This is a genomic window from Streptomyces sp. a15, from assembly GCF_059026085.1.
In genome coordinates this window covers 1-56,634 of record NZ_JBWLKM010000057.1, presented here as the reverse complement: position 1 = coordinate 56,634, position 56,634 = coordinate 1, and the positions used below count along the sequence as shown (strand labels likewise).

53 protein-coding genes and 1 riboswitch (1 of these 54 only partly in view) are annotated in these 56,634 nt (G+C 71.0%); of the genes, 12 read left to right on the top strand and 41 right to left on the bottom strand.

All coding sequences use genetic code 11. The annotated features are described in order from the left end of the window. The 6 genes in view from AC5P09_RS37235 to tdh are tightly spaced (at most 54 nt apart) and all read right to left on the bottom strand, a layout consistent with a single transcriptional unit that may run on beyond the window. Positions 1-344: the 5' portion of a GNAT family N-acetyltransferase gene (locus tag AC5P09_RS37235; RefSeq protein WP_493878123.1), read on the bottom strand. 208 nt of this gene lie to the left of the window's left edge; 344 of the gene's 552 nt are visible here — the first part of the coding sequence; its start codon is at positions 342-344; its stop codon lies off the left edge, out of view. Then, on the bottom strand, positions 341-910 hold the full coding sequence (locus AC5P09_RS37230; protein ID WP_493878122.1) for a helix-turn-helix domain-containing protein: 570 nt from the start codon (positions 908-910) through the stop codon (positions 341-343). Before AC5P09_RS37230 ends, AC5P09_RS37235 begins: the two co-directional genes overlap by 4 nt. A gap of 54 nt (positions 911-964) precedes the next feature. Continuing rightward, positions 965-2,326, bottom strand: coding sequence for a B12-binding domain-containing radical SAM protein (locus AC5P09_RS37225; RefSeq protein ID WP_493878130.1), 1,362 nt, complete (start codon positions 2,324-2,326; stop codon positions 965-967). Positions 2,327-2,374: 48 nt separating this feature from the next. Continuing rightward, complete coding sequence (locus tag AC5P09_RS37220) at positions 2,375-3,277, bottom strand: LysR family transcriptional regulator (RefSeq protein WP_493878121.1); 903 nt, start codon at positions 3,275-3,277, stop codon at positions 2,375-2,377. A gap of 46 nt (positions 3,278-3,323) precedes the next feature. Next, positions 3,324-4,541 (bottom strand): glycine C-acetyltransferase, encoded by a 1,218-nt coding sequence (locus tag AC5P09_RS37215; RefSeq protein WP_493878120.1) that lies wholly within the window; start codon positions 4,539-4,541, stop codon positions 3,324-3,326. 38 nt (positions 4,542-4,579) lie between these two features. Continuing rightward, entirely contained in the window at positions 4,580-5,608 is a 1,029-nt protein-coding gene (gene tdh / locus AC5P09_RS37210; RefSeq protein WP_493878119.1) for an L-threonine 3-dehydrogenase, read from the bottom strand. Positions 5,609-6,017: 409 nt separating this feature from the next. On the opposite strand from tdh, the gene AC5P09_RS37205 reads away from it, so the two are divergent. Continuing rightward, complete coding sequence (locus tag AC5P09_RS37205; protein ID WP_493878118.1) at positions 6,018-6,623, top strand: GOLPH3/VPS74 family protein; 606 nt, start codon at positions 6,018-6,020, stop codon at positions 6,621-6,623. A gap of 42 nt (positions 6,624-6,665) precedes the next feature. On the opposite strand, the gene AC5P09_RS37200 is transcribed toward AC5P09_RS37205, so the two are convergent. The 6 genes from AC5P09_RS37200 to AC5P09_RS37175 all read right to left on the bottom strand — a co-directional run bounded on the left by AC5P09_RS37200 (position 6,666) and on the right by AC5P09_RS37175 (position 13,223). Further along, positions 6,666-7,244, bottom strand: coding sequence for a GAF domain-containing protein (locus tag AC5P09_RS37200; RefSeq protein WP_493878117.1), 579 nt, complete (start codon positions 7,242-7,244; stop codon positions 6,666-6,668). A 61-nt stretch (positions 7,245-7,305) separates the two neighbouring features. After that, positions 7,306-7,905 carry a GTP-binding protein gene (locus AC5P09_RS37195; RefSeq protein WP_307678571.1) on the bottom strand — a complete coding sequence of 200 codons (600 nt, stop codon included), beginning with the start codon at positions 7,903-7,905 and terminating at the stop codon, positions 7,306-7,308. Further along, entirely contained in the window at positions 7,883-8,254 is a 372-nt protein-coding gene (locus AC5P09_RS37190; protein WP_053755441.1) for a DUF742 domain-containing protein, read from the bottom strand. The genes AC5P09_RS37195 and AC5P09_RS37190 overlap by 23 nt, the downstream gene beginning before the upstream one ends. A 2-nt stretch (positions 8,255-8,256) precedes the next feature. Then, positions 8,257-8,691 (bottom strand): roadblock/LC7 domain-containing protein, encoded by a 435-nt coding sequence (locus AC5P09_RS37185; protein WP_493878116.1) that lies wholly within the window; start codon positions 8,689-8,691, stop codon positions 8,257-8,259. 68 nt (positions 8,692-8,759) lie between these two features. Next, complete coding sequence (locus AC5P09_RS37180) at positions 8,760-10,970, bottom strand: sensor histidine kinase (RefSeq protein ID WP_493878115.1); 2,211 nt, start codon at positions 10,968-10,970, stop codon at positions 8,760-8,762. 987 nt (positions 10,971-11,957) lie between these two features. Further along, entirely contained in the window at positions 11,958-13,223 is a 1,266-nt protein-coding gene (locus tag AC5P09_RS37175; RefSeq protein WP_493878114.1) for an MBL fold metallo-hydrolase, read from the bottom strand. Between the two features lie 146 nt (positions 13,224-13,369). Here AC5P09_RS37175 and AC5P09_RS37170 point away from each other — a divergent pair, with 146 nt between their 5' ends. Together AC5P09_RS37170 and AC5P09_RS37165 are read left to right on the top strand one after the other, a co-directional pair. Further along, entirely contained in the window at positions 13,370-14,548 is a 1,179-nt protein-coding gene (locus tag AC5P09_RS37170) for a Glu/Leu/Phe/Val dehydrogenase dimerization domain-containing protein (protein WP_493878113.1), read from the top strand. A 119-nt stretch (positions 14,549-14,667) separates the two neighbouring features. Then, the gene (locus AC5P09_RS37165; RefSeq protein ID WP_266450434.1) at positions 14,668-15,279 is read left to right on the top strand and encodes a TetR/AcrR family transcriptional regulator; all 612 of its coding nucleotides are present in this window, start codon (positions 14,668-14,670) and stop codon (positions 15,277-15,279) included. A 119-nt stretch (positions 15,280-15,398) separates the two neighbouring features. Here AC5P09_RS37165 and AC5P09_RS37160 read toward each other — a convergent pair whose 3' ends face one another. The 4 genes from AC5P09_RS37160 to AC5P09_RS37145 form a co-directional block, all read right to left on the bottom strand. Continuing rightward, positions 15,399-16,184: an SGNH/GDSL hydrolase family protein gene (locus tag AC5P09_RS37160; protein ID WP_493878129.1), complete on the bottom strand. Its 786-nt coding sequence runs from the start codon at positions 16,182-16,184 to the stop codon at positions 15,399-15,401. Positions 16,185-16,329: 145 nt separating this feature from the next. After that, on the bottom strand, positions 16,330-17,046 hold the full coding sequence (locus tag AC5P09_RS37155; RefSeq protein WP_493878112.1) for a DUF6250 domain-containing protein: 717 nt from the start codon (positions 17,044-17,046) through the stop codon (positions 16,330-16,332). A gap of 197 nt (positions 17,047-17,243) precedes the next feature. After that, complete coding sequence (locus AC5P09_RS37150; RefSeq protein ID WP_493878111.1) at positions 17,244-18,212, bottom strand: M23 family metallopeptidase; 969 nt, start codon at positions 18,210-18,212, stop codon at positions 17,244-17,246. A gap of 2 nt (positions 18,213-18,214) precedes the next feature. Further along, positions 18,215-18,374: riboswitch (cyclic di-AMP (ydaO/yuaA leader) on the bottom strand. A 307-nt stretch (positions 18,375-18,681) separates the two neighbouring features. Further along, a complete protein-coding gene (locus tag AC5P09_RS37145) occupies positions 18,682-20,754 on the bottom strand; it encodes an alpha-galactosidase (RefSeq protein ID WP_493878110.1) in 2,073 nt (690 codons plus the stop codon). 180 nt (positions 20,755-20,934) lie between these two features. Here AC5P09_RS37145 and AC5P09_RS37140 point away from each other — a divergent pair, with 180 nt between their 5' ends. After that, entirely contained in the window at positions 20,935-21,732 is a 798-nt protein-coding gene (locus tag AC5P09_RS37140; RefSeq protein ID WP_493878109.1) for a tyrosine-protein phosphatase, read from the top strand. Between the two features lie 14 nt (positions 21,733-21,746). On the opposite strand, the gene AC5P09_RS37135 is transcribed toward AC5P09_RS37140, so the two are convergent. The 20 genes from AC5P09_RS37135 to AC5P09_RS37040 form a co-directional block, all read right to left on the bottom strand. Further along, the gene (locus AC5P09_RS37135) at positions 21,747-21,869 is read right to left on the bottom strand and encodes a DUF6126 family protein (protein ID WP_493878108.1); all 123 of its coding nucleotides are present in this window, start codon (positions 21,867-21,869) and stop codon (positions 21,747-21,749) included. Continuing rightward, positions 21,866-22,522 (bottom strand): helix-turn-helix domain-containing protein, encoded by a 657-nt coding sequence (locus tag AC5P09_RS37130; RefSeq protein ID WP_493878107.1) that lies wholly within the window; start codon positions 22,520-22,522, stop codon positions 21,866-21,868. The genes AC5P09_RS37135 and AC5P09_RS37130 overlap by 4 nt, the downstream gene beginning before the upstream one ends. Positions 22,523-22,611: 89 nt before the next feature. Next, the gene (locus tag AC5P09_RS37125) at positions 22,612-24,030 is read right to left on the bottom strand and encodes an aspartate aminotransferase family protein (protein WP_493878106.1); all 1,419 of its coding nucleotides are present in this window, start codon (positions 24,028-24,030) and stop codon (positions 22,612-22,614) included. Next, the gene (gene dxs / locus AC5P09_RS37120; RefSeq protein WP_493878105.1) at positions 24,027-25,952 is read right to left on the bottom strand and encodes a 1-deoxy-D-xylulose-5-phosphate synthase; all 1,926 of its coding nucleotides are present in this window, start codon (positions 25,950-25,952) and stop codon (positions 24,027-24,029) included. The genes AC5P09_RS37125 and dxs overlap by 4 nt, the downstream gene beginning before the upstream one ends. Before the next feature lie 27 nt (positions 25,953-25,979). Beyond that, entirely contained in the window at positions 25,980-27,137 is a 1,158-nt protein-coding gene (gene ispG / locus AC5P09_RS37115) for a flavodoxin-dependent (E)-4-hydroxy-3-methylbut-2-enyl-diphosphate synthase (RefSeq protein ID WP_493878104.1), read from the bottom strand. A gap of 4 nt (positions 27,138-27,141) precedes the next feature. Further along, positions 27,142-28,164 (bottom strand): adenosyl-hopene transferase HpnH, encoded by a 1,023-nt coding sequence (gene hpnH / locus AC5P09_RS37110; protein ID WP_493878103.1) that lies wholly within the window; start codon positions 28,162-28,164, stop codon positions 27,142-27,144. A gap of 5 nt (positions 28,165-28,169) precedes the next feature. Then, positions 28,170-28,811 (bottom strand): phosphorylase family protein, encoded by a 642-nt coding sequence (locus AC5P09_RS37105; protein WP_266450420.1) that lies wholly within the window; start codon positions 28,809-28,811, stop codon positions 28,170-28,172. Continuing rightward, positions 28,811-30,802, bottom strand: coding sequence for a squalene--hopene cyclase (gene shc / locus AC5P09_RS37100; protein ID WP_493878102.1), 1,992 nt, complete (start codon positions 30,800-30,802; stop codon positions 28,811-28,813). The genes AC5P09_RS37105 and shc overlap by 1 nt, the downstream gene beginning before the upstream one ends. A 119-nt stretch (positions 30,803-30,921) precedes the next feature. Continuing rightward, on the bottom strand, positions 30,922-31,986 hold the full coding sequence (locus AC5P09_RS37095; RefSeq protein ID WP_493878128.1) for a polyprenyl synthetase family protein: 1,065 nt from the start codon (positions 31,984-31,986) through the stop codon (positions 30,922-30,924). Between the two features lie 71 nt (positions 31,987-32,057). Continuing rightward, positions 32,058-33,485, bottom strand: a complete 1,428-nt coding sequence (gene hpnE, locus AC5P09_RS37090; protein ID WP_493878101.1) for a hydroxysqualene dehydroxylase HpnE — start codon at positions 33,483-33,485, stop codon at positions 32,058-32,060. Then, on the bottom strand, positions 33,482-33,622 hold the full coding sequence (locus tag AC5P09_RS37085; RefSeq protein ID WP_493878100.1) for a DUF6380 family protein: 141 nt from the start codon (positions 33,620-33,622) through the stop codon (positions 33,482-33,484). The genes hpnE and AC5P09_RS37085 overlap by 4 nt, the downstream gene beginning before the upstream one ends. Beyond that, positions 33,622-34,572: a presqualene diphosphate synthase HpnD gene (hpnD, locus tag AC5P09_RS37080; RefSeq protein ID WP_493878099.1), complete on the bottom strand. Its 951-nt coding sequence runs from the start codon at positions 34,570-34,572 to the stop codon at positions 33,622-33,624. The genes AC5P09_RS37085 and hpnD overlap by 1 nt, the downstream gene beginning before the upstream one ends. Further along, a complete protein-coding gene (gene hpnC / locus AC5P09_RS37075; protein ID WP_493878098.1) occupies positions 34,569-35,480 on the bottom strand; it encodes a squalene synthase HpnC in 912 nt (303 codons plus the stop codon). Before hpnC ends, hpnD begins: the two co-directional genes overlap by 4 nt. A 388-nt stretch (positions 35,481-35,868) precedes the next feature. Continuing rightward, positions 35,869-36,648, bottom strand: a complete 780-nt coding sequence (locus tag AC5P09_RS37070; protein WP_493878097.1) for an ABC transporter ATP-binding protein — start codon at positions 36,646-36,648, stop codon at positions 35,869-35,871. Then, positions 36,641-37,570 carry an ABC transporter permease gene (locus AC5P09_RS37065; protein WP_493878096.1) on the bottom strand — a complete coding sequence of 310 codons (930 nt, stop codon included), beginning with the start codon at positions 37,568-37,570 and terminating at the stop codon, positions 36,641-36,643. Before AC5P09_RS37065 ends, AC5P09_RS37070 begins: the two co-directional genes overlap by 8 nt. Before the next feature lie 96 nt (positions 37,571-37,666). Continuing rightward, entirely contained in the window at positions 37,667-38,548 is an 882-nt protein-coding gene (locus AC5P09_RS37060; protein WP_493878095.1) for a glycosyltransferase family 2 protein, read from the bottom strand. Beyond that, complete coding sequence (locus AC5P09_RS37055; protein ID WP_493878094.1) at positions 38,545-39,324, bottom strand: CDP-alcohol phosphatidyltransferase family protein; 780 nt, start codon at positions 39,322-39,324, stop codon at positions 38,545-38,547. The genes AC5P09_RS37060 and AC5P09_RS37055 overlap by 4 nt, the downstream gene beginning before the upstream one ends. After that, the gene (locus tag AC5P09_RS37050; RefSeq protein ID WP_307678549.1) at positions 39,302-40,363 is read right to left on the bottom strand and encodes an iron-containing alcohol dehydrogenase family protein; all 1,062 of its coding nucleotides are present in this window, start codon (positions 40,361-40,363) and stop codon (positions 39,302-39,304) included. Before AC5P09_RS37050 ends, AC5P09_RS37055 begins: the two co-directional genes overlap by 23 nt. Further along, positions 40,351-41,103, bottom strand: coding sequence for a phosphocholine cytidylyltransferase family protein (locus AC5P09_RS37045; RefSeq protein ID WP_493878093.1), 753 nt, complete (start codon positions 41,101-41,103; stop codon positions 40,351-40,353). Before AC5P09_RS37045 ends, AC5P09_RS37050 begins: the two co-directional genes overlap by 13 nt. Further along, on the bottom strand, positions 41,100-42,923 hold the full coding sequence (locus tag AC5P09_RS37040) for a DUF5941 domain-containing protein (protein ID WP_493878092.1): 1,824 nt from the start codon (positions 42,921-42,923) through the stop codon (positions 41,100-41,102). The genes AC5P09_RS37045 and AC5P09_RS37040 overlap by 4 nt, the downstream gene beginning before the upstream one ends. Positions 42,924-43,210: 287 nt before the next feature. Here AC5P09_RS37040 and galE point away from each other — a divergent pair, with 287 nt between their 5' ends. From galE to idi, 3 genes are all read left to right on the top strand, one after another. Then, on the top strand, positions 43,211-44,182 hold the full coding sequence (gene galE, locus AC5P09_RS37035) for a UDP-glucose 4-epimerase GalE (protein WP_493878091.1): 972 nt from the start codon (positions 43,211-43,213) through the stop codon (positions 44,180-44,182). Between the two features lie 145 nt (positions 44,183-44,327). Next, positions 44,328-45,263: a cation diffusion facilitator family transporter gene (locus AC5P09_RS37030; protein WP_493878090.1), complete on the top strand. Its 936-nt coding sequence runs from the start codon at positions 44,328-44,330 to the stop codon at positions 45,261-45,263. A 187-nt stretch (positions 45,264-45,450) separates the two neighbouring features. After that, positions 45,451-46,044, top strand: coding sequence for an isopentenyl-diphosphate Delta-isomerase (idi, locus tag AC5P09_RS37025; RefSeq protein WP_493878089.1), 594 nt, complete (start codon positions 45,451-45,453; stop codon positions 46,042-46,044). 6 nt (positions 46,045-46,050) lie between these two features. On the opposite strand, the gene AC5P09_RS37020 is transcribed toward idi, so the two are convergent. Further along, positions 46,051-46,560: an ATP-binding protein gene (locus AC5P09_RS37020; protein ID WP_493878127.1), complete on the bottom strand. Its 510-nt coding sequence runs from the start codon at positions 46,558-46,560 to the stop codon at positions 46,051-46,053. A gap of 283 nt (positions 46,561-46,843) precedes the next feature. On the opposite strand from AC5P09_RS37020, the gene AC5P09_RS37015 reads away from it, so the two are divergent. Further along, on the top strand, positions 46,844-47,599 hold the full coding sequence (locus AC5P09_RS37015; RefSeq protein WP_493878088.1) for an enoyl-CoA hydratase/isomerase family protein: 756 nt from the start codon (positions 46,844-46,846) through the stop codon (positions 47,597-47,599). Here AC5P09_RS37015 and AC5P09_RS37010 read toward each other — a convergent pair. Continuing rightward, entirely contained in the window at positions 47,586-48,221 is a 636-nt protein-coding gene (locus AC5P09_RS37010) for a DJ-1/PfpI family protein (protein ID WP_493878087.1), read from the bottom strand. The two genes, AC5P09_RS37015 and AC5P09_RS37010, sit on opposite strands and share 14 nt — an antisense overlap. Before the next feature lie 185 nt (positions 48,222-48,406). Beyond that, entirely contained in the window at positions 48,407-49,366 is a 960-nt protein-coding gene (locus AC5P09_RS37005) for a GlxA family transcriptional regulator (protein WP_493878086.1), read from the bottom strand. Between the two features lie 183 nt (positions 49,367-49,549). Between AC5P09_RS37005 and AC5P09_RS37000 the strand changes: the two genes are divergently transcribed. The 3 genes from AC5P09_RS37000 to AC5P09_RS36990 all read left to right on the top strand — a co-directional run bounded on the left by AC5P09_RS37000 (position 49,550) and on the right by AC5P09_RS36990 (position 52,817). After that, positions 49,550-49,681, top strand: coding sequence for an LPFR motif small protein (locus tag AC5P09_RS37000; RefSeq protein ID WP_010042827.1), 132 nt, complete (start codon positions 49,550-49,552; stop codon positions 49,679-49,681). Between the two features lie 96 nt (positions 49,682-49,777). Next, a complete protein-coding gene (locus tag AC5P09_RS36995; RefSeq protein WP_493878085.1) occupies positions 49,778-52,177 on the top strand; it encodes a Tex family protein in 2,400 nt (799 codons plus the stop codon). 82 nt (positions 52,178-52,259) lie between these two features. Next, a complete protein-coding gene (locus tag AC5P09_RS36990; RefSeq protein ID WP_493878084.1) occupies positions 52,260-52,817 on the top strand; it encodes a putative glycolipid-binding domain-containing protein in 558 nt (185 codons plus the stop codon). On the opposite strand, the gene AC5P09_RS36985 is transcribed toward AC5P09_RS36990, so the two are convergent. Both AC5P09_RS36985 and AC5P09_RS36980 read right to left on the bottom strand, forming a co-directional pair. Further along, positions 52,814-54,454: an ABC-F family ATP-binding cassette domain-containing protein gene (locus AC5P09_RS36985; protein WP_493878083.1), complete on the bottom strand. Its 1,641-nt coding sequence runs from the start codon at positions 54,452-54,454 to the stop codon at positions 52,814-52,816. The genes AC5P09_RS36990 and AC5P09_RS36985 overlap by 4 nt on opposite strands. A gap of 62 nt (positions 54,455-54,516) precedes the next feature. Next, positions 54,517-55,539 carry an oxidoreductase gene (locus AC5P09_RS36980; RefSeq protein WP_493878082.1) on the bottom strand — a complete coding sequence of 341 codons (1,023 nt, stop codon included), beginning with the start codon at positions 55,537-55,539 and terminating at the stop codon, positions 54,517-54,519. Between the two features lie 66 nt (positions 55,540-55,605). On the opposite strand from AC5P09_RS36980, the gene AC5P09_RS36975 reads away from it, so the two are divergent. Beyond that, the gene (locus tag AC5P09_RS36975; protein ID WP_493878081.1) at positions 55,606-56,562 is read left to right on the top strand and encodes an FAD-dependent oxidoreductase; all 957 of its coding nucleotides are present in this window, start codon (positions 55,606-55,608) and stop codon (positions 56,560-56,562) included. Positions 56,563-56,634 lie beyond the last annotated feature (72 nt).

Below are 56,634 nucleotides of genomic sequence, written 5' to 3'. Positions count from 1 at the left end.
GCCTCCTCGGCGGTGGCGAGCAGCCTGCGGCCGAAGCCCCGCCCGCGGGCGTCCCGGTGGACCATCAGCTTGACCAACTCGGCGCGATGGCGGCTGTTGGGTTTGTCGGGGAAAGCCAGGCTCACGGTGCCGACCGTCCGGTCGCCGTCCCGTGCGACCCATACGGCGAGCTGCCGGGCAGTCACCCCCGCCGCCCGCTCCTTCCACCAGGAGGCCGCCACCGCCGGGTCGAGCGGCGCGAGGAAGCCCACCGAGGCGCCGCCCGCCACGGTGTCGACCAGCAGGTCGGCCAACGCGTCGACACAGTCGAGCACTTGAGTGCCGTCCAGTCGGCTCACGATCACGGCAGCACCACCGCCAGCGCGTATCGCACCCGCTCGGGGCCCGGGCAGCGGAACCGCGTCGGCCCCCACACCCGCAACCGCAGGCAATCACCGGCGTCGAGGTGGTGGTCGGTGTCCTGTGCCGTCACGTCGAGGGCCCCTTCGAGGACCCAGATGTGCTGCTCCAGGCCGGGCACGGGCGGCCGGTCGTAGGCGATGTCGGCGCCCGGGGCGAGCTGCCCCTCGACGAGTTCGCCGCGCAGCCCGGAGTGCGGCGGGGACACCGAGCGCCGTACGAAGCCGGAGGTCCGGTCCTCCCACACCGGCTGGTCGGCGGCCCTGACCAGGAGCGCAGGCTCCGCCTCGACCTCGCTGAGCAGCTGGGACATGGTCCGCCCGTAGACACCGCACAGCCGGTTCAGCAGCGAGGCCGTGGGGCTGATCTCCGCCCGCTCGGCCCGGGACAGGGTCGACTTGCTCACCCCGCTGCGCTCCGCCAACTCCCCCAGTGACCAGCCGTGTTCGGCCCTCAGCTCAGCCAGACGGACGCCGAGCCGGGCGTCGACGGGGTCAGGTCCGGTCTCCATCCCACCTTGTTTCATATTCGGGATTATAGACCGAATATGAAACAGGCGAAACGATTACTCCCGTCCCCCGAACGCCGCCAGCGTCCGTTCCAGCGCCGGCAGGGCCCGCACCACCCGTTTCGACCGGATCAGCAGGTCCCACGCGGGCTCGAACTTCTTCCAGCCGCCGGAGTACGCGAGGTGCCGCATCCGCTCGTGCGGTCCCGGCTGGGCCGCCGACCCCCGCCAGATGTTGGACCAGCGGTAGAAGTCGCGGTACGCCCGCCAGTAGCCGTCCTCCAGCTGACGGGGGGTCATGTTCCTGGGCTCGTAGACGACATGACGGGTGTCGTAGAGGTCCCAGTCGCGGTGCACGATGCGGTTCTCGGACTCCAGCTGCTTCCACAGTCCGGTCGACGGGTACGGCGTCATGATGTGGAAGGTCGCCGTCTCGATGCCCTGCGCCACGGCCCACTCCACGGTGCGGTCGAAGACGTCGGGACCGTCCTGGTCGAGCCCGAAGACGAAGCTGGCGTTGACCATGACCCCGGTGTCGTGCAGCCGCCGTACCGCCGCCGCGTAGTCCGTGCCGATGTTCTGGTTCTTGCGGCGCTCGGCGAGGTTCGCGTCGTTGACGGTCTCGAAGCCCACGAAGAGGCTGCGCAGCCCGGCCTCCACCGCACGCTCCAACAGGTCCGGCTTCAGTACGGAGTTGACCGTTCCGGCCGCCTGCCACAGGCGTCCCATTCCCTTCATGCCGTCGAACAGGGCCTCCGCGAACCGTCTGTTGCCGAGCAGGTGGTCGTCGAGGAAATAGAGGTGGCGGCCGGGCAGGCGGTCGATCTCGGCGAGGGCGTCGTCGACGGCCTGGGTGTAGAAGGACTTGCCGCCCTCGAAGAAGGCGTCCTTGTAGCAGAAGTCGCAGTGGTGCGGGCAACCGCGCGACACCACGATCGAGTTGGGCACGAGGTAGAGATGACGCTTGATCAGGTCCCGTCTGATGGGCGGCAGTCCGGCCAGGGTGCGCAGCGTCGAGTCGTAGCGGCGGGCGGGCACGCCGTCGCGGAAGTCCTTCAGGAACAGCGGCCAGACGTCCTCGCCGGGGCCGGTGAAGATCGTGTCGGCGTGGGCGGCCGCCTCGTCGGGGAGCGAGGTGACGTGCAGGCCGCCCATGGCGACGTGGACGCCTCGGGCGCGGAAGTGGTCGGCTATCTCGTAGCTGCGGCGGGCCGAGGTGATGTACGGCTGGACGACCAGCAGGTCGGGGGTGTCGAGGGCTTCGAGGTCGAGTCGCTCCACGTGTTCGTCGTGGAGCGTGACCTCGTCGTCGGGGTCCAGGTAGCCGGCCAGGGTGGCGAGGCCGAGCGGCGGGAACAGCGAGTACTTGATGGGCCTGAAGAGCGGGCTGGTCGCCTCGGTCAGGGCCGGAAGGATCATCGTCACACGCATGACAATCCAGACAGCGTGCGGCGGGTGGCCGGTTCCCTACCCCTGTGCGGCTTCTCCGAGCGCGTCGAGGACCGGCCGGATCAGCGGGTGCTCCTCGGCTCCCCGGCGGACGGCCGCGAAGACCCGGCGGGTGGGCGCGACCCCGTCGACGGGCCGTACGACCACACCGGCGAGGTCCATGCCGATGAGCGCCGAGCGCGGTACGAGCGCCACGCCCGCGTCGGCGGAGGCGAGGGCCACGACCGCGCGGAAGTCGTCCGAGGAGTGTTCGAGGCGGGGCTGGAAGCCGGCGCTTTCACAGGCGAGGACGACCACGTCGTGGCAGGGGTTGCCGGGGTAGGGGCCGATCCACGGGTCCTTGGCCAGGTCGGCGAGGGGCACCTCGTCGGCGTCGGCGAGGCGGTGGGTGACGGGGACGACCGCGTCGAAGGGCTCGGCGTAGAGCGGTACGTGGGTCAGCCGGGGGTCGTCGGCCGGCGGCGCCCCGCGGTACTCGACGGCCACGGCGACGTCGACCTGCCGGTCGAGGACCATCGGCAGGCTGGCGTCGCCCTCGGCGTCCTGGACACGGATACGGATGCCGGGCGCCGACTCGGCGAGGCGGGCCACCGCGGGCGCCACCACCAGGGCGATGCCGGTCGCGAAGGAGGCGACGGTGACGGTGCCGGCGGCGCCCGAACCGTAGGCGGCGAGCTCGGCCTCGGCCCGCTCCAGCTGGGCGAGGACCACGTGGGTGTGGCTGAGCAGGATCTCGCCGGCCGGGGTCAGCCGTACGCCCTTGGCGCCACGCTCGACCAGCCGGTGGCCGGTCTCCTGCTCCAGGGCGGTCAGCTGCTGCGAGACCGCCGAGGGCGTGAGGTACAGCGCGGCGGCAGCCGCGGTCACCGTGCGGTGGTCGGCCACCGCACGGAGGATGTGGAGCCGCCGCGCTTCGATCATGCGAACGATTATCGCAATATGTCCGGTCGGTCCGTGCCGGTCGCCGTCAGCCCCCGAGCTCCACGTCACCCTCGAGTTCCGCACGCGCCGCCACGAACGCGTCGACCGCCCGGTTCACGTCCTCGGTCGAGTGCGCGGCCGACAGCTGCACGCGGATGCGGGCCTGCCCCTGCGGCACCACCGGATACGAGAAGCCGATCACGTACACCCCGCGCTCCAGAAGCAGCTCCGCCAGGCGTCCCGCCTTCGCCGCGTCGCCGATCATCACGGGTGCGATGGCGTGGTCGCCGGGCAGGACGTCGAAGCCCTCCTCGGTCATCCGGCGGCGGAACAGGGCGGTGTTCTCGGCCAGCCGGATCCGCAGGTCGTCCGCCGATTCGAGCAGGTCGATCACCTTCAGGGAGGCGGCGGCGATCACCGGGGCGAGCGTGTTGGAGAAGAGGTACGGCCGGGAGCGCTGGCGGAGCAGGGCGACGATCTCGGCGCGGGCGGCGACGTAACCGCCCGAGGCACCGCCGAGCGCCTTGCCGAGGGTGCCGGTGATGATGTCGACGCGGTCCATGACGCCGTGCAGCTCGGGGGTGCCGCGGCCGCCGGGGCCGACGAAGCCGACCGCGTGCGAGTCGTCGACCATGACCATGGCGTCGTGGCGGTCGGCGAGGTCGCAGATCTCGCGGAGCGGGGCCACATATCCGTCCATGGAGAAGACGCCGTCCGTGACGATCAGCTTGCGGCGGGCCCCCGCTTCGGTGGCTTCCTTCAACTGCCGTTCCAGATCGGCGAGATCACGGTTGGCGTAGCGGAAGCGGCGGGCCTTGGACAGGCGGATGCCGTCGATGATGGAGGCGTGGTTCAGCGCGTCCGAGATCACCGCGTCCTCGGGGCCCAGCAGCGTTTCGAACACACCGCCGTTGGCGTCGAAGCAGGAGGAGTACAGGATCGTGTCCTCCTGGCCGAGGAAGGCCGCGAGCCGCGCCTCCAGCTCCTTGTGCACCTCCTGCGTGCCGCAGATGAAGCGCACGGAGGCCATGCCGTAGCCCCAGCGGTCCAGGGCCTGGTGGGCGGCGGCGACCACCTCGGGGTGGTCGGCGAGGCCCAGGTAGTTGTTGGCGCAGAAGTTGAGCACCTCGCCGGGGCGGCCGCCTCCGGTGACGTTCACGGTCGCGGACTGCGGGCTGCCGATCACGCGCTCGGGCTTGTGCAGACCGGCGGTGCGGATCTCGTCGAGGGTGGCGCGGAGGTCGTCGCGCACGGAGTCGAACATGGGGAAGCTCCTAAGAATCCGGGAAGAATCCGGGTGACTTACGCGGTCCAGTCGAGGATGACCTTGCCGCCGCGGCCACTCGCCGCGTCGGCGAACGCCGCCTCGAAGTCGCGGTATCCGTACCGTCCGGTGATCACGGGGGCGAGGTCGAGGCCGCCCTCCAGGAGCACCGACATCGCGTACCAGGTCTCGAACATCTCACGGCCGTAGATGCCCTTGATCGTGATCATGGAGGTGACGATCCGGGCCCAGTCGACCGGGAACTCCTCGGCCGGCAGGCCGAGCATCGCGATCCGGCCGCCGTGCGTCATGTTGGCGATCATGTCCCGCATGGCCTCGGGGCGGCCGGACATCTCCAGCCCGATGTCGAAGCCCTCGCGCAGGCCGAGTTCGCGCTGCCCGTCGGCGATGGCCGACTCGGCGACATTGAGCGCGAGGCTCACACCGATCTTGCGGGCCAGCTCCAGCCGCTCCTCGCTGACGTCGGTGATCACGACGTTCCGCGCCCCGGCGTGCCGGGCGACGGCGGCGGCCATCAGTCCGATCGGCCCGGCACCGGTGATCAGGACGTCCTCGCCGACCAGCGGGAAGGACAGCGCGGTGTGCACGGCGTTGCCGAACGGGTCGAAGATCGCGGCCACATCGAGGTCGACGGGGACGCGGTGCACCCACACATTGGCGGCGGGCAGGGCGACGTACTCGGCGAACGCCCCGTCGCGACCGACGCCGAGCCCGACTGTGGCCCGGCACAGGTGCCGCCGTCCGGCGAGGCAGTTGCGGCACCTGCCGCACACCAGGTGGCCCTCACCGCTGACCCGGTCGCCCGCCTTGAGGTCGGTGACGTCACGGCCGGTCCCGACGACCTCGCCGACGAACTCGTGCCCGAGCACGAGCGGCGTGCTGATCGCCTGCCGCGCCCAGCCGTCCCAGCACCGGATGTGCAGATCGGTGCCGCAGATCCCGGTGCGCAGCACCTTGATCAGTACGTCGCCGGGTCCGACCACGGGCTCGGGCACGTCCGTGAGCCACAGTCCCGGCTCCGCCTTCTCCTTGACCAACGCCTTCAACGCTACGGCTCCTGTGCGTGGGTCCCCGAGACCGGGCATGCCGCAGCGGCCCGTTCCGGGGAGAGGGGTGGAATCGCGTAGCAATCTGCCGTACGGCGGCTCCCCGGTCCATCGAGGATTTCTTAAGCGGCGCCACAGCTCCGCTTCACGCCCGCCGCCCCGCTCGAAGTACGCGGACAGCTCCCCATCCAACGGGGGCACCTCTCGTACGACACCTGCCGCGCGCAGCGACTCGGTGGCCCCGAACCCGGCCGCCACCGCCGTCCGGCGCATCCGTGTCCCGCACCGCACGGCCCTCGTGCGACACTCGGCCCCGGAACGGCGGCCCGCACCACCCGTGGGCGACAACCCCGGGCGGACCGGACTGACGTCGCCGCCCCGAGTCGGCCGACATATAGGGAGCCACCCCATGACCACAGCGCGGGACCTGTTGATCGTCACCATGGACGTGGAGACCGACCGTCCCGTCGAGCAGGGCGATCTGTCACTCGCCCTCGCGGGCGCCGAACTCGTCGACCTCCTCGGAGCGAGCGCCCTCACCCTGGACGGCGACCGGATCGTGCCGGGTCCGCAACCGGCGACGGGCGACCGTCTGCTGGACGAGGCCGCGGCGTCGGTCGTCCGGCAGGAGCCGTACGAGTCGGCCGAGGAGTGGCTGTGGCGGCGGGGCCGTGGACTGTCCGCGGCCTATCTCGCCCAGTTGGAGACGGAAGGACTGATCAGCCGCGAACGCGGTCGCCTGCTTCCCGTCCGCACCGGCCGCAAGACGCTGGTCGATTCGCCGGACCGGCGCCGCGCCGAGGACCGCCGGGTGTCGGACGAACCCGTGCTCGCCGCCCTGACGGCCGCCCTCGGGATCCACGACGAACCGGCCGAAGGCTTTCCCGAGCTCACCGACGAGGCGGTCGTGACCGTGCTGGCCACGGTCGGTGACGCGCTGACGGAACTGGACGGCGTGCGGCAGCGGCGGACCGTCGAGAACGCGGCCTTCGACAACATCTGGCGAGGACTGTGAGACCGGGCATCCCCCGGTGGAGAAGCCCGTCCCCCAGGAGCCCTAGGAGAGAAGCCCGTCGGCCTCCCGCCGCTCCAGCCGGCCCGCCAGGTCCGCCGCCGTCCACTTGATGGCCTCCAGGCCGGCCTTCCCCCAGGCCCGCGGCTCGATGTCGGCCACGCACACGGTGCCCAGCACCATGCCCGTGGTGTCGATGAGGGGCGCCCCGAGATAGGAGCGGATCCCGAACTCGTCGACGACCGGATTGCCGGCGAACCGCGGATAGTCGCGGACGTCCTCCAGCACCAGCGCCTTGCGCCGGACGACGACATGGGGGCAGAAACCGTGGTCACGCTCCATGGAGCGGCCGATCTCCGGCTTCGACTCTTCGTCGGTGTTCGTACGAGGTCGGACGTCCGGAACGCGCAGGCCCGCGAAGAACTGCCGGTGCTCGTCGATGAAGTTGACCATGGCGTACGCCGCTCCGGTGCGCTTCGCCAGATGATCCGCGAAGGCGTCGAGCGCGGGCTCCGGATGCTCTCCCAGCCCCAGTCGGCGCAGCCGTCGCACACGGGCGGGCGCCTCCTTGTCCTCGGGGGTGAGCAGCAGTCGACCGGCCGGGCGGGGCAGGCCGTAGCTCATGGGCGGGCTCCGTCGCTGTGGACGTACGTCATATGCGGCTCCGTTGCGGGGTGTGCGGGGGTCACATGTGGGCGCCGTGGCTCGGCGCGATGGCCGGGCTGTGGGCGATGAGGTGCCGCACGAGGGTGAGCAGGGTCTGCACCCCCGAGCTGGAGATCCGGGCGTCGCAGCGGACAACGGGGATCTGTGGGTCGAGATCGATGGCGGCTCGGACCTCCTCGGGGTCGTAGCGGTACGAGCCGTCGAACTCGTTGATCGCGACGATGAAGCCGAGGCCGCGCTGTTCGAAGAAGTCCACGGCTGCGAAGCAGTCCTCCAGGCGCCGGGTGTCGGCGAGGATGACCGCGCCGAGGGCGCCCTCGGAGAGCTCGTCCCACATGAACCAGAACCGCTCCTGTCCGGGGGTGCCGAACAGGTACAGGACGTGTTCCGGGTCGAGGGTGATGCGGCCGAAGTCCATGGCCACCGTCGTCTCGACCTTGTTCTCGATGCCGTCGAGGCTGTCGGTCGCGGCGCTGACCGTGGTGAGCAGTTCCTCCGTGCTCAGGGGCGCGATCTCGCTGACCGCGCCCACGAAGGTCGTCTTGCCTGCTCCGAACCCGCCCGCCACCAGGATCTTCAGTGCGGTGGGGAAGGGGTCAGAGCTGTCGTCGTAGTCCATCGAGCACTGCCTCCAGAAGGGCCCGGTCTGTCGGGTTGTGGGTGAACTCGGGGGGCTTGGTGGTCAGCGCCCCGCAGTCGACGAGGTCCGACAGCAGCACCTTGGTGACCACCGCCGGCAGCTTCAGATGGGCGGCGACCTCGGCGACCGAGACGGGCGCGCGGCACATGTCGAGGACCTGCGCGTGCTCGGGACCGAGGTACCCGAGGGGGGTGGCTCCGGTGGCCATCACGTGCGACAGCAGGTCGAGCGCGATGGTGGGCCGGGTACGGCCGTTGCTGACCGTGAAGGGGCGCACCAGCCGTCCGGCCGCGTCGTCGAGCCAGGGCCCGTCGCCGGCCGCCGTCACGCTCAAGGCCTCAGCGCCGACGGTTCGACGGCGTGCTGCCGAGGAGCGGTCATCAGGTAGGGGCGGACGCTCTTGACCAGCATCGCCATCTCGTAGCCGAGCACCGCCGCGTCGGCCTCGCGGCCGGCCAGCACGGCGAGACAGGTGCCGGATCCCGCGGTGGTCACGAACAGCAGGGTCGCGTCGAGTTCGACGACGACCTGGCGGACGTCACCGCCGTCGCCGAAGCGGACGCCGGCGCTGCGGCCGAGGGAGTAGAGGCCGGAGGCCAGGGCGGCCATGTGGTCGGCGCTGTCGGGGTCGAGGCCGTGGACCGACTTCACCAGCCCGTCGCAGGAGAGGAGGACCGCACTGGTGGTGTGCGGTACACGCTGCACGAGGCCGCTCATCAGCCAGTCGAGATCGGATACATGGCCGGTCGGCGCTTCGCTCGCCATGGTGGATCGACTCCTTGAGGTACGAAGGTCTGCGGGAGCGCTGGGGGGTGGGGTGAATGCGGGGATGGTCATCCGGCGGGTGCGCTCCCGTCGTGCCGGGTGGTGTGGTCGAGGTCGAGGCCGGGTGCGGACCCGCCATCCCGCAGGCGACGTACGCCGTGCGACCCGGGTCCGTGCGCGGGGCGCGCCTCGGTTATGTGGGACGGATCCATGGGCCGTACGTCCATGGAGGGCGGAGCGGCCATGTCGGTGACGTCCGTGTGGCCGAGGTCCAGGGGCGCGAGGGGCACCGCCCCGGGAAGCGGCACAGGCGTGTGGACGGGGTCCATGGGGGCGGGCTCCATGTGGGGCGGCTCCATGCCGGTCCGCTCCATGGGGGCCGAATCCATGTGCGCGGCCTCCATGTGCGCGGGCGTTGTGTGCGCGGGCTCCACGGTGGCCGAGCCCAAGGTTGTCGACCCCATGGGCGACTCCATGGTCGACCCCATGGGCGACGCCGTGGGCGGTGTGCTCGGGTCGCCGGACACCGCCTCCAGGTGCTGCTGGGCCTCGGCCAGGCCGATACCCCGCTGGAAGGCCGCCATCAGGCCCGGGTCGTGTCCGACCAGGTACTCCGATTCCTGGCGGGGCGCCGGCCCGTCGCGCAGCTGGGGCGCGATGTGCTCCTGCGCCCGGCGCCGGGGCAGTTGAGGCTTGCCCATGGTGCCGCGCACGGCGCCGTTGCGTGGGGTGGGCGGCGCGGCTGTGTGCTCCGCGACGAGGTGCCGGTGGTCGGGCCGGACGCCGGGTACGGCCTCCGCCGGGGTGGGCCGCTCCTCGCGGGCCCCGCGCACGGGCAGCGGCGGCGCCGGTGCACCGCCGTTCTTCATGGGCGGCGCGGTCTCCCCCTGTCGGGGCCGCGGCGTCTCCCGCTGCTGAGGGCGCGGCGGGGCCGGCGGCGCGATCGGGGCGCCCGGCGTGACCCGGTGCCCTGCCTCGGGCGGCCCGGGCCGCGGATGCTGCTGCGGCACGGACGGCCCGGCCCCGCCCGCCGGGGCGTCCGGCGGGCGCGGTACGGCTCCGGGGACGCCCGGTGCCGTGCCCAGCAGCGCCTGCGGCACCACGAGGACGGCCTGGACACCGCCGTAGATGTTGGTCTGCAGCCGGACGTGGATGCCGTGCCGCTTGGCGAGTTGCGAGACGACGAACAGCCCGATGCGGCCGTCGGCCAGCAGGCTGGCCACATTGACCTGGTCGGGGTCGGCGAGCAGGGCGTTCATCCGGCTCTGCTCGCCGACGGGCATGCCGAGCCCGCGGTCCTCGACCTCCACGGCGAGCCCCGAGGTGACGAGGTTGGCGCGCAGCAGCACCTGGGTGTGCGGGGCGGAGAACACCGTGGCGTTCTCGACGAGTTCGGCCAGCAGGTGGATCACGTCGGCGACGGCGTGGCCGCGCAGGGTGCCGTCGATCGGCGGCACGAGTTTGACCCGTGAGTACTGCTCGACCTCGGCGATGGCCGAGCGCAGCACCTCGGTCATGGAGACCGGGTTGCTCCACTGACGGCGGGAGACGGCCCCGCCGAGCACGGCGAGGTTCTCGGCGTGGCGGCGGATGCGGGTGGCGAGGTGGTCGACATGGAACAGGCCCTTGAGGAGATCGGGGTCCTCGATCTCGTTCTCCAGCTCGTCCAGGATCGAGATCTCGCGGTGCACCAGCGACTGCAGGCGCCGGGCGAGGTTGAGGAAGACCTCGAGTTTCTGTTCGCTGCCCGCCTGGCTGGAGAGCTGCGCGGCCTGCACGACGGCGGTGACGGCGCCGTCGTGGGCCCGGGTGAGGTCGGTGGCGAGCAGTTCGAAGTCGTCGGCGTCCTCGGGCGGTCCGCTGCGCGGCTTGCGCTGCGGCGGTCCCTCACCCCGGCGCAACGCCTCGACCAGCGCCCGCAGGTCGGCCTCGCCGCGCGCGCTGCTGCGCCGCAGGGCACCGATGCGGTCGCTCACCGAGTGGGCGGCGCGGTCGGCAGCCACGGCGGCGATCAGGATGCCCGCGCAGGTCACCGAGACGGCCCCGGCAAGCACGCACCACAGGGTCAGGCTGGGCCGGGCACCGGTGGAGCGGACGGTGAACAGGACGGCGGCGCAGGCGCTGAGGGCGACGGCGACGGGCGGCAGCACGGCAAGACGCAGCAACTGGGACCGTATGTGGATGTCGGGCACCACGGGAACGGCTCGGGCGGCCGGCCGGCCGTGCCGCCCGCCCTCACGGCGGTCTGCGCGGGCGGCCGGGGCGCGGAGGTGAGACATCGGTGTCCTCGTCGTACTGGTCCGTCGGGCCTGATTGCCCTGCTGCTGCACATGTCGGGGGCGTACGCGGGCACGCGCATGCGGGTGTCGATCGACAGAACCGAACGTTCCAGCCCTGCGTCGCCCGACGGACACTGACAGTAGTCGGCAACGCATCATGTGCGGTGGGCAGTTGACAAACTCCCACGGACAGCATCCCGCTCTGGTATGAGGCCTCGTACGACAGACCGATAACCTCCCCCTCGGCCCGACCTCATCAAGCCCAGAGTCGATCGACACTGGTCAGAGCCGGTCACAAACGGACTGCGAGGCCCGGGTGCCCCTTTCCTCAACCGACGCCGCGCGAGTCGGCCGACGGTCGCCTTCGATCCGGGAATCAACGACACAGGGCTCCGTGAGCATCCCCAGGAGGTTCACTCTCCGTAGCGGAAGAGCCGCCCGCGAGGCGCCCCTCGTCATGGATGTGCCCAGACGGAATTGCGGGCGAGCGCGCCACTTCGCGACCGACAGGAACGGAATGTCGATCGCCTCGCGTCCGGCGAAGTCGCCTGCCCCTGCCCCCTGTTGACCGTCCACCGAACCCGGACCTGCCAACAGCCCACTGGGACCGCTGGATTCGCTTTCCTCCCCCGACCCCTGGAACGAACCGCAGCCGTGTCACCGTCGCCGATGAGCACGCGCCCCGCAGGTGGCCCAGTCTCCGGTGGGCACGGCGCAGCCGCCGCGTCTCCACGCGACTCGGCAACCTGCCCTGCGCAGACCGGCCGCCCACCCCAAAGGGGCCCAGGCCCCCATGCCGAAGGGCCCCGCCTCACGCGCTGGCTTGCCCTGCACCCCGCCCGGTTCAGCCCCTGGGCCGAGGGCCGCGCTGTCATCCGGTGGCCAGGCCGCGCCCATCCCGAACAACCGGCTTGCCCGCCGTCGGCGGGCAAGCCGCGGCAGCCATATGTCGGCGCGAGCCGCCCGCGGCTGTCCCTCCCCCGCCCCTCAGCCCGCCGGAACAGCCTCCGGCTCGCCGCTCCCGTCACCCTTGCCCTCCGGCACATCACCGGTCGTACCGGCCTGGTCCCGGGCGGCCGAGTCGGCCGAGGTCTTGATCAACGCCTCGGTCAGCACGTCGGCTGCCGGCCAGCCGCCGGCCGGTGCGGTGGCCACACTCCGCCACCAGGGCTCGGTCGGCAGCGTCTCGGCCGTGGGCTCGAAGGGCTCGCCGGGCCGGGGCAGGGCGATCGGGGCCCGCACCGCGCGGGCGGACGCGACGGTGCCCTCGCCGGGATCGGCCCACGCGTGCATGGCGAGGTTGAAGGTGGCCCAGTGGATCGGAAGGAACACGCCGTGCGGCCGGCCGCCCTGGAGGTCGAGGTGGGCGCGCATCCCCTCCTCGGGAGTCATGTGGATGTCCGGCCAGTACTCGCTGTACGCGCCGATCTGGATCATCGTGGCGTCGAAGGGGCCGTGCTCGGCGCCGATGTCCCGGAAGCCGTCGAAGTACCCGGTGTCGCCGCTGTGGTAGATCCGGTGCTCGTCGCCGGCGACGACCCAGGAGGCCCACAGCGTGTGCTGGGTGTTGCGCAGACCGCGGCCGCAGAAGTGGCGGGCCGGGGTGGCCGTCAGGGTGAGGCCGCCGACCTTCGTCGCCTCGTTCCAGTCCAGCTCACGCAGCCGGTCGGCGGAGACCCCCCAGTGCTCCAGGTGGGCGCCGACGCCCAGCGGCACGGCGAAGAGCGTGTCGGTGCCGGCCAGTGCCTTGATCGTGGGCATGTCGAGGTGGTCGTAGTGGTCGTGGGAGATCACGACGGCGTCGACCGGGCCGAGCGCGGCCAGCGGCAGGGGCACGGGGTGCAGTCGCTTGGGGCCGGCGAAGGGGAACGGGGAGCAGCGCTCGCCCCAGACGGGGTCGAAGAGCACCCGCTGTCCGTCGATCTCCGCGAGCACGCTGGAGTGCCCCATCCAGGTCAGTCGGAGCCCCGTGGCCGGGGGCCTGGCGATGTCGGCGAGCGTGGTGGCGTGCACCGGCACGGTGCCCTTCGGGGCGCGGCGGGGGCGCTCGTCCTTGTCGAAGTAGCCCTTCGCGAGCTCCACCGGCGAAGCGGAGGGCCGGGTGCTTGCGGTGCCTCCGGGATTCTGGAAGACCCCGTCCTTGAAGTGGGGCGATCTGCGGATGCGCGCCAGGCGCTCACCGCTCGGGTCCGCACCGAAGGCCGCGGGCCGCAGCGCGCGAAGCCCGGAGCTCGGGGAACGGAAACCGGTCACGGTGTACCTCCAAGGTGGAGTCGGTGAGGCCTCCCATTATGGGCACCCCCTCTGACAGCCGGATTACCACCACCGGTCCATTGTGTGCGTTGACAGGACACGGCGATCCTTCGGACACTGACTCACCGTTCAGTTGAGGAGACCGCATGACCGCCCCCCTGATGTCGCTCACCTGGACCGACCACCTCACCGGTCGCCAGGGCTTCCTGGTCGTCGACCGGCTGGTGCGCGGCGTCTCCAGCGGCGGTCTGCGCATGCGCGCGGGCTGCACCCTGGACGAAGTCACCGGACTCGCCCGCGGCATGACGATGAAGGAGGCGTTGCACTACACCCCCGAGGGCCGCTACATCCCCCTCGGCGGCGCCAAGGGCGGCATCGACTGCGATCCCCGGGAGCCGGGGGCGTACGACCTGCTGGTCCGCTATCTGCGAGCCATGCGGCCGTACGTCGAGAGCCTGTGGACCACCGGCGAGGACCTCGGCCTCACGCAGGACCTGGTGGACCGGGCGGCCTCGGAGGCGGGGCTCGTCTCCTCCATCCAGGCGGTGTATCCGCTGCTCGACGACGAGGGCGCGGCCCGGCGGCGGCTCGCGGACGCCTTCGCGGTCGAGGTGGACGGCATCGGCCTCGACGAGCTGGTCGGCGGCTGCGGGGTGGCGGAGTCGGTGCTCACGGCCCTGGACCGGGCCGGGGTGGCGTATGCGGGAACGCGGGTCGCGGTGCAGGGCCTGGGCACCATGGGCGGGGCCAGCGCGCGCTTCCTCACGCGCGCGGGGCTCACGGTCGTGGCCGTCGCCGACATCAAGGGCACCATCGCCAATCCGACCGGCCTCGACGTCGAGGCCCTGCTCGTGGCGCGGGACGCCTACGGCACGGTGGACCGGTCCGTCCTGCGCCCCGACGACCGTGAACTGCCGGGCGGCGCCTGGCTGTGCGCCGGCGCACAGGTGCTGGTGCCCGCGGCGGTCTCGTACGCGATCGACACCACCAACCAGGAGTTGGTCACGGCCCGCTGGATCGTCGAGGCGGCCAATATGCCCGTCCTCCCTGAGGCGGAGGAACTGCTGTCCGCGCGCGGGGTGACCGTTCTGCCGGACGTGGTCGTCAACTCGGGAACGAACGCCTGGTGGTGGTGGACGCTCTTCGGCGACATCGACGCCGACGCGGACGCGGCGTTCGCCCACACACGCCGCTCGATGCGCGCCCTGGTCGAGCAGATGCTGGCCCGTGCGGAGCGGGACGGCACGACCCCGCGGGCGGCCGCGCACGCCATCGTCGCGGACCGGCTGCCGGTGATCGCCGAGCGGTTCGGCTGGTACCGGTAGCGAGGTGCCCGCCCCTCGGCGCGAACGGTCGTTTCAGGTGCGCTACCAGGTCGCGGGCGGTTCGGCCGGTAAACGACCTCTCTCCGGCAGCGCACAGAACCACGGATTAGGGTGACGGCGTGGCGAGAGTGCGGTTGAGCGTGGCCGAGCGGCGCGAGGAGCTGCTGCGGGCCGCCATCGAGCAGATCGAGGCGCGGGGCGTGGCGGCGGTCAGGATCGCCGACGTGGCCTCGGTCCTCGGTGTGAGCAACGCGCTGGTGCTGTATCACTTCTCCACGAAGGAGAAGCTGGTCGCCGCCGCTTTCACGTACGCGGCCGAGGACGACCTCGCCCATCTGTCCAAACTGCTCGCCCGCCGCACCACCGCACTGCGCCGGCTGCGGGCGGCCGTACGCTGGTACGCCCCGACGGGCCAGGCCAAGGGCTGGCGGCTGTGGATCGAGGGCTGGGCGGCCGCGCTGCGCGAGCCCGCGCTCCAGGAGGTCACCCGTGACCTCGACCGCCGGTGGAAGGCGGCCCTCGCCGAGGTGATCGCCGAGGGCGTGGCCGCGGGCGAGTTCCCCTGCCCGGACCCGGGCGGCACGGCCCTGCGCCTCACGGCCCTGCTGGACGGGCTCGCCGTACAGCTCACGTCGTACCCGGGCGCGGTGTCGCGGTCCCGGGCGCAGGAGTGGGTGGACGAGGCGCTGGCCCGGGAACTGGGGCTGACGCGGGAGGCGTTGACCACGTAGGGGCGCCGAGCCCCCTGCCCCGCACAAGCCCACCTCGGGCCACAAGGCGAGTGCCCGGTGCGTGCCGCCCGTAGGCCGGCTCGCACCGGGCACCCAAATACCCGCACCTCCGCAGACCTTCAAGCAACCGAAGCGATCCGCGTCTTGATGTCGTCCGGCGACAGCGTGCCCTTGGCGGTCACATGGTCGCCCGACGACTCCCCGCGCAGCCGGCGGCCGATCCACGGCACCAGGTACTCGCGCGCCCAGTGCACGTCGTCCCGCCGAACCTCCAGCGTGCCGCGCGGCGGAAGCGGCGGCCAGGGCTGCTCCGGGTCGGCCGGGATCTCCAGCCCGAGGACCTGCCCCGCGCGCAGCGCCACGCGCGTGTGCCCGTCCGCCGACAGGTGGAGCCGGTCGCCGTCCCAGGCCCGCCGGTCCTGAATGCTCTTCAGGGACCACAGGTCGAGCACCGGACAGCCGTGGCGGTCGGCGATGGCCCGCACATGTCCGTTGTAGGTGGCGATCTTGCCGCGCAGACGCTTGAGCACGGGCACGCCACGGGTGTCGAATCCGGTCGTCACCATCACCGTGCCGGCGACGGCGGTGAGCCGCACCACCGCCTGCTCGAAACGCTCGGCGACCTCGTCGGGATCGGTGCCGGGCCGCAGGATGTCGTTGCCGCCGGCGCAGAAGGAGACCAGGTCCGGGGCGAGTTCGAGAGCCTGCGGAAGCTGGTCCGCCACGACCTGGTCGAGGAGTTTCCCGCGCACGGCGAGGTTGGTGTAGTCGAAGTCGCCCTCGGGCCGCCGGTCCGCGAGCAGTACCGCGAACCGGTCGGCCCAGCCGACGAGCGACCCGTCGGGACCGGGGTCGCCGACGCCCTCGGTGAAGCTGTCCCCCACCGCCACGTACGACCCGATCACTGATCTGTTGTCATTCTTCGAATCGTCTGCCACGTCGGCCCATGATTCCCCTTCGGATGTGAGCTACGCGACCGTAGGAAAGGGTTGACGTGCGGTGAGATAAGCCACTCTTCAAGGATTGGTCAAACCAGGAATAGCCCTCTTCTCAGCGCTGTTGAGGCGGCAACTGCCACACCCGGAATCCGCTGATCCGGAAATGGCTCCAGGTGGTCCGGAAGCCGAAGTGCCCGCTCGTATACGGCTGAGGATCGCTGTAGTCGAAGACGAGCCGCCCGTTGTCCCACCACCGGACTCCCGAGCCGTCGGAGACGATCCGGACCCGGTTCGGTTCGTTCGCCACGAGCAGCGGCTCGGTGTAGTCGTACACCAGCGGCCGGACGCCCGCCTCACCGACGTAACGGCGCAGCCTGGTCGTCGTGTTGGTGTTGGCGCCGTAGCCGACGTAGTACGTCTTGAGGTGGTCGTACTCCGCCAGCGCCCCGCTCCGCCGGGTGGCGAAGAGGTCGTCGGGGGAACGGACGTCAACGGCGTTCCAGAAGTTGTTGAGGTCGGAGACCCGGTCGTTGACCCCGCCCGCCGACACCGGTGTGGCGGTGTACTCCAGGACGTACGGCCCTTCGAGCCGCTTCTTGAACCAGACCGTCGCGCCGGCGGGCACGTCGACTTCCAGGGTCCCGCGGGAGGCGGTGACGGTGCCGCCCTGCTCGAGTTCCACCGCCCACTGGCCGAGCCCGTGACGGAAGTCGTCGTGGGCGATCAGCCGGCGGTGGCGTGGCGTGGCGCTCGCGTCGGTCGCGGGGGCGAGGGCAGCCAGGGCGGCGCCTGCGGCCAGGGCTCCGAATGCTCTACGCGTGCTCGTCACGGGAGACGGCTCCTTCCGGAAGGCCGATCGAGGCTTTTACGTCCCCACTCTTCCGTCCCTGGCGACGCCCTGGGCACGCTTGCCACAAAACCGCAATGAAGCGATCACCATGAACGAGCACAGATCGACACACCGAAGGCCGGACCCGGGGATCGGGATCCGGCCTTCGGCAGCGTGTCGGACAAGCAGTCGGGGAATCAGCCGACGGAGACGCCCTTGGTACGGAGGTAGGCGACCGGGTCCACGTCCGAGCCGTAGTCCGGCGAGGTGCGGATCTCGAAGTGCAGGTGCGGACCGGTCACATTGCCGGTCGCGCCCGAGAGACCGACCTGCTGGCCGGCCGTCACGGACTGGCCGTTCGAGACGGAGAGCGAGGACAGGTGGGCGTACTGCGCGTAGTAGCCGTCGGCGAGCTTGACGACGACCTGGTTGCCGTACGCCCCGCCCCAGCCCGCGGAGACGACGGTGCCCGCGCCCACGGCCTTGAGGGAGGTGCCGGTGGGGACGCTGAAGTCGACGCCGGTGTGGTAGCCGCTGGACCACATGCTGCCCGCCGTGCGGTAGGCGGTACCGACGGCGGCACCGCTCACCGGGGTGGTGAAGCCACTGGCGGTGTCGGCGCTCTGGGTGGCCGCCTCGGTCTTCGAGGAGGAGGACCCGGAGGAGGACGACTTCGACGATACGGACGAATCCGACGAAGAAGATGACTTGGACGAAGAGGACGAAGAGCCCGAGGGCGACGAGGACTTGGGTGTGCTCGTCGTGGCCTTCTTGCCGATCGAGAGCTTGAGACCGGGGTGGATCAGCGACGGGTCGGCGCCGACGGCCTCGCGGTTGTCGGAGTAGAGCTTCTTCCAGCCACCGCTGACATTCTGCTCGTCCGCGATCTTCGCGAGATAGTCACCGGCCTGCACGGAGTAGGTCTTCGTGCCCGAGGCCTTCGCGGAGGCCGTCTTTTCGGCCGTCGTCTTTTCGGCCACGTTCTTCATGGTGGCCGGAACGGACGACTGAACGGCCTTTTCCGAGACGGACTGCGGGGTGGCGGCGTTGGCGCCGGTGGCCCCGAGAAGCGGCAGAGCAAGTGCGGCGCCGCCGGTTCCGGCGACGGCGATGGATCGGGTGAAGCGCTGGGTCTTCGGTCGGCGGTGCTTACCCTTGGCGGGCATGGCGAATTCCTCTCCGGCGCCTGCGAGGTGAGCTGTCGGGTGCGGACTGGAGATGCCCGGCCGTACCGAAGTACGGCTTAACCCCTAGCCGTTCCGGAGACCGGAACAGGCGGTTCTACCTGTGGGTCCCCCGCTCCTGCCATGGACGGGTGATTGGTGTGCGGGCTCCGGGCGGCGGCAGGATTGGGCGTCCGTCCGGATCGCTGGTGAACGTAAGCGACCAAGACGCAAAGGGACAAGTAAGTGGTTGCCCGTGAATGTGTTTCTGTTTGGTACCTGAGGGAATTCCCGGTCACCCTCCGTGCTTTCAGGAGGCTCTCTTTGACCAAACACCCTTGAAAACCGCACTAATTACGTGAACATGACGGGCGACGCACGGTCACGAATATGACGCTCCTCACGTGGCACATCCACAGGTCCCCTTATTCCAGACGGAGTTGGAATGAAGGCACCAATTCGGACAGAAGCCCTAGATGCGACGCAACCGGAGAACCGTCGCATCGAGGTCACCGCGCAGCCCCGTCCGCAGTCCGTGATGCAGTAGTACGGCACCTCGGTGAACTTCGCCCGTTTCGAGGCATTCGTACGCTGCTGTCGGGTCGAGGCCACGCAGCCGCAGCACCGGCACCGGCTCGCCGTGATGCTGCGCCTGGAGCCAGGCGAGGACGACGGCCTCGTCACCGAGCACGTACTGCACCGCACTCAGCCCGCCCTGCGGGGGCCGTAGCCGGTAGAGGTCGCCGCGCTGCACGAGGGGCCGGATCTCCTTGTAGCGATCCACCCAGTCGCGGGCCTCGGCCAGCTCCTCCTCGGTCCACTCCGCGAGGTCGCCCCCGACGCCGAGCACCCCGGCCATCGCGCTCACGAAGCGGAACCGCAGCGAGCTTGCCCGGCCGTTGAGCTGGGTGTTGGGGCTGTCGGTGACCCAGGCGGCCATGACCCGGGCGGGGTGGATCTGGCTGAAACCGTGCTGGATGGCGAGCCGGTCGAGCGGGTCGGTGTTGTCCGAGGTCCACACCTGGTCCGTACGGCTCATCACGCCGAGGTCGATCCGGCCGCCGCCACCCGAGCAGGACTCGAAGGCGACGCCCGGGTGGGCCGCCCGCAGCCGGTCCAACAGGCGGTACAGGGCGTGCACGTGGTCGACCCACAGGCGCTGCGGGTAGGGCTCTCCGGGCCAGCCCGCGTCGGTGAAGCAGCGGTTGAAGTCCCACTTCACGTAGTCGATCGGAGCACTGGAGAGGAGCTCGTGGAGCTGCCCCCAGAGGTACTCCTGGACGTCCTCGCGGCCGAGGTTCAGTACGAGTTGATTGCGGAGTTCCGTCCGCTTTCGCCCCGTCTGGTGCTGGACCCAGTCCGGATGGGCTCGGTACAGCTCGCTGTCCGGGTTGACCATCTCCGGTTCCACCCAGATGCCGAACTTCATACCGAGGGCGTGGACGTAGTCGCCGAGCGGCTTGAGGCCGCCGGGGAAGCGGTCGGGGTTGGGCTTCCAGTCGCCGAGCCCGGCGCGGTCGCTGGTGCGGGCCCCGAACCAGCCGTCGTCCACGACGAACAGCTCGACGCCGATCGCCGCGGCCCGCCGCGCCAGCACCCCCTGCTGCTCCTCGGAGATGTCGAACTCCGTGGCCTCCCAGGAGTTGAACAGCACCGGCCGGTCCTGGTCCGCGTCCGGGATGACGTACGCGCGCTGGTAGGCGTGCCAGGCGCGGCTGGCCCCGCCGAAGCCGCCGTCGCTCCACAGGCCGGCGAAGACGGGCGTCGTGAAGGACTCCCCCGCCGCCAGCCGCAGCAGCCCGGAGTCGTCGTACCCGGCCCCGCCGGTGATCTGCACACGCGCGTCCGGGAGTTGGGCCACGGCGATGCGCCAGGACCCGGACCAGCCGAGGGCGCAGCCGTAGACCTCGCCGCGCTCCTCGGTCGCGTCGGTGTCGAGGGCGACCCAGGGCAGGTGCTGGTGCCCGGTGTGGCCGCGGCGGCTGCCGATGACCTTCTCACCGTAGGTGAGGGAAGAGCGCACGAGCCGGGACTCCGCGGCCCAGCGGCCGTGCAGCTGGGACAGCCGCCAGCCGTCACGGTCGGGCAGGGTCCACGTGGCGGAGTCCGCGCGCAGGAGTTCCACGGCGGCGGGCCCGTCGTTGTCGAGCGTCACCCACCGTTCGAGTACGTCGCCCCGCATCCGGTAGTGCAGCGTGATCGCCAGTCCGCCGTCGCGGAACCGCAGCCGCAGCTCGTCGTCCTCGGTCTCGTGCGCCTCGAAGCTCCACTCGGTACCGCGCCCCTCCGACGTGCGCACCGACAGGGCGGGCCGGACGAAGCGGGCGCCGCCCTCGACGGGGTACTCCTCGCGGCCGTCGAGCGGGGACTCGAAGGGCCAGTAGTCGGGCAGCGGGCGTACGGCGAGGGCCTCGGCGTCGACGAGGGCGATGCGCGGCCCCCAGTGGAGGTGCAGGAGCTCGTCGTCGGCGGTGAGGTGGAGGGCGTAACTGCTGGCCGGCCCGGACAGAAGCCACGTGCGGCCGTTCTCGGCAATCTCCGGCATACGTCCCTCACAGATTCGAACAAGCACGAACAGGTCCACTCAAGCACCAACATCATCAAGGGCGGTGAGCCCTCGGTGCAACGCCTGTGGACAACTCGTTGCCCCAGGAACGCATGTCGTATCGTCGAGGGCGTGCCCGTCGTCGAGCCGCGGCGGCGGGACCGAGTGGGGGGAGCCCTAGTGACGCAGCAGGTCCCGTCGACCGAGCCCGAACTGGCCGCCGTGCGCAACTTCCGGGACGTGGGCGGACTGCCGACAGTGGACGGCCGGCGGGTGCGGCACGGAGTGCTGTTCCGCAGCGGCCACCTCGCGCACGCGACCGAGGAGGACGCCGCGTTCCTCGCCTCCCTGGGCCTGCACACGATCTTCGACTTCCGCAATGCCTCGGACCAGAAGTTCGAGGGTCCCGACGTCGAGCTGCCGGGCGTGCGCAATGTGAACCTGCCGCTGAGCGACCCGGCGGACGGCGCCGAGTTCTGGAAGATGGTCCGCGACGGCGACCTCGACCAGCTGCGCGAGCTGCTCTCCGACGACAAGGGCGCGAAGCGGATGATCGCGTCGTACCGCATGATCATCAAGGAGCGCACCGCCGAGCACTCCCAGGTGCTGCACTCGCTCGCCGAGGACAGCGTCCCGGCGCTGATGCACTGCGCCGCGGGCAAGGACCGCGCCGGCCTGTCGATAGCCGTGACGCTGCTGACCCTGGGCGTGGAGCGGGAGGCGATCCTCGCCGACTACCTGAAGTCGAACGCCAGGCACCGCCGCTACAAGGTGCGCCGCAGCAGCACCGCCGCCTCGGCCTACTCCCCCGAGGTCATGGAGCTGCTCAGCCCCCTGTTCGACGCGCGCGCCGAGTATCTGGCGACGGCCTTCGAGACCATCGAGGAGACGTGGGGCAGCGTCGAGGCGTACCTGGAGCAGGGCCTCGGGGTCACTCCACAGATCCGGGAGCGGCTGCGGGAGCGGTTGCTCGACTGACCCTCACTTGGCCTTCACTGCTTGGCCCCGAGCGCGAACAGCAGGTAGATGAAGGCGGCGAAGAGGTGCCCCACCGCGAGGTAGATGATCAGCCGCACCCACAGGGCGCGGGGGAACTTCTCCTCGATGTTGCTCATGGCATGTCTCCAGTCGTGGGGCCGGGGCCCAGGCACAGCGTGGCCGTGGGACTCTGCAGCAGGGTGTGGACGAAGAGGAGCTCGACGCCCCCGCGGCCCTCGGCCACGATGCGGTGCGGGGTCAGCGAGTCGAAGTGCGCGCTGTCGCCCGGGGCGAGCCGGTGGGTGGCGTCCCCAAGGCGCAGCCGCAGCCGTCCCCCAATGACGTACAGCCACTCCTCGCCGGGATGCACGCGCACGATGTCGCCCTGGGAGCCGTACGGCACGTGGACGCGCAGGGCCTGCATGCCGCGGCCGGATGCGCCGGCCTGCCAGTACGTCCAGCCGCCCGCCGCGGTCGGCTCCATGTCGGCGGCGCGGATGACGGCGTCCCGGTCGGCGACCGTCTCGCCGAGCAGCTCCGCGACGGTCGTACCGTATATACGGGCGAGGCCCAGCAGCATCGGCAGCGAGGGCTGGCGCTGCCCGGTCTCCAGACGGGAGAGGTGGGCGGGCGACAGCCCGGCGGCGCGGGCCGCGGCCTCCAGGGTGAGGGAGGCGCGGCGGCGCAGTTCACGCAGCTGCGGTGCCACCAGCGGGACCGCGTCGGCCGAAGGCCCGGGCGGCTCAGGCGGTTCGGGCGGCTCAGGTGGCTCGGACTCGGGAGAGCTCATGCCCTCCATTCAGCCGGAGGCTTGCCTCTGCGGCAAATCTCTTGCCTAAAAGGCAAAACCCTCCAGGACCACCAGGCCCAGAGGCGCCCTCACCGATTGGCGACCGCCTGCTTGATCAGCGTCTTGCTGAAGTCCCACATCAGACCGCCGCCGCTGTGCGCGTCGTCCATAACATCCGTGAAGGCGTCGACGAAGCGGTCCACCTCCCGTTCGCCGATGACCAGCGGCGGGATCAGCTTGATCACCTCCATGTGATCGCCGGAGACCTGGGTGAGGATCCGGTGGCGTTGCAGCAGCGGGACGACCACCATCTGCGCGAAGAGCCCCTTGCGCGCGGCCTGCAGCATGGTCCAACGGCTGCGCAGCTTCAGCGACTTGGGCCTGCCGAACTCGATGCCGATCATCAGGCCCCGGCCGCGGACGTCGGCGAGCAGCTCGTACGTGTCGACGAGTGCCGTGAGCCGGGACTTCAGCAGCTCTCCCATGGCCCGGGCGTTCGCGACGATCTGCTGGTTCTCCATCACCGACAGAACGGCCAGCCCCGCCGCCATGGCCTGCGCGTTGGAGCCGAAGCTCGCCGAGTGGACCAGCACGCGGTCCATGGACGAGTAGACCTTCTTGAAGATCCAGTCCTTGCCGAGGGTGGCGCCGACCGGCACATAGCCGCCGGAGAGCGCCTTGGCCACACAGACCAGGTCAGGTTCGACCCCGTCCTCGTGCTGGTAGGCGTAGAAGTCGCCGGTCCGGCCGAGGCCCGTCTGCACCTCGTCCAGGATCAGCAGCGCCTTGTGCTTGTGCAGCAGTTCCTGGGCGGCGCGCAGGTATCCGGGCGGGGCCTCGTGCACGCCCTTGCCCTGGATGGGCTCGACGACGAGGGCGGCGACGTCGCCCTTCTTCAACTCCCTTGCCAGGGCGTCGAGATCGCCGAGCGCCAGGGCAGTGTCGGGCAGCAGCGGGGCGAATCCGTCCCGGAATCCGTCCTCGCCGTTGACCGACAACGCCCCGGTGGTCAGGCCGTGGAAGGCGTGGTCGCAGTACAGGATCCGTGGCTTCCCGGTGGCGTAGCGGGCGAACTTCAGGGCGCCCTCTACGGCCTCGGTGCCGCTGTTGCCGAAGAACACCCGGTCCAGGTGCGGACTGTGCGCGAGCAGCTTCTCGGCCAGCAGCCCGGGCAGCGGCTGGCAGTCGAAGCGGGTGAGGTCGGCGAGCTGGGCGTCGAGGACGTCGTGCAGCGCCTTGCGGACGACGGGGTGGTGGCGCCCCAGCCCCATCACCCCGAAGCCGGCGAGCATGTCGAGGTACTCGTTGCCGTCCGCGTCCCAGAAGTACGGGCCCTCGGCACGCTCGTAGACCTTGTCGAAGCCGATGGTGCGCAGCATGCGCGGGAGCTGGTGGTTGAGGTGTCTGGTGTGCAGCTCGTAGCGCTCGGCCCCGCGCTCGGCAAGCAGCGCGCCGAGGTCGAACTCCCCGGCCTGCGAGGAGGACGACGCGGGCTTGGCGGTGGTCATTCCTGTTTCTCCTTGGACAGCTCTTCCTGGACGGCCAGGCTCGCTTCCTTGACGGCCAGGCTCGCGCTGATCCGTCCGGCGACCTCGACGGGCGTGAGACCGATGTCGGCGAGCACCTCACCGCGCTTGGCGTGCGCGAGGAACTGCTCCGGGATGCCGAACCGCCGTACGGGGACGTCGACTTCGGCGTCCCCGAGGGCGAGCGCCACCGCGGCGCCGACCCCGGAGGCCCGGCTGTTGTCCTCGACGACGGCGACCAGCCGGTGCTCGGCGGCGAGGCCCGGCAGGGCGGGGTCGACGGGCTTGACCCACCGCGGGTCGATCACCGTGCAGGTGATGCCGCGGGCTTCCAGCAGTTCGGCGGCCTGGAGGCAGACGGGCGCCATCACGCCGACGGCGACCAGAAGGACCTCCGGCTCCCCCGAAGCCGAAGCACGGTGCAGAACGTCCAGTCCCCCCACCCGGTCGATCGCCGGGACGGACGGACCCACCGACTCCTTCGGGAAGCGCACCAGCGTCGGCGCGTCGTCCACCGCGACCGCCTCCCTGAGCTGCGCCCGCAACTGGTCGGCGTCGCGCGGCGCGGCGATCCTGAGGCCGGGCACGACCTGGAGGATCGACATGTCCCACATGCCGTTGTGGGAGGCCCCGTCGACACCGGTGACGCCGGCCCGGTCCAGCACGAAGGTGACGCCGCAGCGGTGCAGGGCGACATCCATCAGGAGCTGGTCGAAGGCGCGGTTCAGGAACGTCGCGTAGACGGCGACGACGGGATGCAGCCCGCCCGTCGCGAGGCCGGCCGCGGACACGGCGGCGTGCTGCTCGGCGATGCCGACGTCCCACACCCGGTCCGGGAAGCGGGCCGCGAACTTGCCGAGCCCCACCGGGTGCAGCATGGCCGCGGTGATCGCCACGACGTCGTCGCGCTCCTCGCCGATCCGCACGATCTCGTCGCCGAACACCGAGGTCCAGGACGGCCCGTTGGAGGGTGCGAGGGGCTCGCAGGTGAGCGGGTCCATCACGCCGACCGTGTGGAAGTGGTCCTCCTCGTGGGCGACAGCGGGTTCGTAGCCGCGCCCCTTCTCGGTCAGGCAGTGGATCAGCACCGGCCCGTGGAAGCGTTTCGCGCGCCTGAACGCGGACTCGACGGCCCCGATGTCATGTCCGTCGATCGGGCCGACGTACTTCAACCCCAGGTCCTCGAACATGCCCTGCGGCGCGAACGCGTCCTTGAAGCCCTTCTTCGCACCGTGCAGGGACTCGTAGATCGTGTTGCCGACCACGGGCGTCCGCAGCAGTACGTCCTTCCCCCAGGCCAGCACCTTCTCGTAGCTGTCGGTCGTACGCAGGGTCGCGAGGTGGTTGGCGAGCCCCCCGATGGTCGGCGAGTAGGACCGCTCGTTGTCGTTGACGACGATGATCAGCGGCCGGTCCTTGGCGGCCGCGATGTTGTTGAGCGCCTCCCAGGCCATACCGCCGGTCAGCGCCCCGTCGCCGATCACTGCGACGACATGGCCCTTCTCGCCCTGCACCTGGCGGGCCTTGGCGAGCCCGTCGGCCCAGCCGAGCGCGGTGGAGGCGTGGCTGTTCTCGATGACGTCGTGCTCGGACTCCTCCCGCGAGGGGTAGCCGGACAGGCCGCCCTTGCCTCGCAGTTTGGAGAAGTCCTGACGTCCGGTCAGAAGCTTGTGTACGTAGCTCTGGTGGCCGGTGTCCCACAGGATGCGGTCGACCGGTGACTCGAAGACCCGGTGGAGGGCGATGGAGAGTTCCACCACCCCCAGATTGGGCCCGAGATGCCCGCCGGTCCTGGCCACCGCATGCACCAGGAACTCCCGTATTTCTTCGGACAGTTCGCCGAGTTCCGCCTCGGACAGCGCCTTCAGGTCGCGTGGTCCCCGGATGTTCTCCAGAATCGTCACGTCGGGCCCCCTATCGGTCCGTGCTGTTCAGCTCACGGTGACGGCCGGCTCCCCCGACGCGACGCCGTCCTGCTCCATCTGCTCGGCGATCTTCATCGCCTCTTCGATCAGGGTCTGAACGATCTTCGACTCGGGGACGGTCTTGACGACCTCGCCCTTCACGAAGATCTGCCCCTTGCCGTTCCCGGAGGCGACGCCCAGATCGGCCTCGCGCGCCTCTCCCGGGCCGTTCACCACGCACCCCATGACGGCGACCCTGAGCGGCACTTCCATGCCCTCCAGGCCCGCCGTGACCTCGTCGGCCAGCTTGTAGACGTCGACCTGGGCGCGCCCGCAGGACGGGCACGACACGATCTCCAGCCGGCGCTGCCTGAGGTTCAGCGACTCCAGGATCTGGATGCCGACCTTGACCTCCTCGGCGGGCGGGGCGCTCAGCGACACCCGGATGGTGTCGCCGATCCCGCGTGACAACAACGCCCCGAAGGCCACGGCCGACTTGATCGTCCCCTGGAAGGCGGGACCGGCCTCGGTGACGCCGAGGTGCAGCGGGTAGTCGCAACTCTCGGCGAGCAGCGTGTAGGCGTTGACCATCACCACGGGGTCGTTGTGCTTCACCGAGATCTTGATGTCGCGGAAGCCGTGCTCCTCGAAGAGCGAGGCCTCCCACAGGGCCGACTCCACCAACGCCTCGGGCGTGGCCTTGCCGTACTTCTGCAGCAGCCGCCGGTCCAGCGACCCGGCGTTGACCCCGATCCGGATCGGCGTGCCGTGATCCTTGGCGGCCCGCGCGATCTCCTTCACCTTGTCGTCGAACTGCTTGATGTTGCCGGGATTGACGCGTACGGCCGCGCAGCCGGCCTCGATCGCGGCGAACACGTACTTCGGCTGGAAGTGGATGTCCGCGATCACCGGGATCTGCGACTTGCGGGCGATCGTGGCGAGGGCGTCCGCGTCGTCCTGCGTGGGGCAGGCGACACGGACGATCTGGCAGCCGGACGCGGTGAGTTCGGCGATCTGCTGGAGGGTGGCGCCGATGTCGGACGTACGGGTCGTCGTCATCGACTGCACCGACACCGGGGCCCCGCCCCCGACCGCCACCGGCCCGACCTGGATCCGCCGCGACACGCGCCGCTCGGCGATCGGCCGGACCGGTACCTCGGGGACGCCCAAGGACACGGCGGTCATGACGTCACTCCCGGTTTCCGGAGACCGTCTCGCGCATGGCGCGCAGCGACTCCTTGAGGGAACCCATGGTGGCGAGGACGGCGGTGGGCTCGTAGCCGCAGTGCGCCATGCAGTTGGCGCAGCGCGGGTCCTTGCCGCGGCCGTACTTGTCCCAGTCGGTGTCCTCGATGAGTTCGCGGTACGTCGGGACGTACCCGTCGCTCATGAGGTAGCAGGGACGCTGCCAGCCGAACAGCGAGTAGTTCGGGATCGCCCAGGCCGTGCACGGGAAGTCGACCTTGCCCTCCAGGAAGTCCAGGAAGAGCGGGGAGTGGTTGAGCCGCCAGCGGCGCCGGTTGCCGCCCGCGAAGGCCTTCTTGAACAGCTCGCGGGTCTGCTCCACGCCCAGGAAGTGTTCCTGGTCGGGCGCCTTTTCATAGGCGTAGGCGGGCGAGATCATCATCTCGTCGACCTTGAGGTCGTCGTTGAGGAAGTTGAGGACCTCGATGATGGTCTGCGGGGTGTCGGTGTTGAAGAAGGTCGAGTTGGTGGTGACCCGGAAGCCGCGCTTCTTGGCCTCCTTGATTGCCTCGACGGCCTCGTCGAACACGCCCTCCTTCGCCACCGACTCGTCGTGCCGCTCCCGCAGCCCGTCGATGTGCACGGCGAAGGCGAAGTAGGGAGAGGGCTTGAACTTCTCCATCTTCTTGCGCAGCAGCATGGCGTTGGTGCAGAGGAAGACGTACTTCCTCTTCGCCACCAACTGCCGCACGATCTCGTCGATCTGAGGGTGCATCAGCGGCTCACCGCCGGCGATGGACACCATCGGCGCACCGGACTCCAGCACCGCCCCGACGGCCTGGGCCACTGGCATGCGCTGCTTGAGCACCCCGGCGGGATGCTGGATCTTGCCGCAGCCCTCGCACGCGAGGTTGCACGCGAAGAGGGGCTCCAACTCCACGATGAGCGGGAACTTCTCCCGCTTGCGGAGCTTCTGTTCGGCCAAGTATGTAGCGACCTTGATGGACTGACGCAGCGGCATGGCCATCTGGCTCACCTCCTGGGGAGCAGCAAGGAACGGTGCCATTCGTAGAAAGCAGGAAGGACGGAACGAAGGACGCGGAAGGCTGATATTCCACCGCGCACCGTGCCGATCCGGACGAGTTCATGTTCTGGAGCGTCCACGACCACCCGGACGGCCGCAACGGGGCGTTCGCCCACGCGCACGGCGCTCAGAAGCGTGGCCGCGGACTCCATGTCGACCGCGATCGCGCCGGTCGCGAGCAGATCCGACCGTTCGTGACCACGTACCACGTGATCGGAGCCGGTGAGGGGCCCGGTGTGGACGGTGCGTCCGGGCAGGGTCCGGACCAGCTCCTTGACGAGCCGGTCGGTCCCGACGCACCGCACGGTGCCGCGCGGATCCCGGGTCTCCTCGGCGACGACCAGGTCGCCGGGGTGCATGCCGGGGGCCAGCCCCGCGCAGAAGCCCGTGGCCAGTACGGCGGCCTCACCGAGCGCCGGGTCGGCCAGCACCCGGGTGACGGAGCGCTCGGCCGCGGCCGGGCCCATACCCGTGCGCAGGACGGTGACCGGCCCGTCGGTGCCGCCGCGGTCGCCGCTGCGCAGCGCGAGGTGCTCGATGCCGAGCGCGCAGGCGATGAGCAGCGGGGCCGGGGCGGGCTGGGGACTCATCAGCTCCCCTTGACCCCGGAGAAGGGCTCTCCGTGGACGTACCGGCCGAGTGCGGTGAGCGGGAACACCTGCCGGTAGAGGTGGTAGTTGATGGAGAAGTCCCAGGGGAACCCGGTGCCGGTGAAGTAGGGCTCGTCCCAGGAGCCGTCCTCGCGCTGGGTGCTCGCGAGCCACTCGATACCGCGCTCGACCGCCTTGGAGTCCCGCTCCCCGGCGGCCAGCAGCGCCATCAGCGCCCACGCGGTCTGCGAGGCGGTGGAGGCACCCCGGCCGCTCCATTCCTTGACGTACTTGTAGGAGCGCAGGTCCTCGCCCCAGCCGCCGTCGTCGTTCTGCACCGACTCCAGCCAGCCCACCGCGCGGCGGATAGCCGGGTGCGAGGCGGGGATCCCGGCGGCGGTCAGGGCGGGGACGACGGACCCGGTGCCGTAGACGTAGTTGACGCCCCAGCGTCCGAACCACGAGCCGTCCGCCTCCTGTTCGGCGAGCAGCCACTCGATGCCGCGCCGGGTGCGCGGGTCGTGCGAGAGTCCCTCGACGGCCAGCATCTCGACGACGTGCGCGGTGACGTCCGCCGACGGCGGGTCGATGACCTCACCGAAGTCGCAGAACGGCAGCCGGTTGGGGAACGGGCTGGTGTTGTCGACGTCGAAGGCGCCCCACCCGCCGTTCTTCGACTGCATCCCGAGGTTCCAGCGCACCCCGCGCCCGATCGCCCGCTCCAGCCGCTCCGGGTCGTGGTGCCTGACGCGGCGCAGCGCGAGGACCACCTCGGCGGTGTCGTCGATGTCGGGGTAGTTGTCGTTGTGGAACTCGAACGCCCAGCCGCCCGGGGGCAGTCCGGGCCGCTTGACCGCCCAGTCGCCCGGCCGGACGATCTCCTCGCCGAGCATCCAGTCCGCCGCCTTGACGAGCTGCGGGTGGTCGGCGGGAAGGCCTGCGTCGGCGAGCGCGATGGTCGCCAGGCAGGTGTCCCACACCGGCGACTGGCAGGCCTCGATCATCCGGGCCCCGTCCTCGCGCCACACCGCGTACCGGTCCAGCGACTCGAGTCCGGCGCGCATCACGGGATGCTGGAGGTCGTAGCCCAGCAGGTGCAGGGCGATGACCGAGTACACGGCCGGCGGCTGGATCCCGCCCCAGCAGCCGTCGTTCTCCTGCCGCTCGACGATCCAGCGCGCGGCCGTGTTCATCGCGGCCTTGCGGAGCCGGCGCACGGCGACCGTGCGGTAGCCGCGCACGACCTTGTCGAGCCGCTGGAAGAGACCGTCCCAACTCGTCGGCGGAGCCAGGGGCTTGGGCGGGTTGGGATTGGCGGCGTCGGTGTGCAGCTCGTCGAGCGCGAACGGCGCCGGACGCACCGGACGCTTCGCCGAGACGACGGTGAGCGGCACGATGGTCTGCCGCGCCCAGCACCCGAAGTTGTAGATGTTGAGCGGGAACCACTTGGGGAAATAGATGAGCTCGGGCGGGAGTTCGGGCAGGTCCTCCCACTTCCACCAGCCGAACAGCGCCAGCCAGATCCGGGTGAACACGCGGGAGGCGGCGATGCCGCCCCGCTCACGGACCCAGGCGGACGCCTTCGCCATGTGCGGCGCGTCCGGCGCGTCACCGGCGAGGCGCAGGGCGACGTACGCCTCGATGGTGGTGGAGAGTTCGCCGGGTCCGCCGTAGAAGGAGGCCCAGGCGCCGTCCTCGCGCTGCTCGCCGCGGATGAACAGCGCGGCGGCGTGGGTGGTGGCCTCGTCGCGGATGCCCAGGAACTGACGCAGCAGCAGATCCTCGGCATCCATCGTGACGTTGGTCTCGAGGTCGCCCTTCCACCAGCCTTCGGCGTCCTGCCTGGCCAGCAGGAAGTCGGTGGCGCGCTGGACGGCGCGTACGGCGGCGTCGTGCACCCCGGCCGCCACGGGGGTGTTGATGTCGGTTTCGCTGGCCGCGGCAGCGCGGGGCGGCAGGGCCCCGGTGCTTCCGTCGGTCGTCGCTGTCATGGCTTCCCCTTCGTGCAGTGTGCATACGGTGCGTCTGCTGTGGGTCCGCCGTCGGCCGGTGCTTTTCTTCCTCGCAACACCGGCCGGCGACTACGCGAGGGCTATTCGACCGATAATGATCATCTCTTTCGTACGACGACGAAGTCGGCGAGTGCCGTGAACTGCGCCCGCACCCGGTCGGGCATGTCGACGGCATCGAGGGCTTCGATGGCGATGGTGTGCTGACGTCGTGCTTCCTCGGCGGTCCACTCGCGGCCGCCCGCCTTCTCGATGAGGGCGGCACGGGCCGCGAACTCCTCCTCCGAGAAGTTCTCGAAATCGCTGCTCTTGGCATCGGCGGCGAGGAGCTCGCCGAGCCGCTCGGATGCGGCACCGCTCGCCGCGAGCGCGGCCACGACCGGCAGGGACTTCTTGCGCTGGCGCAGGTCGCTCCAGGTCTGCTTGCCGGTGGCGACCGGGTCGCCCCAGATGCCGAGCAGGTCGTCGACGGCCTGGAAGGCGAGGCCCAGGTGGTAGCCGTACTTCTCCAGGGTGTCGGCGGTGCGGTCGTCCGCGCCGCCGAGCACCGCGCCGATGGAGCTGGCGCAGGCCAGCAGGGCGCCGGTCTTGTTGCCCTCCATCTCCAGGCACTCCTCGACGCTGACGCGGTCGCGGTGCTCGTAGGAGATGTCCTGCGCCTGGCCGTCGATCAGGGCGCGGGTGGAGGTGGTCAGACGGCGGGTGGCGCGACCGGCCTCGACGGTGCCGAGCTCCAGCAGGACCTCGTTGGCCAGGGCGAACAGGGCGTCGCCGACCAGGATCGCCTGGGCCGGTCCGTGCACCTTCCAGACGGTGTCGCGGTGGCGGCGCTGTTCGTCGCCGTCCATCAGGTCGTCGTGCAGCAGCGAGAAGTTGTGGACCAGCTCCACGGCGACGGCGCCGGGGATCCCGGCCTCGGGCGCGGCACCGGTGACCTCCGCGGAGAGCACCGCGAGGGCGGGGCGTACGGCCTTGCCGCCGTCCCCGTCCGCCGGGTTGCCCTCGGCGTCGATCCAGCCGAAGTGGTAGGCGGCGACCGTGTCCATGGGAGATGCCAGGCGGTCGATGGCCGCCCGCAGTACCGGTGTGGCAAGGGTCCGGCCGCGCTCCAGGAGCGCGGTCACGTCCACCGCGGTCCTCCGAGCGGCCGTCGAGGCCGGGGGCACAGTGGGCACAGTCTCTCCTCTTGTTGCGGTACCGAAGGTGCGGGGGCCTGACGTGCCCTGCTGATCGAGCGTCACGCCGCCTCCTCGAACTCGAAGAGGTGACGGGGGCGGGGCCGGCCCAGGGCGCCGAGCACGGCGTCCGCCGCACTCACACCACTGCGGACCGCACTCTCCATGGTCGCGGGCCACCCGGTGGCGGTCCACGCTCCGGCCAGGTAGAGGCCGGATGCCTTGGTGCGGGCGCCGGGCCGCAGTCGTCCGACGCCGGGAGTGGGAGCGAACGTCGCCGTGCGTTCCCTGGTCACGAAGAAATCCTTCACCTCGGCCCCCCGCGCGCGGGGCAGCAGCCGCTCCAGCTCGGGAAGGTAGCGCTCGCGCAGCGCGGCGACCGGTTCGTCGATCTCGTCCTGCGCGGCCGACTGGGACAGGGCGAGGTACTGGCCCTGGTGGAGCCCCGATGCCCCGGTCCGGTCGAAGACCCACTGCACCGGGGTGCCGAGGGCCGCGAAGAACGGCCTGCCGAGCACTTCGCGGTCGTAGACCACATGGACGTTGAGGATCGGCGCGGTACCGATCTCCAGCAGCCGTTCGGGGGCGTCCAGCGCCCCCGCGGGCAGCAGGTCGTGGGCCTCGCGCTGCGGGACGGCGAGGACGACCGCGTCCGCGCGGAGCGTCTCGCCGGGAACTTGAACGCTCCAAGTCCCGTTGTCGTCAGTAGAGATGGAGGTGACGCGTGTACGGATCTCGGTACGCACGCCCGCGGAGTCGAGCGCCTTGCGGGCCAGCCGGTCATGCAGGTCGCCCAGCGGGACGCGCGCCCATCCGATGTCGGCCGCGCCCGGGTCGGACAGCAGACCGGTCTTGAACACCATCGCGGCGAGCCCGAGCGAGCACTCGCCCGCGACCGCGTTGAGGGTGGCGACCCCGACCAGGTCCCACAGGGCCTCGACGGCACGCGCCGACTGACCGTGCGCGGTCAGCCAGCTGCCGAAGTCCTGCGTGTCCAGGTTCGGATCGGCGAGGTCGAGCCCCTTGAGCGCGAGCGCGGCACGCCCCACCCTGGCCCGCTCGGCGAGCGAGAGATGCGGGTACGTGGCGAGGCTGCGCCCCAGATGCAGGGGCACCGGCAGCGGGTCGCGCCGCAGTCTGCCCAGCCGCCGCCCCTCGGGCCGTGCCACGTCGAGTACGGGCACGTCGAGACGATCCTGCAGCGGAGCCAGCGCCGCGCCCTCGATGCGGTCGAGGAACCAGCGGTAGCCGGTGCAGCAGCGCAGGTACACGTGCTGTCCGTTGTCGACGGTGAGTCCGTCGCGCTGGAAGGAGAAGGCGAGCCCGCCCAGCCGTGGCCGCCCTTCGAGCAGGGTCACCCGGACTCCGGCGTCGGCGAGCGCGAGCGCGGCGGTGATGCCGGCGAGCCCGCCGCCGATCACCACGGCATCCCGCCCGAGCCGTCCCGGCGTGTCCGCGAGCGACGCGCCGGGCTGCGTACCGTCGGTCATCGTGCACCCTCCCCCGAGCGCCCGCTGTGCGCTGTGATCCGTGCATGGCAGGCCGTTGCAGTCAGGGACGCCGTGCCCCACCGGAGGGTTGCGTGCCACTTTTCGCCGACGGCATCACCTTGGACCGAATTGTCCATCAGGCGCGCCTCCTGACGGTCCGCCGCGTCACATGCCGGGCGTCGAGGCCGGACAGGCCCCGCGCCGCGACGTACGCCTTCTCCCGTCCGGGCAGCGAGACCCGGCCGCGCAGCACGGCTTCCGGGTCGCGCTCGATGCGGTCGAGGAGACGGCGGTAGATGCCGGCCATGGCGGCCACACACGCGCCGCTGCGCCGGTCGAGCATGGGGAGCAGCCGGTAGCCCTCGGCGAAAAGGGCGCGGGCCCGACGCACTTCGAAGTGCACGAGGCCCGCGAAATCGGCGCCCTCCGGTGGTTTCGGCCCCTTGAAGCCCGCCGAGCAGCCGAACTTGGCGAGGTCGTCGGCGGGCAGATAGGTGCGCCCGCCCTCGGCGTCCTCACGGACGTCCCTGAGGATGTTGGTGAGCTGAAGCGCGAGCCCGAGCGTGTCGGCGTACTCCGGCGCGCGCTCGGCGCCGCGCGCTTCCGGCTGCGTACCGAACACACCGAGCGAGAGCCGCCCGATGGCGCCCGCCACACAGCGGCAGTACACCTTCAGGTCGTCCCAGGTCTCGTAGGTCTCGCCGCGTACGTCCATCAGCACGCCGTCGATGAGTTCGTCCAGGCCGCCGAGCGGGATCGGGAAGGTCTCGGCGGCGTGGGCGAGGGCGACGGCGACCGGATCGGTGTCGTCCTCGGCGACCGCGCCGTCGCGCACCCGGGCCAGCATCGCCCGGGTGTCCTCGAGTCTCGTGCTCTTGATGTCGCCGGCCAGCGCGCCGTCGCCGATGTCGTCGACGCGCCGGGAGAAGGCGTACAGCGCCGACATCGCGCGCCGCTTGGGCGTCGGCAGCAGTCTGATGCCGTACGCGAAGTTACGGGCCTGCTGTCCGGTGACGGCCTCGCAGTAGCTGTAGGCGGCGAGTACCGGTGCGGGCACGTCCTGTTCCGACTCCACGGTCCGGATCACCCCTTTCCTCGCAGAGTCACGCCCACCTCGCGGAGCAACCGGAGCTTGCCGGGCTTGGGCGGGCCGGGAAGTACGTCGTATTCGGCGGCGGCGATCGCGTGGATCGCCGCCCTTCCTCCCGCCACGAACCCTGCGAGCAGCAGCCTCAGCCTGCCGTGGACGCTACCCACCAGGGGGGCGCCTTCATTCAGGAGATCGCGGGCGCGTTGTGCTTCGTATGCAACCAGTGCGCGCACTGATGCGCCCCCGATTTTCGTGGCGAGATCCGCCTCCTGGACGTGAAAACGCTTCATGTCCGCGGCGGGCAGGTAGATGCGGTCGCGGCCGCGGTCCTCGGCGACGTCCTGGAGGTGTTCGACGATCTGGAGGGCCGTGCAGATCGCGTCGGAGTGACGGATCCGCTCCGGGGTCGAAGTGCCGGTGACGGCGAGGACGAGACGGCCGACGGGATTGGCGGACAGCTCGCAGTAGGCGAGCAGGTCGTCGTAGGTCTCGTAGCGCGTGACGAGCTGGTCCTGCCGGTTGGCGGCGATCAGGCCGAGGAAGGGCTCGGGGGTCAGCGCGCGACGGCGGACGGTCGGCTGCAGGCGGCGCAGCAGCGGGTGGCGTGGCCCCGGGCCTGCCGTGTCGAAGACCCGGTGGAGGTCGGCCTCGAAGGCGTCCAACATCACCAGGCGGTTCTCGGCCTCCGCGGGCGGCACCCCGAGCAGACGGGCGTCGGCGCCGCCGGGGGCGAGGTCGCCGTCACCGATGTCGTCGACGAGGCGGGCGAAGCCGTAGACGGCCATGAGGTCGGCGCGCCAGTCCCTGGGCAGGAAGAAGGGGGCCACGGGGAAGTTCTCCGCCGCGGCCTTGTCGAGCGTGCCGCGCTCCGTTTGGCCGGGGCGCGTCGTGCCGGTTCCCGTCACCGTCGGCTGCCCGCGCCGGGGACGGCACGTGCTGCGTGGAGCTGGGGAGTTTCCGTAGCCATTGCCGTCACATCTCCCGTTCTACACCGCCAACCCAATACCCACTATTTCGGACACGCCGCCCGGCCGTCCGCGCGGCCGCCCCGGCAGCGGATGTCGCGCATTATCGCCCCACTTGCCGTGATTCGGGACCGCCCCAGCTTACGTTGTACAACGCGCCAAGGATCTCCGGGGTGTCCTGCGCATCACAAGAACACACCGATTGGCCCCAAGATTCCTAAGGCGGGCCGAAGTTGACGGTTTCCTTTGCAGACGCGGAGCCCCGCCGGACCAGTTCCGGCGGGGCCCTGGGAAGCGGGGCGGTCTCTTTCGCCCGGGTCCGGGTGGACTACTTGCCCGTGAACTTCTCGTACTCCTTGAGGACCTCGTCGGTCGGGCCGTCCATACGCAGCTCGCCGCGTTCGAGCCACAGGACGCGGTTGCAGGTGTCACGGATCGACTTGTTGTTGTGACTGACGAGAAACACCGTGCCGGCCTCCCTGCGCAGCTCCCGGATGCGCTCCTCGGAGCGCTTCTGGAACTTGCGGTCGCCGGTGGCCAGGGCCTCGTCGATCATCAGGACATCGTGGTCCTTGGCAGCGGCGATGGAGAACCGCAGGCGGGCGGCCATACCGGAGGAGTAGGTGCGCATCGGGAGGGTGATGAAGTCGCCCTTCTCGTTGATGCCGGAGAACTCGACGATCTCCTCGTAGCGCTCCTTGATCTGCTCCCGGGTCATTCCCATGGCGAGCCCGCCCAATATGACGTTCCGCTCGCCGGTGAGGTCGTTCATGAGGGCCGCGTTGACGCCGAGCAGGGAGGGCTGGCCGTCGGTGTAGACCTTGCCCTTCTCCGCGGGGAGGAGACCGGCGATGGCGCGCAGCAGGGTCGACTTGCCGGAGCCGTTCGAGCCGATCAGGCCGATGGCCTCGCCCCGGTAGGCGACGAAGGAGACGCCCTTGACGGCGTGCACCTTGCGCACCCCGCGTTCCTCGCCTCGCTTGAGTATGCGGCTGAGGGCCGCGGTCGCGCTGCCCTTGCCGGCCTTGGTGCCGTTGACGCGGTAGACGATGTGCAGCTCGTCCGCGATGACGGTGGGGATCCGCTCCTCGAAGGTGTGATCAGCCACGGCCGTACCTCTCCTCCGCCTTCCAGAAGTACACGAACCCGCCGACCGCCAGGAGCAGCGCCCAGCCGCCCGCGGCCGCCCAGACGTGGTCGGGCAGGTTCTCGGTGCCGTAGCCGTCGATCAGCGCGAAGCGCATCAGGTCCATGTAGATGGCGGCCGGGTTCCACTGCAGGACGGACGCCATCCAGGCCGGCTTGTCCTCCAGCATGATCGGGATGGAGAACATCACGCCGGACGCGTACATCCACGTACGCATCACGAACGGCATGAGCTGCGCGAGGTCCGGGGTCTTCGAGCCCGCCCGGGCCATGATCAGGGCGAGGCCGGTGTTGAAGGCGAACTGCAGGACCAGGATCGGGACGATCAGCGCCCAGGACAGGTCGGGGTAGCTGCCGAAGGCGGCCGTGACCGCGAACAGCACGATCATCGAGGCCAGCAGCTGCTGGAGCTGCTGGAGCGCGAAGGAGACCGGCAGCGAGGCGCGCGGGAAGTGCAGGGCGCGGACCAGGCCGAGGTTTCCGGAGATCGCGCGGACGCCCGCCATCACCGAGCTCTGCGTGAAGGTGAACACGAAGACGCCGGTGACCAGGAACGGGATGTAGACCTCGCGGGACATGCCGCGGTCGGCCTCGAGGATCACGCCGAAGATGAAGAAGTACACGGCCGCGTTCAGCAGCGGCGTGACCACCTGCCACAGCTGGCCCAGCTTCGCCTGGCTGTACTGGGCGGTCAGCTTCGCCCGCGAGAAGGCGAGGATGAAGTGACGCCGGTCCCAGAGCTGGCGGACGTACTCGACGAGGGAGGGGCGGGCGCCGCTCACGGTCAGCCCGTACTTCTCGGCGAGCCGTGCCGCCGTCAGGCCCTCGTCGGGCGGTACGGGCGCGCTCACCGCGACCGTGCCGTCGTGCGTTGTCTCACTCACTAGTGGAAACTTTCGTCTTCGGGATGCGCAGCCTGTGCGGGCATGGCATGAGCCCGGAACCTCGGTACGGCCCCGGTGCACTCAGGAACGAGCTTGTCAGATGACAGGGGGCCGGCCCAGTCGAGTCAGCCGCCACACCGTACGCCACTTCATGGGCCGGCGCGGTCCGCAGGGCGTCGTCCAGCCTTCCCGGAATCCGCCGAACCACGCTTTCAGGGCGGAGCGCGAGGGACGGCGCAGCAGGGTGAGCAGCAGCCAGACACCCAGGTAGACCGGGATCAGGAGCCTGGGCAGGTTGCGGCGGGCGAGCCAGACCCGGTTGCGGGCGACCATGCGGTGGTAGACCGCGTGCCGGGAGGGCGCGGTCGTGGGGTGGTACAGCACCATGTCGGACCGGTAGTCGATCATCCAGCCCGCGTCGAGGGCCCGCCATGCCAGGTCGGTTTCCTCGTGTGCGTAGAAGAATTCGTCCGGGAGGCCGCCGACTTCGGCGAGGACCTGGGTGCGTACGGCGTTGGCGCCGCCGAGGAAGGTGGTGACCCGGGAGGAGCGCATCGGGTCGGAGGCGCGCAGCCGTGGGACGTGGCGGCGCTGGGTGATCCCTGTCTCGGGGTCGGCGATGCGGAAGCTGATGATGCCGAGCTGGGGGTCGGCCTCGAAGGCCCGGCGGCACAGTTCGGCGGTGTCGTGGCCGGCGAGGAGGCCGTCGTCGTCGAGGAACAGCAGTATGTCGACGTCGCGGCCGCTGGGGCCGAAGGCCTCGATGCCGACGTTGCGGCCGCCGGGGATGCCGAGGTTCTCCGGCAGTTCGATGGTGCGGACGCCTTCGGGGACGTCCGGGACGGGCGAGCCGTTGCCGACGACGACCGCCTCGACGCGGTCGCCGTCCTGCTTGGCGACCGAGTCGAGCAGGGCGCGCAGTTCGTCGGGGCGGTTGCCCATGGTGATGATGACCGCGCCGACCTTCATGCCACTCATCGCAGCCTGCTCGACGCGAGGATGGACACGAGGTGCAGCAGCGTCTGCAGGAGCGCGATGCCGGCCAGTACCGCGACGCCCAGGCGGGAGAAGAACAGGTCGTCCCGCACCGTGTCCAGGATCGCCAGGACCAGGATCAGCAGGGACGCCTCGATGCCGAGCACCAGGCGGTGGAACTTCAGTGCCGCGGCGGCCTTGCGGGCCAGCGCCATGCCGGACGAGCGCGGCTCGGCGGCCGACTCCTTGACCGGCGGCAGGCCGCCCTGGTGGCGGGCGACGCCGACGAGGTCGGTCTCGGCCTTGATCAGGATCGCGCCGAGCGCGGCGAGCGTGCCGAGGAAGGCCCACAGCCAGTCGATCCGTCCCGAGCCCCACAGGTCGGCGGCGCGCAGACCGAAGCCGACGAGCACGGCCGCGTCGGTCAGGTAGGCGCCGACCCGGTCCAGGTAGACCCCGCCGAGCGAGAACTGCTGCCTCCAGCGGGCGATCTCGCCGTCGACGCAGTCGAGCAGCAGATACAGCTGGACGCACACCACGCCGAGCACGGCGCCCGGGATCCCCGGCACCAGGAGTGCCGGGGCCGCCAGGACGCCGAAGACGGTCATCAGGTACGTGAGCTGGTTGGGCGTGACCCTGGTGTTGACCAGGTAGCGGTCGACCCGCAGGGACACCTCGCGCATGTAGAGGCGCCCCATCCAGTGCTCACCGCTGCGCCGGTCCTTCACCCCCGCGGGGTGGACGACCGGCCGGAGTTCAGCTACCGATGGCCTTGACATAGTCGGCGTAGATGTCCTTGATCTGTTCGGTCTTGAGGTCGAGGTGTTCGAGGATCGTGTAGCGGCCGGGCCTGGTCTCCGGAGCGAACTCCACGACCCGGACGAACTCGTCCACCGTGAAGCCGATCTCCTCCGGGAGCACCGGAAGCCCGTGCCGACGCAGCACCTCGGCCATGTAGGCCGACTCCTCGTGGGCTCCGCGCAGGTACATCGCGAAGGCGGCGCCCAGTCCGCACTGCTCTCCGTGGGCGGCCGCCCGCTTGGGGAAGAGCAGGTCGAAGGCGTGGTTGATCTCGTGGCAGGCCCCGGAGGAGGGCCGGGAGTCGCCGGACACCGACATCGCGATACCGCTGAGGACCAGCGCCTCGGCGAGCACCTGGAGGAAGTCGGTGTCCCCGATACCGCCCGGGTGCCTGAGGACCGCCTCGCCGGCCTGCCGGGCGATCGCGGCGGCGAGGCCGTCGATCTTCTCGCCCTTGACGCGGTTGGCGAGCTCCCAGTCGGCGATCGCGGAGATGTTGGAGACGGCGTCGCCGATTCCGGCGCGCACGAAGCGGACCGGGGCCTCGCGGATGACGTCGAGGTCGATGACGACCGCGATCGGGTTCGGGACGCCGTAGGAGCCGCGGCCCGCGTCGTTGTCGAGGGTGGCGACCGGCGAGCACAGGCCGTCGTGCGCGAGGTTCGTCGGTACGGCGACCAGCGGGAGGCCGACGCGTGCCGCGGCGAACTTGGCGCAGTCGATGATCTTGCCGCCGCCGAGGCCCACGACCGCGTCGTAGTGGCCGGCCTTTATGTCGCCGGCCAGCCGGACCGCGTCGTCGAGGGTGCCGCCGCCGACCTCGTACCAGGTCGCGCCGGGCAGTGAGGGGGCGAGGCGCTCGCGCAGCTTGGCGCCGGAGCCGCCGCTGACGGCGATGGCGAGCCTGCCGGAGTGCGAGATGCGCTCGTCGGCGAGAACCCCGACCAGGTCGTCCAGGGCACCCGGGCGGATGTCCACGACGACCGGCGAGGGGATGAGCCGGGTCAGTAGAGGCACGCGATCTCCCGTCCACGGGCGAGATCGTCGTGGTTGTCGATCTCGACCCACTTGACGTCGCCGATCGGCGCCACCTCGATCCGGAAGCCGCGGTTCACGAGTTCCTGGTAGCCGTGCTCGTAGAACTGCTGCGGGTCCGTCTCCCACACCGTCTTCAGCGCGTCGGCCAGCTCCGGGGCGGCGTCGCCCTCGATGAGGGTGACGCCGATGTACTCGCCGGTGGCCTCGGCCGGGTCCATCAGCTTGGTGATCTTCGTCATGCCCTTGGCGGGGTCGACGACGACCTTCATCTCCTCGTCCGCCAGGGACTTCACCGTGTCCAGGGCGAGGATGATCTTCTTGCCGTCGCCGCGGGCGGCGAGCAGCGTCCTCTCGACGGAGACCGGGTGGACGGTGTCGCCGTTGGCGAGGATCACGCCGTCCTTGAGGGCGTCACGGCCGCACCACAGGGAGTAGGCGTTGTTCCACTCCTCGGCCTTGTCGTTGTCGATGAGCGTGAGCTTGAGGCCGTACTTCTGCTCCAGGGCCGCCTTGCGCTCGTACACGGCTTCCTTGCGGTAGCCGACGATGATCGCGACCTCGGTCAGACCGATCTCGGCGAAGTTGCCGAGGGTCAGGTCCAGGACCGTCGGTTCGCCCTCTATGCCCGCGGGCCCCACCGGCACCAGCGCCTTGGGAAGGCTGTCGGTGTAGGGGCGCAGACGCCGTCCGGCGCCGGCCGCCAGCACGAGGCCGATCATGCGGGTTCTCCTTCATCGTGTACGGCGGGCGCGCCACCCTTGTGGGCGGACACCCAGAAGCGGATGCTCTCGACGAGCACCACCAGGGCGACGGCCACGGCGAGGACCGTGAGCGCGACCTTGAACTGCGAGGCGGAGAGCACCGCGGCCAGGACGGTGACGAGCAGCGTCCGCCCTTCGTGCCCCCCGATGGCGCGCACCAGCCAGGCCGGGGGCGCCCCGGCGTTGCCGCGGATGCGGTACACCGTGTCGTAGTGATGGTAGGCGACTGCCCCCACCAGGCCGAAAGCTGCAGGAAGGGCCCCGTTCACGTCCGCTTGGGCCGCCAGTACCAGGACGGTGCCGTATTCGGCGGCGCGGAAGAGCGGGGGGACGAGCCAGTCCAGGGGGCCCTTGAGGGGCTGCACGACAGCAGCGCCCGAGGTGAGCACGTACAGCGCGGCCAGGGCAACGGGCCACGCGCTGCCGTACGGCTCCAGCGCCGCGACACCGACCACCATCGCGGCGGCAGGCAGCACGAGGAAGGCGCGGGAGCCGAGCGGGCCGTAGGTGGGTAGCTTACGAAGAAGTGCGGCCACTCCCTGCGCGAGCGGCCCGCTGTCCGCCAGGTCCGCCAGCGCCTGCGCCGCCCTGTCCGTCCTCTTGGCCTTGCGCGTCAGCGACCGCAGCACGCGGCCCGCCGTCGTGTACGTCGCAGCGAACGCGCACCCGATGAGCAGCGCGTAGAAGGTGATACGAGGAGTGGTCACCGCCGTGAGGACGGCGATCATCGCCCACCGTTCGCCGATCGGCAGGACGATCATCCGGCGTACCCAGACCGTCCAGCCGACGCTGTCCAGCTTGTCCGAAAGGGCAGCCGTGGGGCTGGTGTTGGCGGTGGCGTCGTGGTTGGCCTCGTTGAAGGAGAAGTCCACGATGTGCCGGCAGCTCTGCAGGACCATCGCGCCGAGCGCGAGGGCCCATACATCGTCACTGCCGCCGCCGCGGGCGGCTCCGAGGGCCAGGCCCGCGTAGTAGGCGTACTCCTTGGCCCGGTCGAAGGTGGCGTCAAGCCAGGCGCCGAGCGTCGAGTACTGCAGGGAGTAGCGGGCGAGCTGTCCGTCGGTGCAGTCGAGGACGAAGGAGAAGATCAGCAGGATGCCCGCGGCGATGAATCCGCCGCGCGTTCCGGTGGCCGCGCAGCCGGCCGCTATCAGCGCGGTGATCAGGGAGGCGGTGGTGACCTGGTTCGGGGTCAGGCCCCGGCGGGCGCACCAGCGGGCGAGGTAGCGGGAGTACGGGCTGATGCAGTAGGTGGTGAAGAAGCCGTCGCGGGCCTTCACGGCCGACTTCAGGCGTACGGCCTCGTCGTCGACGGCGGCCACGGCCTGCCGTGCCTCGTTGCGGGCCTGTGGGTCGGCCGGGACCTCGGCGACCAGGCTGCCGAGCTCGGGGCGGTGCACCTCGGTGCCGTCGGCGGCCAGGGCGGCGACGACGCGGTCGGCGAGGCTGTCGACGGCGAGGGCCGTACCGCCGCCCGCGGAGTTCTCGCGGGCCGCTGCCCGGGTCAGGGCCTGGCGGCCGGCCGGCTGGGCGGTCACCGCGCCCGGCACCGCGGCGAGCGGGAAGCGGGGGTCGGTGAGGCCGAGGCGCAGCGCGTGGACGTGACCCACGAAGCGGGCGTCGACCACGGCGACCCGCTGGTCACCCGGCACCCGGGCGAGGAGCGCCTCGGCGTCGGCGGCGTCGGCGGCGGTCCGGACGTCGAAGCCGAGGGACCGCAGATCACCCTCGATCGACGATCCGGGGACCGGCTGACCGGTGAGGATGGCGGTCGACAACCGAACTCACTCCCTGAACTCCGACGTGTGGGCGCCGGGCATGTGCATGGTGGGGCGCCCCTTGGTGTGGCTGGGCTGCACCAACCGGGCGGCGTGTCGGCAGAGGCTATCGGATCCCCGGAAGCTGGTGTTCACCGCCCGTTCACGGGCAGATCAACACCGTCTCCACCGGCCTTTGCCGCGATCATCATCGGTGATCGCGGGCCCCGCCCACAAACCTGCCCTCCCAGACCGGGCATCCCGGACATCGCGCCGAGTGTCGGGGCGTGCGCATAGGGTGGACGACCATGACATGGCTGATCACCGGCGGGGCCGGATACATCGGGGCACATGTGGCGCGGGCCATGACCGACGCCGGGGAGAGCGCCCTCGTCCTCGACGACCTCTCGGCCGGGGTGCCCGCACGGCTGCCGGCGGGCGTTCCGCTCGTCCACGGCTCGTCGCTGGACGCGGGCCTGCTGAAGCGGGTGTGCGCCGAGCACGGGGTGACCGGCGTGGTGCATCTCGCGGCACGCAAGCAGGTCGCCGAGTCCGTGGCGCAGCCGACGCGCTACTACCGGGAGAACGTCGGCGGTCTCACCACGCTCCTGGAAGCGGTCGCCGAGGCCGGGATCAAGCGCTTCGTCTTCTCCTCCTCGGCGGCCGTGTACGGCAACCCCGGTGTGGACCTGATCACGGAGGACACTCGGTGTGTTCCGGTGAACCCGTACGGCGAGACCAAGCTCGCCGGGGAGTGGCTGGTGCGGGCGGCGGGCCGGGCGCACGGCATCTCGACCGTGTGCCTGCGCTACTTCAACGTGGCCGGGGCGGCCGCGCCCGAGCTGGCGGACACCGGGGTCTTCAACATCGTCCCCATGGTCTTCGACCGGCTCACGCGCGACGAGGCGCCGCGGATCTTCGGCGACGACTATCCGACACCGGACGGGACGTGCATCCGTGACTACATTCACGTCGCCGATCTCGCCGAGGCCCACCTCGCGGCGGCCCGGCGGCCGACCGAGGACACCACGCCCGGCGACCTGACGGTCAACATCGGCCGCGGCGCGGGCGTCTCCGTACGCGAACTGATCACGGTCATCGGCGAAGTGAGCGGCGACCGGCGGCCTGCCCTAGTCGAGGCCAGGCGCCCCGGGGACGCGCCCCGCGCGGTCGCCTCGGCCGCTCGGGCCGCCGAGCAGTTGGGCTGGACGGCCCGGCGCGGGGTGCGCGAGATGGTCGAGTCGGCGTGGCAGGGGTGGCTGCGGCACCACGGCGGGTGAGCCGGGCGAGAGATTGCCGCCGCCCTGACCTGCGGATCGTTTCTGCAGGTCAGGGCACATGACAACGGTGTTCAGTGCCGCGTTGCCCCATACCCCCCACCCGTAGTTCACTGTGGTCTCGGGCGGAAAACAGGAGGCGCTTTTCATGGGGGCTGGGCACGATCACGGGCATACGCACGGTCCGCCGGCGGGTACGGCGACCGCCGCGTACCGCGGGAGGCTGCGGGTCGCGCTGTCCATCACGCTCGGCGTCATGGTGGTCGAGATCATCGGCGGCGTGGTCGCCGACTCGCTGGCGCTGGTCGCCGACGCGGCGCACATGGCGACCGACGCGCTGGGCCTCGGCATGGCGCTCCTCGCGATCCACTTCGGGAGCCTCCCGCCGAGCGACCGGCGCACCTTCGGGCTGGCCCGCGCCGAGATCCTCGCCGCCCTCGCCAACTGCCTGCTGCTGCTCGGGGTCGGCGGATACGTCCTGTACGAGGCGATCCAGCGGTTCGTCACACCCGCCGACACGGAGGGCGGGCTGACCATCGTGTTCGGCGCGATCGGTCTGGTCGCGAACATGGTCTCGCTGTCGCTGCTGATGCGCGGCCAGAAAGACAGTCTGAACGTGCGCGGCGCGTTCCTGGAGGTGGCGGCGGACGCGCTGGGCTCGGTCGCGGTGCTGATCTCGGCGGTGGTGATCCTGACCACCGGCTGGCAGGCCGCCGACCCGATCGCCTCGCTCGTGATCGGCCTGATGATCGTGCCGCGCACCTGGAAGCTGCTGCGCGAGACCCTGGACGTGCTGCTGGAGGCTGCCCCCAAGGACGTGGACATCACGGACGTACGGGCCCACATACTGGCCCTGGACGGTGTCGAGGACGTCCACGACCTGCACGCCTGGACGATCACCTCCGGGATGCCGGTCCTGTCCGCGCACGTGGTGGTGCGCTCGGACGTCCTGAGCGCGATCGGCCACGAGAAGATGCTGCACGAGCTCCAGGGCTGCCTCGGCGACCACTTCGACGTGGAGCACTGCACCTTCCAGCTGGAGCCGAGCGGGCACGCGGAGCACGAAGCGCGGCTGTGCCACTGACACACGGGTTCGGGCACTGAAACCCGAGTTCGGACGGAACGCATCGGTCCGGTGGACGGCTGCGTCCTCATGCTCACAGCCCCGCCCCGGACGGTTCCTCGGCCGCCGCGCCGGGCACGATCAACTGCCGGGAGTGCCGGATTCGTACGGCACACTTGGGGCGCGAAGACCAATGCGAAGGATGGGTATGCCGATCACACCTGCCACCGCGACGCACAGTTCGTCGAACGGCACCGTGGACGCGATTTTGCTGGAACTGGTCGACGAGAACGGTGTGACGATCGGCACCGCGGAGAAGCTCGCCGCCCACCAGCCGCCGGGGCAGCTGCACCGCGCCTTCTCGGTGTTCCTCTTCGACGAGCACGGCCGGCTGCTGCTCCAGCAGCGGGCGCTGGGCAAGTACCACTCCCCCGGCGTGTGGTCCAACACCTGCTGCGGCCACCCCTATCCCGGCGAGGCGCCCTTCGCGGCGGCCGCCCGGCGGACGTACGAGGAGCTCGGTGTCTCCCCGTCGCTGCTCGCCGAGGCGGGCACGGTCCGCTACAACCACCCCGACCCGGCCTCGGGCCTGGTCGAGCAGGAGTACAACCACCTCTTCGTCGGGCTGGTGCAGTCACCGCTGCGGCCGGACCCGGAGGAGGTCGGCGCGACCGCCTTCGTGTCTCCCGCCGAGCTGGCGGAGCGGCACGCGAAGGACACCTTCTCCGCCTGGTTCATGACCGTCCTGGACGCGGCCCGCCCCGCGGTCCGGGAGCTGACGGACACGTCCGCCGGCTGGTGAGCTGCCTTACGGCACGCTCGCGGGCTTGAGCGGCAGGGCGGCCCAGATCACCTTGCCGCCGCTCGCCGTGTGCTCGACGTCGCACACCCCGCCCGCCTCCCGGGTGATCTCGCTCACCAGGAGGAGTCCGCGGCCGCCGGTCCGGCCGTGGTCGGCCTCCAGGGCGGTCGGGCGGTAGGGGTGATTGTCCTCCACGGACACCCGCACCCACTCCGCGCCGACGGCGATCTCCACGGCGAGCATCGGCGACAGCAGCGCCGCGTGCCGCACGGCGTTCGTGACCAGCTCCGAGACGATCAGCAGCAGCCCCTGGACGAGGTCGTCCGAGACCGGCACTCCCTGGCGGTGCAGCAGGTCCCGTACGGCATGCCGCGCCTGCGGGACCGAGGCGTCGACGGCGGGAGCGGTGAACCGCCACACGCCCTCGTACGGCAACGGTTCCGGCGGCCTCGGGTCGCCGGGCTCGTCCGTGCCGCCTGCTGGGCGTGGGCCGGACCCGCGCCCATGGTCTTCCATCGTCCGGTCGCCACCCTTGCGCTCGATTGTCACCACATCTCGAGTGTTGGTAACGAGCCCCGCCGCCCCGAAGAACTGAACACAAGTCAGCGCCTATCGAGCGGTTCTGACCGTTGGCGTATGACAGCGTCAGTTGTGGGACCGCTCTTGTCCGCCTCTCACCGCCTTCGCGAACTATTCGGGTTGTACGGGTTTGACCGCCGTCTTGTCCGATTCGTTCCGCCTGTCGCTCTCACCGGACCTCTTGATCGCCGGCGCGGAGGGGGCGGATAGCATCCGGCGCATGGAGCCGCAGCTGTTGCACACCGTCGCCGACTCGGTCGCCACCGTCGTCGTCCACCATCCGGCCAAGCGCAACGCGATGACGGCCGCGATGTGGCGGGCACTGCCGCCGCTGCTGGACACACTGGCCGCCGACCCGGACGTACGGGCGCTGGTGCTGACCGGTGAGGGCCCGACGTTCTGCGCGGGAGCCGACATCTCCACGCTCCGGGGGTCGCCGGACGAGGCGCAGGGGCTGGCCGTGCGTGCCGAGGAGGCCCTCGCCGCCTTCCCGAAGCCGACGCTCGCGGCGGTCCGCGGTCACTGTGTGGGCGGCGGGTCGCAGCTCGCGGCGGCCTGTGATCTGCGGTTCGCCGAGGAGGGCGCGCTGTTCGGGGTGACCCCGGCGAAGCTCGGAATCGTGTATCCGGCCTCCTCCACCCGGCGGTTGGTGTCGCTGGTGGGGCCTGCCGCCGCCAAGTACCTGCTGTTCTCGGGCGAGTTGATCGACACCGAGCGGGCGCTGCGCACGGGTCTGGTGGACGAGGTACTGCCCGGGGGCGGACTCGCCGAGCGGGTCGCGGAGTTCACCCGGATCCTGGTGTCCCGCTCGCAGCTGACACAGGCCGCGGCGAAGGAGTTCGCGGACGGGCGCACGGACCGCGACACCTTCTGGGCCGGGCAGGCGCGCGGCAGCGGCGACACCGCGGAGGGGGTCGCCGCGTTCCTGGAACGCAGACAGCCGCGCTTCACCTGGAGCGTGTCTACGTCAGGATGAACCGGCTCTTGGCGCGGAACTCCTCGACGAGGTGCGCCGGAGCCTTGTGCGGGGAGCCGGCGTCGTAGGGTGGCTGCGGGTCGTACTCCGTCAACAGCTGGACCGCCTGGGCGTGTTCGTCGCCCGCGATCCTGCCGAGCAGGGTCAGGCCCATGTCGATGCCGGAGGAGACACCGGCCGCGGTGACGTACTTGCCGTCGAAGACGACCCGCTCCTCGGCCGGCTCGACCCCGAACCGCTTCAGGAAGTCGAGCGCCAGCCAGTGCGAGGTCGCTCGGCGCCCGGTGAGCAGGCCGGCCGCGGCGAGCAGCAGGGAGCCGGTGCACACGGAGGTCGTCCAGGTGCTGGTGGCGTCGGCGGTGCGCAGCCAGTCCAGGAGGGTGTCGTTCTCCATCTGCGGGGTCTGGCCGGGGCCGCCGGGCACGACCACGAGGTCGGGACTCGGCACCTCGGCGAGCGTCCGGTCGGCGGTGAGGGCGAGGTTCCCGGTGTCGGTGCGCACCGGGCCGGTCCGCTCGGCCACGAAGACGGTCTCCGCGTCGGGGAGGCGGCCCAGGGTCTCGTACGGGCCGACGGCGTCCAGGGCGGTGAAGCGGTCGAAGAGGACGATGGCGATCTGCATCTGTTTCCTTTCGGCGGGCGGGGCGGGGGCGTCAGCGGGCGGGTGCGGGTGCGGGCGTCAGCGGGCGGGTGCGGGCGTCAGCGGGCGGGTCCGGGGCAGGGAGCGGGTGCGGGTGCGGGCGTCAGCGGGCGGATGCGGGGCAGGGAGCGGATGCGGGTGCGGGCGTCAGCGGGCGGGGCGGGGCGTCAGCGGGCGGGTGCGGGGCGGAACCGGCGGCGGTACTCGGCCGGGGCCGCGCCGAGCGCCTTGAGGAAGGCGCGGCGCATGGCCTCGGGGGTGCCGTAGCCGCTGGCGCGGGAGATCTCCTCGACTCCGTCGCCGGTGTCCTCCAGGAGGCGGCGGGCGTGTTCGAGGCGGACCCGGTCGACATAGCGGCCGGGTGTCATGCCGGTCTCGGTGCGGAAGGCGCGGGCGAAGTGGCGGGGTGACAGCCGGGCGCGTTCGGCGAGCGACTCGACGCTCAGGTCTCCGGCGGGATGCTCGGTGATCCACTGCTGGACCTCCCGCAGCGGCTCGCGCTGAGCGGTCTGGGCGGCCAGCTGGGCGCTGAACTGGGCCTGGTTTCCGGGCCTGCGCAGGAAGACGACCAGGTGGCGGGCGACGGTGAGCGCCGCTTCCCGGTCCAGGTCCTCCTCGACGAGGGCCAGGGCCAGGTCGATGCCCGAGGTGACGCCCGCCGAGGTGGAGACCTGCCCGTCCCGTATGTAGATGGGGGCCGGGTCGACGTCGATGGCGGGGTGGTCGCGGGCGAGTTTGTCGCTGTACGCCCAGTGGGTGGTGGCGCGGCGGCCGTCCAGCAGACCCGCCTCGGCGAGCAGGATCGCGCCGGTGCACACGGAGACGAGGCGCCGCGCGCGGGGGCCGTGCTCGCGCAGCCAGCCGGTCAGCCGCGGGTCGGGGGTCCGGGTGCCCTGGCCGCCCGGGACGAGGAGGGTGTGCGGGCGTGGTGTGTCGGCGAGGGTCGCGTCCGGTACGAGGGTCAGGCCGCTGGAGGTGCGCACGGGAGCGCCGTCCAGGGAGGCCGTGTGCACGCGGTACGTGCCCGGGGTGTGCTTCTCGGCCCCGGCGAAGACCTCGACGGGGCCGGAGACGTCCAGGCTCTGGACGCCGTCGAAGAGGACGACGAGAACGGATCGCTGCGGCATGGGGCCGATTCTTCGCCGAGGGCGGCGTGGCGGCAATGACGAGTTCCCCACCTTTTCTGCCATGCGCCTGCCATGGGCAACCGGGCGGGCTGCCGGGACCGCTGGGACGGTGAGCATGGCCCGCGATCGCCGAGGTACTCGGTGATTCCGGCCGCAGTGGCCGGGAGTCGAAAGGGGAATGACGTGTTCCGTGCGATCGCAGACGTACTGCGCCAGATCGGTGGGGCCATCGCCACCGTCGTGACGCTGCCCTTCCGGGCGCTGGCCCGGCTCTTCGGAGGTGCCTCGAGTTCGACGCGCAGCCGCAGGGTCTGACCGCCCGGCCCGCCGGGATTCCGCCCTGGACCCCGACTGTCGGTGCCACCTGCCACAATTGCCGCGCAACCTCAGTGGAGAAGGCGGTACGGCATCGTGACGACACCCCTCGTAGGGTCCATCGAAGGCAGGATCGCCGAGGAACTCGGCGTACGGGAGCGGCAGGTCAGGGCTGCCGTGGAACTGCTCGACGGCGGTTCGACGGTGCCCTTCATCGCCCGCTACCGCAAGGAAGCGACCGAGATGCTCGACGACGCGCAGCTGCGCACGCTCGAGGAGCGGCTGCGCTATCTGCGGGAGCTGGAGGAGCGGCGGACGGCGATCCTGGAGTCGGTGCGCGAGCAGGACAAGCTGACGCCCGAGCTCGAGGCGCAGATCCGCGGCGCCGAGACCAAGGCGCGGCTGGAGGACATCTACCTGCCGTTCAAGCCGAAGCGGCGCACCAAGGCGCAGATCGCGCGCGAGGCCGGTCTCGAGCCGCTGGCGCAGGGGCTGCTCGGTGACCCGAGCGTGGAGCCCCTCGCCGCGGCCGCCGCGTTCGTCGACGCCGACAAGGGTGTCGCCGACCCTCAGGCGGCTCTCGACGGCGCCCGGGCGATCCTCACCGAGCGGTTCTCGGAGGACGCCGACCTGATCGGCGAGCTGCGCGAGCGCATGTGGGTGCGCGGACGGCTGGTCGCCAAGGTGCGGGAGGGCAAGGAGGAGGCGGGCGCCAAGTTCTCCGACTACTTCGACTTCGCCGAGCCGTTCACCGCGCTGCCCTCGCACCGCATCCTGGCGATGCTGCGCGGCGAGAAGGAGGACGTCCTCGACCTCGTCCTGGAGCCGGAGGAGCCGACGGAGGGCCCTTCCTCGTACGAGGGGATGGTGGCGCACCGGTTCGGGATCACCGACCGGGGCCGACCGGGCGACAAGTGGCTGCAGGACACGGTCCGCTGGGCCTGGCGCACCCGTCTCCTCGTGCATCTCGGCCTCGACCTCAGGCTGCGGCTGCGGACGGCCGCCGAGGACGAGGCCGTGAACGTGTTCGCGGCGAACCTGCGCGACCTGCTGCTCGCCGCCCCGGCCGGCACCCGCGCGACGCTGGGGCTGGACCCCGGGTTCCGTACGGGCGTCAAGGTCGCCGTGGTCGACGCGACCGGCAAGGTGGTGGCGACGGACGTCATCCACCCGCATGTCCCGGCGAACAGGTGGGACGAGGCGATCGCCAAACTGGCCCGTCTCGCCAAGGAGCACGCGGTCGAGCTGGTCTCGATCGGCAACGGCACGGCGTCCCGGGAGACCGACAAGCTCGCCGGTGAACTGATCGCCAAGCACCCGGAGTTGAACCTCACCAAGGTGATGGTGTCGGAGGCGGGCGCCTCCGTGTATTCGGCCTCCGCCTTCGCCTCCCAGGAGCTGCCCGACATGGACGTGTCGCTGCGCGGCGCCGTGTCGATCGCGCGGCGGCTCCAGGACCCGCTCGCCGAGCTGGTGAAGATCGACCCGAAGTCGATCGGGGTCGGCCAGTACCAGCACGACCTGTCCGAGGTGAAGCTGTCGCGTTCGCTGGACGCGGTGGTGGAGGACTGTGTCAACGGCGTGGGGGTCGACGTGAACACCGCCTCGGCACCGCTGCTCGCCCGGGTCTCCGGCATCTCCTCCGGGCTCGCCGAGAACATCGTGGCGCACCGTGACGCGAACGGGCCGTTCAAGTCCCGCGCGCAGCTCAAGGGTGTGGCGCGGCTGGGCCCCAAGGCGTACGAGCAGTGTGCGGGCTTCCTCAGGATCCGCGAGGGCGACGACCCGCTGGACGCGTCCAGCGTGCACCCGGAGGCGTATCCCGTCGTGCGGCGGATGGTGAAGACCGCCGGGCAGGAGGTGGCCTCGCTCGTCGGCAACACCGGTGTGCTGCGCTCGCTGAAGCCGCAGGACTTCGTTGATGAGACGTTCGGTCTGCCGACGGTGACCGACATCCTCAAGGAGCTGGAGAAGCCGGGGCGCGACCCGCGGCCCGCGTTCAAGACGGCCACCTTCAAGGAGGGCGTCGAGAAGATCTCCGACCTGTCGTCCGGGATGATCCTGGAGGGCGTGGTCACGAACGTGGCGGCCTTCGGGGCGTTCATCGACGTCGGTGTCCACCAGGACGGTCTGGCGCACGTCTCCGCGCTGTCGAAGACGTTCGTCAAGGATCCGCGGGACGTGGTGAAGCCCGGCGACATCGTCAAGGTGAAGGTGCTGGACATCGACATCCCGCGCAAGCGGATCTCGCTGACGCTGCGCCTCGACGACGAGGCGGCACCGCAGGAGCGGCAGCCGGCCTCGGGCGGCGGCGAGCGCCGGCAGCGGGGCAGCCGTCCGCCGCAGCAGCGGCAGAACCGGGGCGGCGGCAGTGGCGGCGGTGGCGGTGGCGGCGGTGGCGGTGCCTCGCGTCAGGCTCCGCCGCCTTCCAACAGCGCGATGGCGGACGCCCTGCGCAAGGCGGGTCTCGTCGACCCGAAGAAGGGCAGGCGCTGACAAGGCGGCGTCCGAGCGGTCCGGCCCGGATTCTCCGGTATGCCACGGAGGGTCCGGGCCGGTTCGTCCGTAGGGTGGCGCCATGCGGACATCACGTGTGCTCACCTGGGACGTGTCCGAAAGCGGGGGCTACGAGACGGCCTGGGTCGACCTCGACGAGAAGGTGCTGCGGGCCCGTGGCCGGGCGGTCGGCACCGTGCCCGAGACGTACTGGATCTCGTACGCGCTCGACACGGCCGACGGCTTCGTCACCCGCCGTCTGCTGGTGGAGGCCGCCACCCCGCACGGCACCCGCTTCCTCGACCTGCGCCGCGACGACGGGGGCCGCTGGACGATGAACGGCGAGCGGATCCCCCAGGTCGACGGAGCCCTCGACTGCGACCTCGGGCTGTGTCCGCTCACCAACACCATGCCGGTGCTGCGGCACGGCCTTCATCGGGAGCCCGGGGAGCGCGAGTTCCTGATGGCGTGGGTGCGGGTCCCCGAGCTGACCGTGGAGCCGTCCCGGCAGACCTACACCCACCTCGGCCATGGACGGGTGCGCTTCGCCTCCGGCGACTTCCGCAGCGACCTGGAGTTCGACGAGGACGGCTGCGTGGTCGACTATCCGGGCCTGGCGCGGCGTCTCACCTCGCGTTAGCGCTCGGTCACCTTGCCGTCCGCGACCTCCAGGCGGCGGCTGACGTGGACCGCGTCCAGCATGCGGCGGTCGTGGGTGACCAGGAGGAGTGTGCCCTCGTAGGCGTCGAGCGCCGACTCCAGTTGTTCGATGGCCGGCAGGTCCAGGTGATTGGTCGGCTCGTCGAGGACCAGGAGGTTCACGCCCCGGCCCTGGAGCAGGGCCAGCGCGGCCCTGGTGCGTTCGCCCGGGGAGAGCGTGGCGGCCGGGCGCAGGACGTGGTCCGCCTTGAGGCCGAACTTGGCCAGGAGCGTGCGGACCTCGGCCGGTTCGGTGTCCGGGACGGCCGCGCCGAAGGCGTCCAGCAGGGCTTCCGGGCCGTGGAACAGCTTGCGGGCCTGGTCGACCTCGCCGATCAGGACGCCCGAGCCGAGGGAGGCGCTGCCCGCGTCCGGCTCGATGCGGCCCAGGAGGACGGCGAGGAGCGTCGACTTGCCCGCGCCGTTCGCTCCCGTCACCGCCACCCGGTCCGCCCAGTCGATCTGCAGGGACACCGGGCCGAGCACGAAGTCGCCGCGCCGGACCTCGGCGTCCCGCAGGGTCGCGACGACCGCGCCCGAGCGGGGGGCCGACGCGATCTCCATGCGCAGGTCCCACTCCTTGCGGGGCTCCTCGACGACGTCGAGGCGTTCGATCATGCGCTGGGTCTGGCGGGCCTTGGCGGCCTGCTTCTCGCTGGCCTCGCTGCGGAACTTGCGGCCGATCTTGTCGTTGTCGTTGGCCGCCTTGCGGCGCGCGTTCTTCACGCCCTTGTCCATCCAGGAGCGCTGGGTCTGGGCCCTCTCCTGGAGGGCGGCCTTCTTGTCGGCGTACTCCTCGAAGTCGCCGCGGGCGTGCCGACGGGCGACCTCCCGCTCCTCCAGGTAGGCCTCGTAGCCGCCGCCGTAGAGGGTGATCTGCTGCTGGGCGAGGTCGAGCTCGAGGACCTTGGTGACCGTGCGGGTGAGGAACTCGCGGTCGTGGCTGACGACGACCGTGCCGGCGCGCAGGCCGCTCACGAAGCGTTCGAGGCGCTCCAGGCCGTCCAGGTCGAGGTCGTTGGTCGGCTCGTCGAGGAGGAAGACGTCGTAGCGGGACAGGAGCAGGGAGGCGAGGCCGGCCCGGGCCGCCTGGCCGCCCGACAGCGAGGTCATCGGCTGGTCCAGGTCGACGGCCAGGCCGAGCGAGTCGGCGACCTCTTCCGCCCGCTCGTCGAGGTCGGCGCCGCCGAGGTCGAGCCAGCGCTCCAGGCTCGTCGCGTAGGCGTCGTCGGCGCCCGGTGCGCCGTCGACCAGGGCCTGGGTGGCCTCGTCCATCGTGCGCTGGGCCTCGGCGACGCCGGTGCGGCGGGCGAGAAAGTCCCGGACGGACTCGCCGGGCCGTCGCTCCGGCTCCTGCGGCAGATGGCCGACGGTCGCCGTCGGCGGGGACAGCCGCAGCTCGCCCTCCTCCGGGGCGGTGAGGCCGGCGAGCATCCTGAGCAGCGTGGACTTGCCCGCGCCGTTGGCTCCGACCAGCCCGATGACGTCTCCGGGCGCGACGACGAGGTCGAGCCCGGAGAACAGGGAGCGGTCGCCGTGGCCGGCGGCGAGGTTCTTGGCGACGAGGGTGGCAGTCATCAGACCGCCGATGATAGTGGCCCGCCGCGGCGGTCTGCTTCTCGATTACTGTTCGTGGTTTTTCAGTGCGCCATCGCCTCCACCAGCACACTCCCCGAGGTGCGCGCCACCACGAAGGACTCCCCCTTGACCGCTTTGGTGTCCAGGGCGATGCGGTGGCGGCCCGGTTCCAGGATGCCGTCGAAGAGGTCGTGGGCGTGGGTGCGGTAGAGGCGGTCGAGGCGGTACGCGGTGAGGCGGACCCGGCACGGGGAGGTGACCTCGACGCCCGCCTCGCCGTCCGCGGCCACCAGGCGGGTGAGGCGGCGCCGTTCCACGGGACTGCGGTCCAGGGCGTGTTCGATCTGGGCGACGAGGAGGGGGACGATCGGGGCGAGGCCGTCGACGTAGGCCACGTCGACTCCCGCGCGTTCGAAGGAGCGGCGCACGGAGGCACGTTCCTCCTCGGTGACCGCCCGGCCGAAGGCGACGGCGCCGTAGGCGCGCAGTTCGTCGGCGGGGACGTCCTGCGCGTCACGGGTGATGTCGGCGCCGATGCCGATGGTGCGCAGGGCGGCGGCGAGCTTGGCGAGGAGGGCGACGCGGGCGCCGATCAGCAGCACGCGGCGCCGGCGGGTGTCGGCGGAGGTGTCCAGGAGGGAGCTCAGCGCCGCACGGTACTCAGCGCCTTGGAAGCGGAACGGACCGATGCCGTGGTAGCCGTTGAGCTCCAGGTCGGCGTGTTCGTCGGTCTGCCAGGCGAAGTCCCGCCAGATGTAGTCGTCGCCGTCCCGGTCGATCACGGCGGTGACCGCGCCGCAGGCCAGGTCCTCGCAGTCGGGGCAGCCGTAGACGACGTAGCGGCCGTCGGGCAGCGGTGCGTCCGTCTCCCGGAGCAGGCTGCGGACCTGGGCGGTGAAGATCGCGGGCGGGATGTCCGAGGCGAGCGGGGAGACGGCGTCGAGGTCGGAGAGCTGGAAGAGGAGCGGGCGTCCGTCGACGATGAAGTCCACGAAGTCCCGGTGGATGTGGTATTCACCGTTGGCGAGGACTTCACCGGCACGCATCGCCGGTGCCAGGCCGAAGGTCGCGTACTCGGCAGACATGCTGTGAGTATCCCCAGAGCGGGCGCCGTCTGAGCACGGCATGACATATTCCGCTACTGTCCGCCGATGGAAAGCGAACGGCAGGACGCCGTCGTCGTGGTCGGCGGCGGTGTCATCGGACTGACGACGGCCCTCGTGCTCGCCGAGCGCGGCCGGCGGGTGCGGGTGTGGACGCGGGATCCGGTCGAGCGGACCACCTCGGCGGTTGCCGGGGCGCTGTGGTGGCCGTACGCGATCGAGCCGGCCGAGCTCGCCCGTACCTGGGCGCTGCGCTCGCTGGACGTCTACGAGGAGCTGGCGGCCTCCCCCGAGGTGACCGGCGTACGCATGGTCGAAGGGGTACTGGGCGAGGCGGACCTGGACCTGGACCGGGCCGTGGCCTGGGCGGGCGCGCGGCTGCCGGGGCTGCGGGCCGCGACGGCCGAGGAGTACGCCGGGACGGGGATGTGGGCGCGGCTGCCGCTCATCGACATGTCGACTCATCTGCCGTGGCTGCGAGAGCGTTTCCTCGCCGCGGGCGGGGTGATCGAGACGCGTACGGTGGCCGACCTGGCGGAGGTCGACGCGCCGGTCGTGGTCAACTGCACGGGACTGGACGCCCGCGAGCTGGTGCCGGACGCTTCCGTGCGTCCCGTGCGCGGGCAGCTGGTTCTCGTGGAGAACCCCGGCATCCGCACTTGGCTCGTCTCCACGGACGCGGCAGGGGAGAAGGCGTACTTCTTCCCGCAGCCCGGCCGGCTCGTGCTGGGCGGCACCACGGACGAGGACCAGTGGTCTCTCGAGCCCGATCCCGCGGTGGCGGAGGCGATCGTACGGCGGTGTGCGGCGCTGCGGCCCGAGATCGCCGGGGCGCGTGTGCTGGGGCACCTGGTGGGGCTCAGGCCCTCCCGGGACGCGGTCCGGCTGGAACGTGAACTCCTGCCCGGCGGACGGGTGTTGGTGCACAACTACGGGCACGGCGGTGGGGGTGTGACCGTGGCCTGGGGGTGCGCGGAGGAGGCGGCCGGGCTGGCCGCCCCCTAGGGGGTGTTTCGAAAGTCCCGCACAGCACCCACGGCGCCCGGCACGCACTCTCGCCGCACCGGCCGAAAGCCC

Coding starts and splice junctions, on each gene's coding strand:
- AC5P09_RS37230 (WP_493878122.1), bottom strand. CDS start 910: ATGGAGACCGGACCTGACCCCGTCGACGCCCGGCTCGGCGTCCGTCTG.
- AC5P09_RS37225 (WP_493878130.1), bottom strand. CDS start 2,326: ATGATCCTTCCGGCCCTGACCGAGGCGACCAGCCCGCTCTTCAGGCCC.
- AC5P09_RS37220 (WP_493878121.1), bottom strand. CDS start 3,277: ATGATCGAAGCGCGGCGGCTCCACATCCTCCGTGCGGTGGCCGACCAC.
- AC5P09_RS37215 (WP_493878120.1), bottom strand. CDS start 4,541: ATGTTCGACTCCGTGCGCGACGACCTCCGCGCCACCCTCGACGAGATC.
- AC5P09_RS37205 (WP_493878118.1), top strand. CDS start 6,018: ATGACCACAGCGCGGGACCTGTTGATCGTCACCATGGACGTGGAGACC.
- AC5P09_RS37200 (WP_493878117.1), bottom strand. CDS start 7,244: ATGAGCTACGGCCTGCCCCGCCCGGCCGGTCGACTGCTGCTCACCCCC.
- AC5P09_RS37195 (WP_307678571.1), bottom strand. CDS start 7,905: ATGGACTACGACGACAGCTCTGACCCCTTCCCCACCGCACTGAAGATC.
- AC5P09_RS37185 (WP_493878116.1), bottom strand. CDS start 8,691: ATGGCGAGCGAAGCGCCGACCGGCCATGTATCCGATCTCGACTGGCTG.
- AC5P09_RS37180 (WP_493878115.1), bottom strand. CDS start 10,970: ATGTCTCACCTCCGCGCCCCGGCCGCCCGCGCAGACCGCCGTGAGGGC.
- AC5P09_RS37170 (WP_493878113.1), top strand. CDS start 13,370: ATGACCGCCCCCCTGATGTCGCTCACCTGGACCGACCACCTCACCGGT.
- AC5P09_RS37150 (WP_493878111.1), bottom strand. CDS start 18,212: ATGCCCGCCAAGGGTAAGCACCGCCGACCGAAGACCCAGCGCTTCACC.
- AC5P09_RS37145 (WP_493878110.1), bottom strand. CDS start 20,754: ATGCCGGAGATTGCCGAGAACGGCCGCACGTGGCTTCTGTCCGGGCCG.
- AC5P09_RS37135 (WP_493878108.1), bottom strand. CDS start 21,869: ATGAGCAACATCGAGGAGAAGTTCCCCCGCGCCCTGTGGGTGCGGCTG.
- AC5P09_RS37130 (WP_493878107.1), bottom strand. CDS start 22,522: ATGAGCTCTCCCGAGTCCGAGCCACCTGAGCCGCCCGAACCGCCTGAG.
- AC5P09_RS37125 (WP_493878106.1), bottom strand. CDS start 24,030: ATGACCACCGCCAAGCCCGCGTCGTCCTCCTCGCAGGCCGGGGAGTTC.
- ispG (WP_493878104.1), bottom strand. CDS start 27,137: ATGACCGCCGTGTCCTTGGGCGTCCCCGAGGTACCGGTCCGGCCGATC.
- hpnH (WP_493878103.1), bottom strand. CDS start 28,164: ATGGCCATGCCGCTGCGTCAGTCCATCAAGGTCGCTACATACTTGGCC.
- AC5P09_RS37105 (WP_266450420.1), bottom strand. CDS start 28,811: ATGAGTCCCCAGCCCGCCCCGGCCCCGCTGCTCATCGCCTGCGCGCTC.
- shc (WP_493878102.1), bottom strand. CDS start 30,802: ATGACAGCGACGACCGACGGAAGCACCGGGGCCCTGCCGCCCCGCGCT.
- hpnE (WP_493878101.1), bottom strand. CDS start 33,485: ATGACCGACGGTACGCAGCCCGGCGCGTCGCTCGCGGACACGCCGGGA.
- AC5P09_RS37085 (WP_493878100.1), bottom strand. CDS start 33,622: ATGGACAATTCGGTCCAAGGTGATGCCGTCGGCGAAAAGTGGCACGCA.
- AC5P09_RS37060 (WP_493878095.1), bottom strand. CDS start 38,548: ATGAGTGGCATGAAGGTCGGCGCGGTCATCATCACCATGGGCAACCGC.
- AC5P09_RS37055 (WP_493878094.1), bottom strand. CDS start 39,324: ATGTCAAGGCCATCGGTAGCTGAACTCCGGCCGGTCGTCCACCCCGCG.
- AC5P09_RS37045 (WP_493878093.1), bottom strand. CDS start 41,103: ATGATCGGCCTCGTGCTGGCGGCCGGCGCCGGACGGCGTCTGCGCCCC.
- galE (WP_493878091.1), top strand. CDS start 43,211: ATGACATGGCTGATCACCGGCGGGGCCGGATACATCGGGGCACATGTG.
- AC5P09_RS37030 (WP_493878090.1), top strand. CDS start 44,328: ATGGGGGCTGGGCACGATCACGGGCATACGCACGGTCCGCCGGCGGGT.
- idi (WP_493878089.1), top strand. CDS start 45,451: ATGCCGATCACACCTGCCACCGCGACGCACAGTTCGTCGAACGGCACC.
- AC5P09_RS37020 (WP_493878127.1), bottom strand. CDS start 46,560: ATGGAAGACCATGGGCGCGGGTCCGGCCCACGCCCAGCAGGCGGCACG.
- AC5P09_RS37015 (WP_493878088.1), top strand. CDS start 46,844: ATGGAGCCGCAGCTGTTGCACACCGTCGCCGACTCGGTCGCCACCGTC.
- AC5P09_RS37010 (WP_493878087.1), bottom strand. CDS start 48,221: ATGCAGATCGCCATCGTCCTCTTCGACCGCTTCACCGCCCTGGACGCC.
- AC5P09_RS37005 (WP_493878086.1), bottom strand. CDS start 49,366: ATGCCGCAGCGATCCGTTCTCGTCGTCCTCTTCGACGGCGTCCAGAGC.
- AC5P09_RS36990 (WP_493878084.1), top strand. CDS start 52,260: ATGCGGACATCACGTGTGCTCACCTGGGACGTGTCCGAAAGCGGGGGC.
- AC5P09_RS36985 (WP_493878083.1), bottom strand. CDS start 54,454: ATGACTGCCACCCTCGTCGCCAAGAACCTCGCCGCCGGCCACGGCGAC.
- AC5P09_RS36980 (WP_493878082.1), bottom strand. CDS start 55,539: ATGTCTGCCGAGTACGCGACCTTCGGCCTGGCACCGGCGATGCGTGCC.
- AC5P09_RS36975 (WP_493878081.1), top strand. CDS start 55,606: ATGGAAAGCGAACGGCAGGACGCCGTCGTCGTGGTCGGCGGCGGTGTC.